At 65.0% G+C, this 53082-nt stretch carries 52 protein-coding genes and 1 pseudogene; 21 read left to right on the top strand and 32 right to left on the bottom strand.

What is annotated here, in order from left to right:
- The first annotated feature begins 165 nt into the window (after positions 1–165).
- The 5 genes from DVS29_RS31825 (at position 166) to DVS29_RS31805 (ending at position 5052) form a co-directional block, all read left to right on the top strand.
- Complete coding sequence (locus tag DVS29_RS31825; RefSeq protein ID WP_118184505.1) at positions 166–627, top strand: hypothetical protein; 462 nt, start codon at positions 166–168, stop codon at positions 625–627.
- Positions 628–764: 137 nt separating this feature from the next.
- On the top strand, positions 765–1895 hold the full coding sequence (locus DVS29_RS31820) for a porin (protein ID WP_118184504.1): 1131 nt from the start codon (positions 765–767) through the stop codon (positions 1893–1895).
- Between the two features lie 185 nt (positions 1896–2080).
- Positions 2081–3178 (top strand): PstS family phosphate ABC transporter substrate-binding protein, encoded by a 1098-nt coding sequence (locus DVS29_RS31815; protein WP_118184503.1) that lies wholly within the window; start codon positions 2081–2083, stop codon positions 3176–3178.
- 120 nt (positions 3179–3298) lie between these two features.
- Positions 3299–3871, top strand: coding sequence for a hypothetical protein (locus DVS29_RS31810; protein WP_118184502.1), 573 nt, complete (start codon positions 3299–3301; stop codon positions 3869–3871).
- An 86-nt stretch (positions 3872–3957) separates the two neighbouring features.
- The gene (locus tag DVS29_RS31805; protein WP_118184501.1) at positions 3958–5052 is read left to right on the top strand and encodes a YncE family protein; all 1095 of its coding nucleotides are present in this window, start codon (positions 3958–3960) and stop codon (positions 5050–5052) included.
- A 78-nt stretch (positions 5053–5130) separates the two neighbouring features.
- Here the strand turns inward: DVS29_RS31805 and DVS29_RS31800 are convergent, their stop codons facing one another.
- The 12 genes from DVS29_RS31800 to DVS29_RS31740 form a co-directional block, all read right to left on the bottom strand.
- A complete protein-coding gene (locus DVS29_RS31800; protein WP_240655910.1) occupies positions 5131–5949 on the bottom strand; it encodes a putative protein N(5)-glutamine methyltransferase in 819 nt (272 codons plus the stop codon).
- A 194-nt stretch (positions 5950–6143) separates the two neighbouring features.
- Positions 6144–7019, bottom strand: coding sequence for a LysR family transcriptional regulator (locus DVS29_RS31795; RefSeq protein WP_118184500.1), 876 nt, complete (start codon positions 7017–7019; stop codon positions 6144–6146).
- Between the two features lie 335 nt (positions 7020–7354).
- Positions 7355–8395: a glycine betaine/L-proline ABC transporter substrate-binding protein ProX gene (gene proX, locus DVS29_RS31785; RefSeq protein ID WP_118184498.1), complete on the bottom strand. Its 1041-nt coding sequence runs from the start codon at positions 8393–8395 to the stop codon at positions 7355–7357.
- Between the two features lie 65 nt (positions 8396–8460).
- Positions 8461–8949, bottom strand: a complete 489-nt coding sequence (locus tag DVS29_RS31780; RefSeq protein WP_118184511.1) for an Lrp/AsnC family transcriptional regulator — start codon at positions 8947–8949, stop codon at positions 8461–8463.
- A 52-nt stretch (positions 8950–9001) separates the two neighbouring features.
- A complete protein-coding gene (gene proX / locus DVS29_RS31775) occupies positions 9002–10036 on the bottom strand; it encodes a glycine betaine/L-proline ABC transporter substrate-binding protein ProX (RefSeq protein ID WP_118184497.1) in 1035 nt (344 codons plus the stop codon).
- Between the two features lie 73 nt (positions 10037–10109).
- Complete coding sequence (locus tag DVS29_RS31770; RefSeq protein WP_118184496.1) at positions 10110–11060, bottom strand: ABC transporter permease; 951 nt, start codon at positions 11058–11060, stop codon at positions 10110–10112.
- Positions 11047–12237, bottom strand: coding sequence for a quaternary amine ABC transporter ATP-binding protein (locus DVS29_RS31765; RefSeq protein ID WP_118184495.1), 1191 nt, complete (start codon positions 12235–12237; stop codon positions 11047–11049). Before DVS29_RS31765 ends, DVS29_RS31770 begins: the two co-directional genes overlap by 14 nt.
- Before the next feature lie 89 nt (positions 12238–12326).
- Positions 12327–13166, bottom strand: a complete 840-nt coding sequence (locus DVS29_RS31760) for an alpha/beta fold hydrolase (protein ID WP_118184494.1) — start codon at positions 13164–13166, stop codon at positions 12327–12329.
- A gap of 3 nt (positions 13167–13169) precedes the next feature.
- The gene (locus tag DVS29_RS31755) at positions 13170–14294 is read right to left on the bottom strand and encodes an LLM class flavin-dependent oxidoreductase (RefSeq protein ID WP_240655909.1); all 1125 of its coding nucleotides are present in this window, start codon (positions 14292–14294) and stop codon (positions 13170–13172) included.
- A gap of 38 nt (positions 14295–14332) precedes the next feature.
- The gene (locus DVS29_RS31750; RefSeq protein ID WP_118184493.1) at positions 14333–15844 is read right to left on the bottom strand and encodes an aldehyde dehydrogenase; all 1512 of its coding nucleotides are present in this window, start codon (positions 15842–15844) and stop codon (positions 14333–14335) included.
- A gap of 21 nt (positions 15845–15865) precedes the next feature.
- Positions 15866–16849, bottom strand: coding sequence for a flavin reductase (locus DVS29_RS31745; RefSeq protein WP_118184492.1), 984 nt, complete (start codon positions 16847–16849; stop codon positions 15866–15868).
- Between the two features lie 94 nt (positions 16850–16943).
- The gene (locus DVS29_RS31740; protein ID WP_118184491.1) at positions 16944–18779 is read right to left on the bottom strand and encodes a helix-turn-helix domain-containing protein; all 1836 of its coding nucleotides are present in this window, start codon (positions 18777–18779) and stop codon (positions 16944–16946) included.
- A gap of 147 nt (positions 18780–18926) precedes the next feature.
- On the opposite strand from DVS29_RS31740, the gene DVS29_RS31735 reads away from it, so the two are divergent.
- Positions 18927–19517 (top strand): amino acid synthesis family protein, encoded by a 591-nt coding sequence (locus tag DVS29_RS31735; RefSeq protein WP_118184490.1) that lies wholly within the window; start codon positions 18927–18929, stop codon positions 19515–19517.
- A gap of 18 nt (positions 19518–19535) precedes the next feature.
- Here the strand turns inward: DVS29_RS31735 and DVS29_RS31730 are convergent, their stop codons facing one another.
- On the bottom strand, positions 19536–20000 hold the full coding sequence (locus DVS29_RS31730; protein WP_205962556.1) for an Lrp/AsnC family transcriptional regulator: 465 nt from the start codon (positions 19998–20000) through the stop codon (positions 19536–19538).
- 94 nt (positions 20001–20094) lie between these two features.
- On the opposite strand from DVS29_RS31730, the gene DVS29_RS31725 reads away from it, so the two are divergent.
- Positions 20095–20727 (top strand): LysE family transporter, encoded by a 633-nt coding sequence (locus DVS29_RS31725; protein WP_118184509.1) that lies wholly within the window; start codon positions 20095–20097, stop codon positions 20725–20727.
- Here the strand turns inward: DVS29_RS31725 and DVS29_RS31720 are convergent.
- Together DVS29_RS31720 and DVS29_RS38370 are read right to left on the bottom strand one after the other, a co-directional pair.
- Positions 20712–21890, bottom strand: a complete 1179-nt coding sequence (locus tag DVS29_RS31720) for an enolase C-terminal domain-like protein (protein ID WP_164708036.1) — start codon at positions 21888–21890, stop codon at positions 20712–20714. The two genes, DVS29_RS31725 and DVS29_RS31720, sit on opposite strands and share 16 nt — an antisense overlap.
- Complete coding sequence (locus DVS29_RS38370; protein WP_420816178.1) at positions 21812–22303, bottom strand: ABC transporter substrate-binding protein; 492 nt, start codon at positions 22301–22303, stop codon at positions 21812–21814. Before DVS29_RS38370 ends, DVS29_RS31720 begins: the two co-directional genes overlap by 79 nt.
- Before the next feature lie 197 nt (positions 22304–22500).
- On the opposite strand from DVS29_RS38370, the gene DVS29_RS31710 reads away from it, so the two are divergent.
- Positions 22501–22989, top strand: coding sequence for an Lrp/AsnC family transcriptional regulator (locus DVS29_RS31710; RefSeq protein WP_118184488.1), 489 nt, complete (start codon positions 22501–22503; stop codon positions 22987–22989).
- Between the two features lie 128 nt (positions 22990–23117).
- On the opposite strand, the gene DVS29_RS31705 is transcribed toward DVS29_RS31710, so the two are convergent.
- The 7 genes from DVS29_RS31705 to DVS29_RS31675 all read right to left on the bottom strand — a co-directional run bounded on the left by DVS29_RS31705 (position 23118) and on the right by DVS29_RS31675 (position 30060).
- Positions 23118–24167 carry an ABC transporter substrate-binding protein gene (locus tag DVS29_RS31705; protein WP_118184487.1) on the bottom strand — a complete coding sequence of 350 codons (1050 nt, stop codon included), beginning with the start codon at positions 24165–24167 and terminating at the stop codon, positions 23118–23120.
- Between the two features lie 18 nt (positions 24168–24185).
- Positions 24186–25313, bottom strand: coding sequence for an NAD(P)/FAD-dependent oxidoreductase (locus tag DVS29_RS31700; protein WP_118184486.1), 1128 nt, complete (start codon positions 25311–25313; stop codon positions 24186–24188).
- Positions 25306–26739: an FAD/NAD(P)-dependent oxidoreductase gene (locus DVS29_RS31695; RefSeq protein ID WP_118184485.1), complete on the bottom strand. Its 1434-nt coding sequence runs from the start codon at positions 26737–26739 to the stop codon at positions 25306–25308. Before DVS29_RS31695 ends, DVS29_RS31700 begins: the two co-directional genes overlap by 8 nt.
- Entirely contained in the window at positions 26736–27089 is a 354-nt protein-coding gene (locus tag DVS29_RS31690) for a (2Fe-2S)-binding protein (RefSeq protein ID WP_118184484.1), read from the bottom strand. The genes DVS29_RS31695 and DVS29_RS31690 overlap by 4 nt, the downstream gene beginning before the upstream one ends.
- 78 nt (positions 27090–27167) lie before the next feature.
- Positions 27168–27962, bottom strand: coding sequence for an ABC transporter permease (locus DVS29_RS31685; protein ID WP_118184483.1), 795 nt, complete (start codon positions 27960–27962; stop codon positions 27168–27170).
- Between the two features lie 75 nt (positions 27963–28037).
- Positions 28038–28952 carry an ABC transporter permease gene (locus DVS29_RS31680; RefSeq protein WP_118184482.1) on the bottom strand — a complete coding sequence of 305 codons (915 nt, stop codon included), beginning with the start codon at positions 28950–28952 and terminating at the stop codon, positions 28038–28040.
- The gene (locus DVS29_RS31675; protein ID WP_118184481.1) at positions 28945–30060 is read right to left on the bottom strand and encodes an ABC transporter ATP-binding protein; all 1116 of its coding nucleotides are present in this window, start codon (positions 30058–30060) and stop codon (positions 28945–28947) included. Before DVS29_RS31675 ends, DVS29_RS31680 begins: the two co-directional genes overlap by 8 nt.
- Before the next feature lie 313 nt (positions 30061–30373).
- Here DVS29_RS31675 and DVS29_RS31670 point away from each other — a divergent pair, with 313 nt between their 5' ends.
- Positions 30374–31228 carry an IclR family transcriptional regulator gene (locus tag DVS29_RS31670; RefSeq protein WP_118184480.1) on the top strand — a complete coding sequence of 285 codons (855 nt, stop codon included), beginning with the start codon at positions 30374–30376 and terminating at the stop codon, positions 31226–31228.
- Between the two features lie 550 nt (positions 31229–31778).
- Positions 31779–32366 (top strand): DUF2867 domain-containing protein, encoded by a 588-nt coding sequence (locus tag DVS29_RS31665; protein WP_240655907.1) that lies wholly within the window; start codon positions 31779–31781, stop codon positions 32364–32366.
- 7 nt (positions 32367–32373) lie between these two features.
- On the opposite strand, the gene DVS29_RS31660 is transcribed toward DVS29_RS31665, so the two are convergent.
- Complete coding sequence (locus tag DVS29_RS31660; RefSeq protein ID WP_205962555.1) at positions 32374–33291, bottom strand: LysR substrate-binding domain-containing protein; 918 nt, start codon at positions 33289–33291, stop codon at positions 32374–32376.
- A 115-nt stretch (positions 33292–33406) separates the two neighbouring features.
- On the opposite strand from DVS29_RS31660, the gene DVS29_RS31655 reads away from it, so the two are divergent.
- The 4 genes from DVS29_RS31655 to DVS29_RS31640 all read left to right on the top strand — a co-directional run bounded on the left by DVS29_RS31655 (position 33407) and on the right by DVS29_RS31640 (position 36812).
- Complete coding sequence (locus tag DVS29_RS31655) at positions 33407–34291, top strand: alpha/beta fold hydrolase (protein ID WP_118184477.1); 885 nt, start codon at positions 33407–33409, stop codon at positions 34289–34291.
- Positions 34292–34448: 157 nt separating this feature from the next.
- A complete protein-coding gene (locus DVS29_RS31650) occupies positions 34449–34772 on the top strand; it encodes an ArsR/SmtB family transcription factor (protein ID WP_118184476.1) in 324 nt (107 codons plus the stop codon).
- A 95-nt stretch (positions 34773–34867) separates the two neighbouring features.
- The gene (locus tag DVS29_RS31645) at positions 34868–35929 is read left to right on the top strand and encodes an alkene reductase (RefSeq protein ID WP_118184475.1); all 1062 of its coding nucleotides are present in this window, start codon (positions 34868–34870) and stop codon (positions 35927–35929) included.
- A gap of 271 nt (positions 35930–36200) precedes the next feature.
- Positions 36201–36812, top strand: a complete 612-nt coding sequence (locus DVS29_RS31640) for a LysE family translocator (protein ID WP_118184474.1) — start codon at positions 36201–36203, stop codon at positions 36810–36812.
- A gap of 63 nt (positions 36813–36875) precedes the next feature.
- Here DVS29_RS31640 and DVS29_RS31635 read toward each other — a convergent pair whose 3' ends face one another.
- From DVS29_RS31635 to DVS29_RS31625, 3 genes are all read right to left on the bottom strand, one after another.
- Positions 36876–37337: a VOC family protein gene (locus DVS29_RS31635; protein ID WP_118184473.1), complete on the bottom strand. Its 462-nt coding sequence runs from the start codon at positions 37335–37337 to the stop codon at positions 36876–36878.
- Between the two features lie 115 nt (positions 37338–37452).
- On the bottom strand, positions 37453–38142 hold the full coding sequence (locus DVS29_RS31630) for a CBS domain-containing protein (protein ID WP_118184508.1): 690 nt from the start codon (positions 38140–38142) through the stop codon (positions 37453–37455).
- A gap of 80 nt (positions 38143–38222) precedes the next feature.
- Complete coding sequence (locus DVS29_RS31625; RefSeq protein ID WP_118184472.1) at positions 38223–38534, bottom strand: hypothetical protein; 312 nt, start codon at positions 38532–38534, stop codon at positions 38223–38225.
- Between the two features lie 245 nt (positions 38535–38779).
- Between DVS29_RS31625 and DVS29_RS31620 the strand changes: the two genes are divergently transcribed.
- The 6 genes from DVS29_RS31620 to atpC are packed head-to-tail and all read left to right on the top strand — an operon-like array spanning position 38780 to position 45305.
- The gene (locus DVS29_RS31620; protein ID WP_118184507.1) at positions 38780–40603 is read left to right on the top strand and encodes a PHA/PHB synthase family protein; all 1824 of its coding nucleotides are present in this window, start codon (positions 38780–38782) and stop codon (positions 40601–40603) included.
- Positions 40600–42003 (top strand): bifunctional enoyl-CoA hydratase/phosphate acetyltransferase, encoded by a 1404-nt coding sequence (locus DVS29_RS31615; protein ID WP_118184471.1) that lies wholly within the window; start codon positions 40600–40602, stop codon positions 42001–42003. Before DVS29_RS31620 ends, DVS29_RS31615 begins: the two co-directional genes overlap by 4 nt.
- Positions 42000–43193, top strand: a complete 1194-nt coding sequence (locus DVS29_RS31610; RefSeq protein WP_118184470.1) for an acetate/propionate family kinase — start codon at positions 42000–42002, stop codon at positions 43191–43193. The genes DVS29_RS31615 and DVS29_RS31610 overlap by 4 nt, the downstream gene beginning before the upstream one ends.
- 8 nt (positions 43194–43201) lie before the next feature.
- Positions 43202–43963 (top strand): enoyl-ACP reductase FabI, encoded by a 762-nt coding sequence (gene fabI, locus DVS29_RS31605; RefSeq protein WP_205962557.1) that lies wholly within the window; start codon positions 43202–43204, stop codon positions 43961–43963.
- 36 nt (positions 43964–43999) lie between these two features.
- A complete protein-coding gene (gene atpG / locus DVS29_RS31600) occupies positions 44000–44857 on the top strand; it encodes an ATP synthase F1 subunit gamma (RefSeq protein WP_118184468.1) in 858 nt (285 codons plus the stop codon).
- Between the two features lie 10 nt (positions 44858–44867).
- Complete coding sequence (gene atpC, locus DVS29_RS31595; RefSeq protein ID WP_118184506.1) at positions 44868–45305, top strand: ATP synthase F1 subunit epsilon; 438 nt, start codon at positions 44868–44870, stop codon at positions 45303–45305.
- A gap of 51 nt (positions 45306–45356) precedes the next feature.
- Here atpC and DVS29_RS31590 read toward each other — a convergent pair whose 3' ends face one another.
- From DVS29_RS31590 to hpsN, 4 genes are all read right to left on the bottom strand, one after another.
- The gene (locus DVS29_RS31590; RefSeq protein ID WP_118184467.1) at positions 45357–46763 is read right to left on the bottom strand and encodes an MFS transporter; all 1407 of its coding nucleotides are present in this window, start codon (positions 46761–46763) and stop codon (positions 45357–45359) included.
- A gap of 84 nt (positions 46764–46847) precedes the next feature.
- Entirely contained in the window at positions 46848–47855 is a 1008-nt protein-coding gene (locus tag DVS29_RS31585; protein WP_118184466.1) for a galactitol-1-phosphate 5-dehydrogenase, read from the bottom strand.
- Positions 47856–47882: 27 nt separating this feature from the next.
- On the bottom strand, positions 47883–48656 hold the full coding sequence (locus DVS29_RS31580; protein ID WP_118184465.1) for an SDR family NAD(P)-dependent oxidoreductase: 774 nt from the start codon (positions 48654–48656) through the stop codon (positions 47883–47885).
- Positions 48657–48721: 65 nt separating this feature from the next.
- Entirely contained in the window at positions 48722–50035 is a 1314-nt protein-coding gene (gene hpsN / locus DVS29_RS31575) for a sulfopropanediol 3-dehydrogenase (protein ID WP_118184464.1), read from the bottom strand.
- 294 nt (positions 50036–50329) lie between these two features.
- On the opposite strand from hpsN, the gene DVS29_RS31570 reads away from it, so the two are divergent.
- Positions 50330–51358 carry a LacI family DNA-binding transcriptional regulator gene (locus DVS29_RS31570; protein WP_118184463.1) on the top strand — a complete coding sequence of 343 codons (1029 nt, stop codon included), beginning with the start codon at positions 50330–50332 and terminating at the stop codon, positions 51356–51358.
- On the opposite strand, the gene dctA is transcribed toward DVS29_RS31570, so the two are convergent.
- Positions 51353–52735: a C4-dicarboxylate transporter DctA gene (gene dctA / locus DVS29_RS31565; RefSeq protein ID WP_240655905.1), complete on the bottom strand. Its 1383-nt coding sequence runs from the start codon at positions 52733–52735 to the stop codon at positions 51353–51355. The two genes, DVS29_RS31570 and dctA, sit on opposite strands and share 6 nt — an antisense overlap.
- Positions 52736–52916: 181 nt before the next feature.
- Positions 52917–53082, bottom strand: a pseudogene (locus DVS29_RS31560) (UxaA family hydrolase); the annotation flags it as partial.

The raw sequence follows: 53082 nt of genomic DNA, 5'->3' as shown, positions 1-53082 counted from the left end.
ATTCGCCAATACAACAAGCAAGCTGCCCCGTTGAAATGGAAGTATTCCGATCCAACTCGACGCATCCGGTGCAATTCATCCGGTTCAGCGGACTAGGCGACTGACGCTTTCCCGATCGCCTGCTCCGTCGTTCGTCCACACGCTCGTTTTTCCCGGAGTACTGACATGTACCGTTGGACCCGAGTCACCGCGGCTCTGCTGCTTTCGTTCGCCGCTTCGGTTCACGCCCAGACGGCGAACGCACCGTACGCCCAGCAACTCGTAAGCGCCACGCTGGCCGCTCACCCGGAACTCACTGTGCTCGCGTTCCACGTCACGCCGCCCGCCGGCACGCAGAACGTGATCATCGCGTCGAATATCGGCCGCATCGGCAAAGCCGCCGATTCGGACGACCTTTCCGTGCTCACCAGCGGCAAGGAGCGCGTTGAAAACACGAAAACCGGCGATCTGTCGGTCGAGTTGCCGATGCACGACGCGACGGGCAAAACGATCGGCGTGATCGGATCGACGTTCCATTCCACGCCGGAAACCGACCGTGGGTCGATCGTGCAGCAAGCCGAGCACGTACGAGACGAAATCGCCTTGCGTACGCCATCACTTGCTTCGCTGTTCGAGCCAGCGCGTTAAGTGCCGTAAGAGCGGTAAATATCGGAACAAGACCGTCCGGCCGACGGCTGGACGAGTCGTGTAGCCACGAACGGTTCGACACACATGATCCGACTGTCTACACACAATAGTCAGTTTAGCTAATCAACTATTGCGAAATGAAAAAGACGAAGATTGCCGTTACGTGCGCCGTTCTGGCGACCGCTTCCCTGTCGGCGCACGCCGATCCATCGGTTACGCTGTCCGGCGTGGTGGATGACGCCGTCGCCTATGTTCACAACAGCGACGGACATCGTTCGCAATGGAACATGGCTTCGGGAATCCTGTCCACGGACGAATGGACACTGTCCGGTTCGGAGGATCTCGGCGGCGGGATGACCGCGGATTTCACCCTTCAGAACAACTTCGACATCAATAGCGGCGAATTGAGCAACGAGCACCGGCTCTTCGGGTCGCAGGCCACCGTGGGCCTGTCGAGCAAAGCGTGGGGAACGCTGACGCTCGGCCGCCAGAACGATCCGGTCACCGAGCTCGTGCAACCCGTGACGGCGCAAACCTACAGCGGCACGTTTGCGCCGCCTGGCGACGTCGACAACTACGACAACAGCGTCGAGTTCGACAATGCGATCCAATGGGCCAGCCCATCGTGGGGCGGCTTCACGCTGCAAGCGATGTATGCGTTTGGAGGCGTGGCCGGATCCACGGGGTCGGGCCAGACCTGGTCGGGCGGCGCTTCGTATGCGAACGGGCCGCTGAGCGCGGCCGCCGGGTTCCTCCACGTGGACAACGGCAATGCCGCCACGTCGGCCCGCGGTACCACGTCCGCCGACTCGTTCTTCAACAGCGCCGTCAACCAGGCCTACGCATCGGCGCACTCGGTCGACATCACGCGTGCAGGCGTGCAGTACCTGCTCGGCAAAGTGACGCTCGGCGGCGCCTACAGCTTCTCCCAATACAAGCCCGACGCGGCCTCCTCATTTTCGAGGTCGGAAAAATATCACAACGGCTCGGTCTACGCGCAGTGGCCGGTAACGTCGGTCTTTCTGACCATCGTGGGATACAACTACACGCGGTCCACCGGCGACTCTTCGGCGAAATATCACCAGCTGAACCTGGGGGTCGACTACCTGCTGAGCAAGCGCACCGACCTGTACGCGACGACCGCCTGGCAGCATGCCAGCGGAACGAACGGCATCGGCGCGGCACAGGCTGTGATCGGGTCCTACGACGTGAACTCGGGCGCCCGCTCGCAGATGCTGGCTTTCCTCGGCATGCGCCAGAAGTTCTAGAAGACCGCCAGCGTCGGGTTTCCTTAAATTTTGCTCAGAATCGATTCAGGTTCGCTTTAGCCAGCGAACCGACACTGTAAGCAGGTCATCCCCCGGGCTCGATGCACACCCCGCGCGATCACCGCGTTCGTAACGATTTCCCAGGCCGTCCGGCCAACAACGACCATGAGATTCAGGAGACGACTATGAAACAGAAGCAGGAAATGAGCGTGATGCGCCGGCGCGCGATAGTATCCGCCATTGCATCGATCGGTATGGCGGCACTCGGCATGGTGGCATCCCCTTCCGCTTTCGCGCTGAAATACGCAGCGGTCGAACACCACCTCAGCGTCGACCCGAGTATCAAGAGCTGGCAGCCGGGCCCGGTACAGGTGCAGCCCGAAGAGGAATTGCACCTCGTCGGCGCGGATGTGATGGACGAAATCACGCTCGGCTGGGTCGAGATGTTTCGCAAGGCCTACCCGCGCCTGAGCGTGACGATGGAAGCGAGAGCGTCGGGCTCGGGCGGTCCCGCACTGACTGACGGCAGCGCGGACCTCGCGCCGGTCGGACGCGAACTGCTGCCCGCCGAAGAAAAGGCGTTCGTCGACAAATACGGCTACAAGCCGCTCTCGATCCGCGTGGCAACGGGCAGTGTCGGTTCGCTTGGCAAAACCGCGGCGTCGGTGATCCTGGTCGACAAGGACAACCCGATCAAGGGCTTGACGCTGGACCAGCTCGACGCGATCTATTCGAAGACGCGACTGCGCGGACACGCCGACATCAAAACCTGGGGTGACCTCGGTTTGACGGGAGCGTGGGCGGACCGGCCGATCCATCTGTATGGCCTGAAGCCTGTCAATGGCATCGAGTACTACATCCGGATGAATGTGCTCGAAGGCGGCGAATACAAGGACGATGTTCAGTTCATAAAGGGCAAGGGCTTCCTGCACGCCTTCACCGTTGCGGCACAGGATATGGCGTCGCGTCCCGGCGGTCTGACTTACGCGATGCTGGCGAACGTTACGCCGAACGTGAAGGTCGTGCCGCTTGCGGACAAGGCGGGCGATCCGTTCATCGCGCCGACGGTTCAGAGCGTCTACGAGCACCAGTATCCGCTGTCGCGCTACGTGTACATCTTCGTCAACAAGAAGCCCGGCGTGCCGCTGGAGCCGAAGATCAAGGAATTCCTGAAGCTCGTGTTGAGCCAGCAAGGTCAGGACGTCGTAGCAAAGGAAGGTGTCTATATTCCGCTGACTCCGGACGTGGTCAAGCAGGAGCTCGCCAAGCTCGATCAGAACTGACCTGTGATGCGATCGAAACTGAAAGCACGTTCAGATTCGCTTCATGCTCGCTCAAGGTGACGAATCTAGACTGAATTCCATATTCGCTTCCATCACGTCTTTACGATAAAGAGGAGACACATGAAGACGCTGTCCACCACCCTGCTCGTCGCAATGCTCGGCCTGACGTCGGCCTATGCGACCTATGCGGCCGATGCCGCGCCCGTCGCGCCGCCGCCGCCCGATGCGCACAAGAACTGGACACCGCCGACCGCGAAGATCTATGGCCAGAAGCTGGCCGACCAGGTCATGAAGGAACACCCCGAGCTGGTCAGCGTGACGTTCCACGGCGTGCCGCCGGGCGCGGCGCCGGACACGTACACGATGTTCGCTGCCGCGTCGATGTACGCCGGTTCCTATAAGGATCGCATCGGCGATGCGGACGATCCGGACGATATCCCGATTTCGAAACTGGGCATCACGGAAGTCGATCCGCGCTGGCACCGGCCGAACGACATCGTTCAGAAGTTCGTCGTGATGCTGCCGCTGCGTGACGTGTCGGGCAACAACATCGGCGAGCTCGTGCTGGCGTACAAGAACGACGCCTCGCACACGAAGACCGAGCAGCAGTTCTACGTTGCCGCGACGCACCTGCGCGACGTGATGTCGAAGGAGATTCCGACCTTCGGCACGCTGTTCCTGCCGGCAAAATAAGCGTTGCAAACCCGTATCGAACGACGAAGCGCACTCTCCTGATCCACCGGAGAGCGCGCTTCGCCGTTTTTCTCAGGATAACGAACATGCGTTCTCGCGATCTTGCAGCCCTGTCGTTCACGATATTGATGTCCACTGGGCTTCATTCGACATTGCCTTATGCGGCAACGCCGGCACCCGGCGCGACGACGACGGCAGGCATGCCGTTGCAACTGGCAGGCAGCACGAGCCTGCCCGAGTACAAGGGCGATTTCGATCACTTCGCCGCGGACGTCGCGGGCAACCGGCTCTTTCTGGCGGGTGAGGACGGCTCCACGCTCGAGGTATTCGATCTCACCAGCGGCAAGCATTTGCGGACGATCAAGGGTTTCGATCAGCCGCATTCCCCTCTGTATCTGCCGGACCTGAAGCGACTTGTCGTTACTGACAGCGGCGCCGGCATGACGCGCATCGTCGATGCGTCGAACTATCGCATCATCGGTTCGATTCCGCTCGTGGTGGGCGCGGACCCGATGCTTTACGATCCCTCGACCCGCCGCGAATACATCGTCAGCGTCGGCAAGAACGCGGATCCGGCGCTGCCGGATACGGCGGTATCGGCCGTGGATCCGCGCACCGGCAAGAAGATCGGCGACATCACGTTCAACACCGACCGCGTCGAGGCAATGGCGGTGGAACAGGACGGCAACCGGCTCTTCATCAACGTGACGGGCAGGAACACGATCGCCGTGGTCGACAAGCGAACGCTCAAGGTACTCGCGAACTGGCCGATCGAAGGCGCTAAACTCAACGCCGCGATGGCCTTCGACGAGGCCCATCAGCGGCTCTTCGTCGTCACGCGCGAGCCGTTCAAACTGTTGGTGCTCGATGCGAAAGACGGCCGCACGATTGCCTCGTTCGACGCGCCGCAACGCACCGATCAGGTGATTTTCGACCGTGCGAACCAGCGGGTCTATGCAACGGGCGACGACTACACGAGCGTCATCCAGCAGAAGGATCCCGACCACTACGACGAGGTCGCGCGCGTTCCGACGGCCAAGGGCGCCAAGACAGCCGTTCTCGTGCCGGAGCGTCATACGCTTTTCGTCGCGGTCTCGCCTGGCGATTCGAGCGTCGGTGGAAAACTGCTGCGCTTCAACGTACTGCAAAACAAGGGCGCATCTGGACCGGCGAATGATTGAAGGCCGCAGCGGTGCGACCGTCCTCACTCGCAGGTGACAACGGCCGCGCCGCCGGCATGACGCACACGTCACGAGGCACTACACCGGTCGGCTCCCGATCACCACGGTCGCATCCCAGGTCTCGGAGCGGACCACTCGCGTGGTCAACCCGAACGTCTCGAACATGGCCTCGGTACGACACGCGGCGGCTTCTGAAGTCTCCACCAGCAAGCTGCCGCCCGGAGCGAGCCAGGTCCGTGCTTCCTCCGCGACACGTCGCTGTACCGAAAGACCATCGGGGCCGCCGGCAAAGGTTCGATGCGGTTCGTAAAGACGGGCCTCGCGCGGCAGCAGTTCGATTTCTTCTGCCGGCACATAGGGCGCATTAGCGACGATCACGCTCACCTGTCCGCGCAACTCAGCGGGTAACGCCTCGTACAGATCGCCCTCCACCACTTGCGCGCGCACCTGGGCGAGGTTCGACCTCGCGCATCGCACCGCAACCGGATCGATGTCGGACGCCCAGACGGTCACGGGCTCGTCAGCTGCGAAGGAGGCGGCGATCACGGCGGCTAGCGCGCCCGACCCGCAGCAGAGGTCCAGCAGCACGCCGCCCGCTGCGAGCAGGTCGATTGCCTGCGAAGCCAGAAATTCGCTTCGGCGGCGTGGGATGAACACGCCCGCCTCCAGCGCAATGCGATGACCGAGGAAATTCGCCCAGCCCAGCACGTACTCCAGCGGAATACCGGAGACGCGTTGTTCGACCTTTTTGTGCAGGTCCGCCAGCGGTATCGACGCAATCAGCAGTCGAGCTTCTTCGTCCGCATAGACGCATCCTGCGGCGCGCAGCACACTGGCTACGAAGAGATGGAGAGGATCAGAGGTGGGGGAACGGTCGTTGCGAAAGCAGATAGTCAAGGGAAGGATCTCGCGTGGCGTTGAGGCGCCCACAGCTCCTGCCCAGGATCGACCGCGGATGCATCGTGCTGGCAGGAAGGAGCGCCGAATCAGGCTGGGTATTCACGGCAACCTCCTTCCATGTCGATGACAATGCGGCACATGCTAGCACAACGGTGCACGCTGTCAGAACGCGCTTTCAGAACCCCCGCCCATCACCCGCCCTTCATCGCAGCCCGCACGAACGCAACGAAACGCGCCGTCACCGGATCTTCGCGAACGGACGGCCATGCGAGTCCCACGCGCCACTTTGCGTGTTTGCCAGGAAGCGGCAATACCCTGGCATCCCGCAGCAGATGTCGCGCGCGCGAAGGAATGAACGCAATGCCCACTCCCGCGGCAACCGACGTCAGTACCGACTGGGTGTCTTCGGCCCGCTGCGTCACGTTCGGCACAAAGCGATGTTCGACGCACCATCGGTCGATCAGTGCAGCGAGCCCCGGCGCGCGCGTACGCTCCAGCGCAATGAAGCCGGTTTCGTTGAGCACTTCGAGGTTCGCTGGAAGGCGTGCGTAGCGAAGGTGCGGCGGCATTGCGAGCGCAAGGACTTCGTCCACGACCTTGACGGATGACAGTCCTTCCTCCGGCGGCAAGCGAATGAAGCCGGCATCCAGTTTGCCCGCCAGAAGACGACGCGTCTGCTCGGCGGAAGAGAGATCGCTCAACGTGACGCTGACACCAGGATGCTGTCGCCGAAAATCAGCAATCAGGCCCGGCACGATCGTCAGCACAGACAGACCGATCCCGATGCGCAAGTGGCCGTGCCGGCCGCTGCTCGCTTCTCTCGCACGCAGCAGGATTTCATCGGCGTCGCGTACGAGCGCCTGCGCATCGGCCAGGAACGTCTCGCCAAATGGCGTGAGCTGCGCACCGTGCCGGCCGCGCTCGAACAGCCTGCCGCCGAGGCTCGCCTCCAACGCGCCAATCTGCTTGCTGAGCGTCGGCTGGCTCATGTGCAGCGCATCCGCCGCGCGGCTGAAATGGCGCAGCTCGGTAACGGTCAGGAACGTCTTCAGTAATTTCAATTCCATTCGGAAAAGTAATCACACGGGTAAAAACATTCATTTTACCGATCGACAGGCGAAGCGTTCAATACGGACATGCTCCTCTCGAAGAACATCCGTCATGCCAGTTCCAGGCTCGATAACTGACCGGCCGCAGGCGGCCGTTGAATCCGACACCATCGGCAAAACGGCGGTCGATGCCGAATCCAATCCGCGTCAAGCGCACAGTCGCCGCTCCCGATTCGGCGACTTGCCGCACGACATACCTGTTCGCGCGGCGACCGGTGCGATCGCCGTGAGCTTTGCGGTCGTCTCGCGCCGGCACTGGCCGCGTTGAGCACGACTAAAACCAAAACCGCGCGTCACTTCGTCGTGCTGGCCACCGACACCCAGTGATCGAACTCGTTCCGGTTCTTTCGGATCCACTGATCGGCCAGGTCCGTCACCACACCCGTGTTGCCGTTCGCGGTACTGATGTCCTGTTCCCAGGCCGACCAGGTATCGGCCGGGAACTTGACCTGTTCGACGAGTGCCTTCACCACCGGATTCGCCGCGAGAAACTCGCGGTTGCCCACCGACCCGTAATTCCACGACGCCATCGCCATCCGGCAGGGATTCGCATCGCCCGCGCAACCCTTCACGTTGTTGACGAGCGCCGAGCCATGGTTCGGCACGTTCGGCGGGAGAGCATCGGTCGGTGTCGGCAGCCACACGACGTCCTTGCCCGGCACCAGCGCATTGGTGGTCCACGACGGGCTCCACGCATAGAAGAACGCAGGCTTGCCGGCCTTCACACGCGCCACGACATCGGCCATCAACGCCTCGTATTTGCCCGTCACCGGACGCACCGTCTGCCGCAGTCCGAACTTGTCCAGCTGGTAGTTGACGACGTCGCCGCAACTCCAGCCCGGGTCGCAGCTGATCAGTTGCGCCTTGCCGTCGTCGCCGAACAGACTGGCGATCTTCGGGTCCTTCATCTGGTCGAGACTCGTGATGTGATTCGCGAGCGCCGTCTTGCGATCGATCAGATAACCGTTCACGCCGCCGCCGATGATCTCCCCGCCGCCGACGATCTGCGCCCGGTCCTGCACCGCGCGAAAGTCCGGATCGCTCTGCGGGAAGTTCACGTCCGTCTCCAGGTCGACGTCGCCCTGCGCGACCGCCTGGAAGAACAGCACGGTGCCCATCGTGCTGAGCTTCACGTCGTAGCCCATCGACTTCAGCGCCTTGATCGTGATCTGCACCGCCACATAGTTCGCGCCGAGGCTGTCGGTCTGCGCGTAGTGGATCGTCTTGCCCGTGCCGGGCATCGCCGCCGCGCCATGCGCGGTGCCGCTGAGGCAGCTGAGGCAGCCGAGCGCCGTGAGTATCGCAAGGGCCGAAGCCTTGAAGGTCGTTTTCATGTCGTCTCCATCTGGTTCGTCGTTACCGTGTTATCGGAAATGTCATGCTCAGGATTGCCAGGCGGTTATGCCGCCACGTTCGTATCGATCGCCCATGCGGGCACGCCGGATGTCGGGGGCTTCACCTCCTTCGTCACGACGTAGGTGAAGTACCGCTCGATGCCAAGCTCCTCCATCAGCAGCCGGTCGATGAAGCGCTGGTAGTGATCAATGTCGCGCGAGAACACCACCATTACGTAGTCGATGCCGCCGCCCGTCGCCATGCACTGGATCACGTCGGGCGACGCCGCGATGCACGCCTCGAAGCGCGCCATGTCCGCCACCGTGTGCCGCGCGAGCGTCACCTCGACGACGATGCGGCTGCCGCTGAAGGCGCGCAGCCAGTTCACGTCGGCCCGATACCCGCGGATCACGCCCGCCTCTTCGAGCCGCTTCACGCGCTCCCAGGCGGGCGAGATCGACAGATTGACCTCTTCGGCGAGACGCGACTTGGTGATGCGCCCGTCGCGCGCGAGGATGCCCAGGATCGCCAGGTCATAGCGGTCGAATTTCATGACCGCCTCCACACCGCGTAAAACGTTCGTCGCGAACGCATGGCGCGCGCGCTCAATGCGCACCCGCCGCGGCCGCCACCCACTGGTCGAACTGGCCGTTGTTGGCCGCCATCCATTCGTTCGCGAGCTTCGTGATGGTCGCCGCCGAGCCGCCGTCCTGGCTGATCGCCGACTCCCAGTGCGACCAGGTCGCCACCGGAAACTTGACCTGTTCGATCAGCGCGCGCACCGCTGGATTCGCGGCGATGAACGAGCGGTTCGCCACGGTTCCCCAGTTCCACGACGCCATCGCCATCCGGCACGGATCCGCGCCGCCCGCGCAGCCCTGCACGCCATGAATCAGCGCCGAACCCGCACTCGGCACGTTCGGCGGCAATGCATCCGCAGGCGTCGGCAACCACACCACGTCCTTGCCGGGCACGAGGTCGTTGGTTGCCCACGACGGACTCCACGCATAGAAGAACGCGGGCTTGCCTGACTTCACGCGCACTACTTCGTTGACCATCAGCGCTTCATACTTGCCGCGCACCGCATGCACCGTGTCCTTGAGCCCGAACTTGCCGAGCTGATAGTCGACCACGTCGCCGCAGCTCCAGCCGGGGTCGCAGCTGATCAGCTCCGCCTTGTCGTCATCGCCACCGCCGAACAGCGCCGCGATCTTCGGATCCTTCAGCTGGTCGAGCGACGTGATGTTGTGCGCAAGCGCGGTCTTGCGATCGATCAGATACCCGTTCACGCCACCGCCGACGATCATGCCGCTGCCGACGATCTGCGCGTCTTTCTCGACCGCGCGATAACCCGGCAGCCGCTGCGGGAAATTCACATCCGTCGCGATGTCTTCGTCGCCTTGCGCCGCGGCCTGAAAAAACAGCGTGGTGTTCATCGTGCTCAGCTTCACGTCGTAGCCGAGCCGCTGCAGCGCTTTCACGATGATCTGCGTCGCGACGTAGTTGCCGCCCAGGCTGTCGCCTTGCGCGTAGTTCACCGTCTTTCCGGTGCCGGGCAGCGCCTGCGCGGCCACCGCAAGTCCCGTCGACATGACGCCCGCCACGACGGCCGCGCCCAGCCCCCTGATCCATGCCTTCATCGAAATCTCCCGTGCGTACGGTTATTCGCAGTTGCCCTTGGCGACGTGCATCGCTTGCCGCGCCGTGCTGCCGTTACAACGCTTCTTTCGCGTCGTGCGTGTGCTCGTCGGCGCCGTTGCGCGTCGTGTCGCGATGCCCAACGAACAGGCGCGCAATCGTGTTCAGCAACGTGGCACGCGTTCCAGTGCGCGGCTGCGCGAGCTTCTGCGTGATCCGGTCGAGCATCATCGCGAGCAGTACGATTGCGATACCGCCTACGGCCGCCTGACCGACGTCGAGCCGCCCAAGACCTTGCAGCACGACGAGACCCAGACCTTCGGCGCCGATCATCGCCACGACCACCGACATCACCATCGCAGTGAGCACCGTCTGGTTCAGGCCGCCGAGAATGGTCGGCACCGCGAGCGGCAGCTGCACTTCCCACAACAGCTGACGTTTGTTCGCACCGAACGCGAGCCCGGCCTCGACGATCTCGTGCTCCACCATGCGGATGCCGAGCTGCGTGAAGCGGATCAGCGGCGGCATCGCCGTCGTCACCACCGCCACCTCGCCGGGCACGGTGCCCACGCCGAACAGCATCACGACCGGCACGAGATAGACGAAGGTCGGCGTGGTCTGCATGATGTCGAGCACCGGCCGCACCACGCGCCACACCCGGTCGCTGCGCGCGCAGCAGATGCCGACCGGAATGCCGATCAGCGCGCAGAACACGATCGCGGTCGCGATCAGCGAAAGCGTGGTCATCGCGTCGGACCAGACGCCCAGCACAGCGATGGCCACGAGCGAAAGCGCGCTGAACGTCGCGATGCCTAGACTCGCTGCGCGCCATGCGAGCAGAAACACGATCAGCACCGCGAGCGGGAACGGCAACGCGTGCAGCATGCTGTCGTTGAATGCCAGCATTTTCTCGACCGGCCATTTGATGACCAGGAAGAGCGGCCGCAGATGCAGCGCGACCCATTGCACACCCTGCTGGATCCATTGCGCGATCGGCAGTACCGCGAGATCGTCAGCCTTGAACATGGCGTCCTCCTGCAGCGCTCTGCGCGCCGATACGGGCAAGCAGCTGCCCCACTTCCAGCCGGCCCATCAGACGGCCGGCATCGTCTACCACCGCGATCGGGCCTTCGGTGCCGCAGCGCCCGGCCACGTCGACGAGCCGCGCATCGCAACGCACGCTGACGAAGGGCGCCTGCAGTGGCGGCAACGATGCACCGCCCTTCACCGCCTCGACCTCCGCCGCGTTCAGCGCGCCGAGCACGCGCGCGTCGGTGTCGAGCACAAAGGCCGGACCGGGCGCCCCCGATGCGTCGCCCATCAGCACGCGGCCGGAACGTCGCAGAATCTCCGCGAGCGACGTCATGACCGAGCTCGCGTCGAAGAGCCGCGCGCGGTCCACGTCGCGTGTGAACGCCGCCACGTAGTCGCTGCCGGGCTCGAGCACGATGGATTGCGGTGTGCCTTCGCGCACGAGCTTGCCTTCGGACATGATCGCGATGCGCGTGCCGAGCTTGAGCGCTTCCTGGAAGTCGTGCGTGATGAAGAGGATGGTCTTGTTGAGCGTGCGCTGCAGCCGCAGCAGCTCGTCCTGCATCTCGGTGCGGATCAGCGGATCGAGCGCGCTGAACGCTTCGTCCATGATGAGCATGTCGGCGTCGGTGGCCAGCGCGCGCGCCAGCCCGACACGCTGGCGCATGCCGCCGCTCAGCTCGTGCGGCAGGTGCTGCGACCAGCGCGCGAGGCCCACCACGCTCAGCACCTCTTCCGCCCGGCGGCGACGTGCCGCAGCGGACACGCCGCGCAGCTTCAGGCCGAACTCGACGTTCTCGATCACGCGGCGGTTGGGCAGCAGCGCGAAGTGCTGGAACACCATCGAGATACGGTTGCGGCGCACCTCGCGCAGACCGTGTTCGTCGAGTCCGCAAAGGTCCGTACCGTCGAGCAGGATGCGCCCCGCGCTCGGTTCGTTGAGGCGGTTGATGCAGCGCGCGAGCGTCGATTTGCCGGAACCCGACAGCCCCATGATCATGTAGATCGAGCCCGACGGCACGCTCAGCGTGACGTCGTCGAGGCCGACCACGACGCCCAGCTTCTCCTGCACCTCGGCCTTGCTCGCGCCTTCGCGCAGCATCGCCAGCGCCGGAGCCGGGCGATCGGTGAACACCTTGTACAGATGTTCGATCTTCAAACGCTCACTCATAGTCGTGTCTCCTCACAGCAAATCAGCAGGACGAGGAAGGTTTCGGCAACGTCGAACAGTCGGCTCGCCGCATTCCTCGACGATCGTCTTCAGCGCTCCTCGTGCTGGTCGAGCAGAAAGCGGCGCATCATCGCGGCCACCGTATCCGGCGCTTCGATCAGAATCGAATGACGCAGACCCGGCAGGATCGCGACGCTGGAATTGCGGATGCACTGATGCATGTAGTTCGCCATGCGCGGGTTCGAGCCCTCGTCTTCTTCGCCGGTTGCGATCAGCGTGGGCGTTTTGATCTGATCGATGAACCCGCCGAAATCGGTCTGCGCGAGCACACGATACGCCGCCGCATAGCACGTCGGATCGTTCTCGGCGTTCCGCGCGCGCAGCTGCGAAACCAGTTCGGGATGACGCGCCTGAAACGCTTCGGTCAGCCACCTCGACAACGACGCATCGTAGTGCGCGCCCTGCTCGCCCGCCTGCAGCGCCGCGAGACGCGCGGCCACGCGCTCGCGTTCTTCCGGTGTGCGGCCGGCCACGGTGGACAGCAGCACGAGCTTCTTGAGCACGTCGGGATGCGTGAGCGCGAGACGCTGCGCGATCAGGCCGCCCAGCGAAAAGCCCGCGAGGTCGAAGCGCTCGAAGCCGACATGCGCGGCCAGCGCCAGCACGTCGCCGACGAACTCGTCGATCTCGTAGCGGCCTTTCACGCGCGACGAACGGCCGTGACCGCGCAGGTCGAACGTGAGGACGCGGAACGCGTCGCCGAGACGCGACGCCACGCCATCCCACGCTTCCAGATACGAACCGACACCGTGGATGCAGACGAGCGGCCTGGACCCGCTGCCCTGCAGCCGGTAGTTCAGCTCGACGCCGCGCACCGTGAGCGCGCTGTAGCCGTGCTGGCCCGGCATGACGGAAGCTGGCGCGTTCATCGCTCAGCGCCCCGCGGCCGCGACGTTCGCCACGCCGTTGCGCGCACCCGCCGGCTTGCGCGCATTGTCCCGATCACGGTCGCGCTCGCGCGCCGCGAAATGCGGCATCACCTCGTCGATGAAAAGGCGCAGCGTCTTCTGCTGCAGCTCGAACGGCAGATTGAACGACAGGCCGAGCGTGTACTGGTCGACGCCTTCTTCTTCGTAGACCTGCAGCTTCCTGATCACTTCGTCGGGCGTGCCGAACATCAGGTTTTCGCGGATGCTCTCGGGATCGTAGTTCGAGCGGTTCGCCACGACCTCGTACGGCACGGCTTCCGGAAAACCGTTGCTCACAGTGCCGACGTTCTGCATCAGGTTCTCGAAGGTCCGGCCATAGTCCACGCTGTGACGCACCGCCACCTCCCAGTCCTCCTTGCGGTCGTATACGCAGGTGCGACGCTGCATCATGAAGCGCGGCCGCGGATGTTCAGGATGATCGGCGACGGCCTTGCGGAATTTTTCGCCCAGCACGCGCACTTCGGAAGCCGGAGCGGACAGCGGCGTGGACAGGATGTTCGCGCCAATGCCCACGGCCCAGTCGAAACTGCCCGGATCGCGCGTCGCGACCCAGATCGGCGGATGCGGCTGCTGCAGAGGCTTCGGCACCGAGGTGGCGAGCGGAAACCGCCAGTAGTGCCCTTCATGCGCGTAGTCGCCCTTCCACAGGTTCTTTACCGCGGGCACGAGTTCCTTCATGTACGCGACGCCTTCCTGCTGCGGCATGCCGCCCGCCATGCGGTCGAACTCGTACTGATACGCGCCGCGCGCGATGCCGAATTCGAGCCGGCCTTGCGTCAGGTGATCGCACAGCGCGGCTTCGCCCGCGAGGCGAATCGGCGACCAGTACGGCGCCACCAGCGTCGCGGTGCCGAGGCGGATGCGCTCGGTGTGCTGCGCGAGCCACGTGAGCACGGTGAACGGATTCGGCGAGATCGTGCATTCGATGGTGTGATGCTCGGCGGTCCACAGCGTTTCGAAGCCGCCTTCGTCGGCGAGACGCGCGAGGCGAAGCATGTTGGCCTGCGCCTCATTCATCGAAGCGTCTGGAGAGAAGCGCTCCATGCTCAGCGAGATTGCAAATTTCATTATGGGCTCCTGGTCTTGTTGGAATGACGCGCCGCGCGTCAGCGCAGACGAATCACGAACGGGTCCTGCATCGCGCCGGAATAGTCGATCACCACGTTCTTCAGGCGCGAGAATTCGCGCATCACTTCGAAGCCGCCGCGGCGCCCATAGCCGCTGCGTTTCATGCCGCCGTTCGCCGACATGTAGGCGGCCGAGCGGTACGTGTTGATCCAGACCGTGCCCGCATCGACCTGCCGCGCGAAGCGCATCGCGCGATCGATGTTCTGCGTCCAGATGCCGGCCGCGAGACCGTATTCGGTGTCGTTCGCGAGTTCGATCAATTCCGCTTCGTCGCGAAACGGCACCACGCCGACCACGGGTCCGAAGATCTCGTCCTGCATGAAGCGCATCCTGTTGTGCGCGTGCGTGATCACGGTGGGCTCGTAGTACCAGCCGCGCGCGAGTTCCGAATCCTGCGGCTGCCGGCCGCCGGCCGCGATCTTCGCGCCTTCCTGCACGCCGGACGCCACGTAGCTGCGCACCTTCTCGAGCTGCGCGGCGAGCGCGAGCGGGCCGATGTCGGTGTCGTCCGCGACCGGATGGCCCACCTTCACGCGCCGCGTGCGCTCCACGAGCGCTTCGACGAAGCGCTCGTGCGCCGAGGCCTCGACGAAGCAGCGCGACCCCGCCACGCAGGTCTGCCCCGCCGCCGCGAAAATGCCGGACACCACGCCGTTGACCGCGCGCTCGATGTCCACGTCGGCGAACACCACGTGCGGCGACTTGCCGCCCAGTTCCATCTGGCACGGCACGAGGTTCTGCGCCGCGTTGCCGGCGATCTTGCGGCCCGTCATCGTGCTGCCGGTGAACACGTACTTCGCGACGCCCGGGTGACGCGTCAGCGCGTCGCCCGTCGTCATGCCGTCGCCGCTCACCACGTTGATCACGCCCGGCGGAATGCCTGCTTCGATCGCCAGTTCGGCAAGCGCGAGCGTCGAAGCGGTCGCATGCTCGGACGGCTTCACGACGATCGTGTTGCCGATCGCGAGACACGGCGCGAGCGTGCCGGTCAACATCATCAGCGGCGAATTCCACGGAATGATCATCCCCACCACGCCGATCGGTTCGCGCAGGTTGAAGTTCAGCGTATCGAGCTTGTTGACGGGAATCGTGTCGCCCTGCAGCTTGTCCGCCATCCCGGCGAAGTACAGATACGAGTCCGGAATCGCCCGCATCTGCGCGCGCATTTCCTTCAGCAGCTTGCCGTTGTCGCGGCATTCGATCATCGCGAGTTCGTCGGCATGCTCGCGCACCAGTTCGCCCAGCCGTCGCACCAGCTTGCCGCGATCGGTCTGCGTCATGCGCGCCCACGATGGATGCCTGAACGCCGCCTGCGCCGAACGCACCGCGGTGTCCACGTCGCGCTCGTCGGCCTGCGCGAATTCGTACCAGGGCTCCGCGGTGGTCGGGTCGTAGCTCGGCACGTACTGGCCGCTGTGCGGCCGCGTGAACTGGCCGTCGATGAACAGGTCCAGGCGCGATCCCTGCAGGCTGTCGACTGTCGTCTTCATGGTGTTCCTTTCTGGTCGAGATTACGGATGACGCGCCCACGGCTGTGCCGCGCTCACCATCGCGACACGTCCGCCGTCGTGCGAATCCATGTAGATGCCGAACCGGCCTAACGAGCTTTCGCGCACATAGCGCCGCAGCATCGAGCGCATTTCCACGCTCGCGATGTCGTCGTACGGCAACTGGTCCAGCGGGAAAAACTGGAAGCCATGGGGCAGATTGGGCAGCTCGTCGCCGGCGCGCGGCTGCGCGAGACGCGCGCGATAGATCAGGTAGCCGGAATCGCTGCCGTCGATGTCGAATACGGAGTAGAGGAAGGTGTCGTCGGGCAGCAGTTCGAGTTCGTCGCCGCCGGAGATCGGCAGCCTGCCGTTGGCGAGCCGCCGTGGCGCGCTCGGCAGGACCCAGCCGCGGGCGCCGTCCTTCACGAGCAACACGCTGCCCTGCGCCTCGACGAGATAGCCCGCGGCCATGCCGTGCGATGCGAGCCAGCCGGGCGGCAACGGATCCTTCACCTCGGCGTATCGTCCCCTGCAGAAGCCGAGCGGCGCGGACGGGCTCGTGCCGAATGCCTGCACGCGTCCGATCAACACCATATGGTCGCCGGCGTCGACGCGATCGTGCACGGTGCAGTCGAACCACGTCAGACAGTCGGCGAGCACCGGCGCGCCGGTGTGCACCGTGTCGTGGCTGACGCTCGCGAACTTGTCCCCCGACTTCGACGCGAACAGGTTCGACACATGGGTCTGCTCGGCGCGCAGCAGATTGACGGCGAAGTGTCCGGACGCCTGGAAGGCGGGCGAACTCGCGGCGCTCTTTCCTACGCAGACGAGGAGCAGCGGCGGATCGAGCGAAACCGACGTGAACGAGTTCGCGGTCATGCCGCGTGGACGTCCTTCGGCATCGCGCGTCGTGATGACGGTCACGCCCGTCACGAAGGTGCCGAACGCCCCTCGCAGCGCGATGGGATCGATGACGTTGGGCTTATCCGCGAGTTCGGCTTGCATGTACTTCACCTCGGTGCGTCGTGACGATGAGGTGTAAGTTAAGCGAACTCTTTTTTTGAAACTTCCGCTGGAACGAAGGAGATTTACTGCCGATTCATCTCGCGTTCGACGTATGCGGTTCAGCGCGGTCCTGGAGCGGGCGCGCGGTAGGGCTGCTTTCGATCAGTTGATACAGCTGCAACGCCAGCTCGATCGAGAAGCGCTGTTCGGGCGTTTCGACTTCGATCCCGAACAGGTCGGCGACGCGCGAAAGGCGGTAGCGCAGCGTCGTCACATGCAGTCCCATCGCATCCGCGCACGGCTGACTCCGGCAACCGGAGCGCACGTACGCACTCAGGGTTTCCAGGTAGGCCGAAGCATGTTTGCGGTCATATTCGACCACCTTGCCGATCGCGCCTTCGACGAAGCTGCGCACGTCCGCGGCATCCGCCGCGCCGATCAGCATCGGCAGCGGACCGAGATCCGGCACGCCCATCGCGCCGCTGCGGCCATAGCTGCGCGCGATGCGGATCATGCGCCAGCAGCGCTCCCACTCTTTCGCAAGCGCTTCGAGGCCGCTGCAGGTTTCGCCCAGCACGACGATCGGTTCGTGACCCAGCGTCACGCCCAGCGTGCTCGCCACGCGCTGCGCGAGGCGGCCGATACGTTCGACGTCGGCGCTCTCTTCCTGCGGGACGAGACAGACGAGCCCGCCGCCGACGGTGACCGTATGCGCCGCGACATGCTGCTGCGCGAACAGCTGCGAGACGGCGCGATGCGCATCCGCGGACACGTCGATCGCGGCGTCCGCATTACGTGGGAAATCGATCACCAGCATGCGCAGCGCGGACAGCACCGGCAGCCCCAGCCGTCTCGCGCGATCGACGATGTCCTGCTCGTCGCGCCAGCGCCGCTCGACGATCTCGAAGAACAGTTCGGTCAGCGTGCGGGTTTCGAAGCGGAACTGGATGACGCTGCGCATCAATTGCACGCTGAGCGCGAAACGCGCGCTGTCGATCGTGAGCTTGAAGAGATCGCCTTCGTCGATCGCGCCGAAGAACAGCAGCGCGCCCACCGGCTCGTCGTCGACCATCACCGGTTCGATACGCGCCTCGAGCGTGAGGCCATCGGCGGGATGGAGCATCAGGTTGTCCGTGCGGCGCCGCATCAGCGCGTCGCGCACGGTGGCCAGCATCTCGCGGCCCGACGCGCCGTCGAGCAGTTGTTGCCATGCCGCTTCGTCATGACTGGGCGATAGTGGCGAGCCCGCGGCAAGCAGGCGACCCGCCACGAGATCGGCAATCACAACCGGCGTTTTCAGCAGATCGTGCAGCATCGCGGTCAACGCCTCGATCGACCCGCCCGCGAGCACTTCGCGCAGCAGCGATCCTTGCGCGACCAGCACGTGCCGCAACTGCTCGGCTGCGGCGCTCTGTGCGCGCTGACGATGCGCGCGTTCGATCGCGAGCGCGCCGATATGCACGATGAGCGCCATGAACGCGAGGTCTTCGGCGGACACGTCGGCGATCTTGCGCGCCGCGACGGCGAGCACCATCGGTCTGCCTTCGCTGTCCTTGCTGACCATCGGCATCACGAGCACGGTACGGTAGCCGCGTTCGTGCGCTTCGCGGCGGTAGCCGGGAAACTCCTGCGACTCGCGCGCATCGCGGATATAGACCGGCTCGCCGCGCTGCAACGCGACGAGCGCAGGGCTCGTGGCCAGCTCCCAGCGGTCTTCGAGCGAGCGAGGCAACAGCGTGGTCTCGTAGCGCGACATCACGAACGCGTAGCCGTGGGCCGCATCCACCGTCATGATCGAACCGAGGTCCCACGAACCATGCCGGCACGCGGCCCGGACCAGGTCCCGCAACACCGTATCCAGATCGCCATCGGAATTGATCTGACTGGCGACATCCCGCAGCGACATGACCCGCGATGTTTGGTCCGACATGACTGGTGCATCCTTTTGAGTCGCCTCAATATACGTCAGAACGCAGCGGAAAATAAATGATTCATCCGCCGAAGCGACGGAAGACGCTTCGTGCACGGCTCATTAGCATCTGTTCCATCGCCACCGCTAAACCCAGGAGAGGCAGGAATGGAAACAGGCATCCGCAAGATCGCGACATTCGTCGAAGAGATTCACATCGAAGGCGGCAAGGCCGCGCCGCAGCCGATCACGTCGGTGGTGGTGGCGGCGATTCTTCGCAATCCGTGGGCTCAGCAAGGTTTCGTCGAAAACCTGCGACCCGAGATCATGCGGCTCGCGCCCGCGCTCGGCGCGGAGATGACCCGGCGCCTGCTCGCGATCATGCCGGCGGAGCGCGTCGAAGCGTACGGCAAGGCGGCGGCAGTCGGCGTCAACGGCGAGATCGAGCACGCGTCCGCATTGATCCACACGCTGCGCTTCGGCAATCTGTATCGCGAAGCCGTGAACGGCACGGCGTTCCTGAGCTTCACCAACACGCGCGTCGCGCCCGGCGCAATGCTGTCGGTCCCGATGATCCACAAGTCCGAGACCGGCAAGCGCTCGCACTTCATCACTGCGACGTTTCAGGTTGCCGATGCGCCGGGACCGGATGAAGTGCTGATCGCGATCGGCGCCGCGGACGGCGGGCGCGCGCATCCGCGCATCGCCGACCGGTTCCAGGACATGGCGGAGATGGAAGCCGAAAAGGCGGCAACGTGAAGTCGCGGCGGTCTCAACTCACCGCGACGAACCCGGCGCCACAAGACCACGACGCGGGATGGGCGTGGAAAAGACGATCGACGTGCGCGTCTCGCCGTAGCCGTTGATCGAGCCGAGAAAACGCTCGAGGTCCTCGAGGCTCTGGGACACCACGGTCACGATGTAGGAATCGGCGCCGGCCACGTGATGGCATTCCAGGACCTCGGGCGCGCGGCGCAGCTTGTCGAGAAAGGCCTTCTTGCCAGGCTGCTGCACGGTGATGCCGACCATCGCGCGAACCGCGTAGCCGGCCTGCGCCGGATCCAGTTCGGCGACTACCGAGCGCACCACGCCCGCGTCCTTCAGGCGCTTGAGTCGTTCCACCGTGGCCGGTATCGATAGCCCGGCGGCAAGCGCAAGCGTCTTCAGCGGCGCACGGCCGTCCTCCTGCAACGCTGCCAGCAGCGCCCAGGCTTTCGTGTCGAGCTGCAGCATTTCGGTCATGACGAACTCTGGCCTGAAAAATCGAAGACGAAATCGATTTTCGCTTGGTCTTTCGTTATGTTCAAGCCAAAGGCCCCGCCCGACAATGCTCGACATGAACGCCCTTCTGCCATCCTCCGCATCCGTGCTGTTCGGCCAGTCGCTGCTGATCGGGCTGTCGATCGCCGCGCCGGTCGGGCAGATCGGCTTGCTGGCCATCCAGCGAACCTTGAATCACGGCCGTCTTGCGGGCCTGGCGACCGGTCTGGGCGCAGCATTCGCGGACGCGGCGTACGGCGCCATCGGCGCGTATGGTGTCAGTGGACTGATCGCCTGGCTGCTGGGCGTGAAGCTGTGGCTTGGCCTGTTCGGCGGCGGTTTTCTGCTCTGGCTGGCGTGGCGCATTGCCACCCGGCCCGTGGTACGCAGCGGGCCCCTGCAACGGCCGACCGGTACGCTGCTGCGCTATGTGGCTGGCACCTTCGTGCTGACACTGTCGAACCCGACGACCATCCTGTCGTTCATGGCCGTGTTCGGCGCATTGGCGGGCCGCGCGCCTTCGGCGTCGCCATGGGTCATGGTGGCCGGCGTGCTCGTGGGCTCGGCGCTGTGGTGGGTCATCCTGTCCACCGGCGTGAGCTGGCTGCGCGACCGTTTCAACGACCGCTGGCATCGCGCGGTCAATCTCGGTTCGGCCGCGTTGCTCGCCGGCCTCGGGCTATGGCAACTGGGTCACCTGATCGCCTGATCATCCAGTAGCGTGTTGAACGCGTGCCGCGTCGCCTGTCTCGCTTCGAAACCGATGCCGGGTGCCTCAGGTGCGCTGACCTTCCCTTCGGTCATCAACGTGCTGTCGGCGAAACCGCCGAACGGCTGGAAGCAGAACGGATTGACCTCAGTTCCACCCAGTTCCAGGGCCTGCGCGACATGCAGCGTGAACAGATATCCGCCATGCGGCCAGAACCGTTCGCGATCCCAGCCACGCGCGCCGAGCTCGTTCACGATCTGCAGATAGCCGGGCAAGCCATAGCAATGCACGGGGTCGAACAGCAGCACGTCCTGATGTCTGCGCAAGCCGCCGTGGTCGTCGACCAGCTTCGCTTCGGCGACCGAGAACAGCGCCTCGCCAGCCGCGATCGCACCGTCGTAACGTCGCGCGACACTGGCGAGCGTCGAAAAATCGAGCGGGTCGCAAATGTCTTCGAACCACCACACGCCGAGCGGCGCGAGGGCATCGGCGGCGCGTTGCGCGGTGCCAGGTCCGTACGAGTTCATCGCATTGACAGCGACGTGGTGCGCGCCCCGCATCACCGCCGATACCGCCTCGATCCGCTCGATGTCGCGTTCGAGCGTCGCGGCGCCTGATTTCAGCTTGAAATGCGTATAGCCGAGATCGCGCGCCTGCTTCGCTTCGTTCGTCAGTTGCTGGATATCGTCGTGCGCATAGTAGTAGCCGCCGCCGGCATACGCGCTGACGTTTGCAGCCGGCGTCGTGCCCGGCACGCGGGACGCGGGATACGCGTACAGCGGCAGGTCAGCGAGCTTCGCGGCGAGATCCCAGAGCGCCATGTCGAGCGTGCCGACCGCGACACACCGCTCGCCATGCCCGCCGGGCTTTTCCCCTTTCATCATCACGTTCCACGCGCGCAGCGGATCGAGCTGGCTGCCGCTTTCGTCGGCAAGCTCGTCGAACGATGCCTGCAACAAACGCGGCGTGAAACGCTCCGCGATCAGCCCTTGCTGCCCATACCGCCCGATCGACGAAAAGCCGAAGCCCACCACTGGCTTGCCGGCTCGGATCACGTCGGTGATCACGGCAACCATGCTAGTAGTCAATCCTCCTGACGGAATGGAGGGATCGAGGTAACGGGAGATGGGGATCGTGGCTGCGCGGATATCGATGATTTGCACCAGCTCACTCCGACGGGTTCAAACATGCCGCGTCCCTGCGCGCCGAGTACACGTCGGTGACCAGGATCGGGGAAATCCATGCTGTGGACGGGTACTGGCGTCAGTCGGATCAGGGCCCAACGATTCGGGTCCACGAGTTTCTGGGCGACGGTTACCGCGGTCCTGGGGTCCGCCGCGTCGTCCTGCGAATCCAGTTCGAAGGTAACGAGCTGACCGCCAATGCGGATCTTTCTGCTGTTCAGATCTTCAATTGCCATTCGCACGCCGTTCTCGTCATCCTTGCCGATATGGGCAAGCTCGCCGGTAAGCAGTGAAACCTGGCCAATCCTGACTGTCGTGTCAGCCATGACGGAAGGCGCCGGGACAGCGAACGCCGCGACGATGAAGGCGGAGGTGGTGGTGCGCAGGTTCATGGTTTTTCCAGTAGTACTGCGAAGTGATTGGATTGTCCTGGCGATCATCCGGCAATTCGCATCTCTCGTCGCAGAATGCCCGTGAGCAACCACGTCCGTTTGCTGATCAGCTCGGAAAAGCGCTTGACAGGGAAATTTTATAGCGAAACAAGCATTAATCTTTGTCTAATTGCTGCCTCGATTCGAGAAAAATTCTCATGGCCGCCGAGAACCGACCTGTGGAACTGGACAACTTCGACCTGAAAATACTGGCCATCGTCCAGCGGGACAACCAAACGCCTCACCGCGAAATCGGTGACGAAATCGGCCTGTCGGTGCCTTCGGTCGCGAGGCGCCTGCAGAAGTTGCGCAGTGCGGGCGTGATCGCGGCGGACCGCAGCGTCCTCAATCCCGATGCGCTCGGCTCGCGAGTCACGATCATTACCCACGTCTCCGCGGAGAGCGAAGCGATTGAACTGCTCGACGAGATGAAGGCGAGATTCGAGGCCTGCGAGCTGGTACAACAGTGCTACTACGTCACGGGGGACGTCGATTTCGTCCTGATTTTCTGCACGCGGGACATGGCCGAATACACCGCGCTCACGCGGACGCTTTTCTTTGCAGAAGGAAACGTTCGAAGTTTCCGGACCTTCGTCGCCATGGAGCGAGTGAAAGCGACGCTGGATGTCCCACTGGTGCGTGAATAGCCAGGCTCTCACGCCGGCAGCGTGAGCGCAGTGAGAAGTCGCGAACGGCCCGTCGCTCAGTCCGGCGTACTGCTCCGATCTGCTCGTCAGGACCTCGACGGTCGCCCTGCCGCTCGCTCACTGTGCGCTCATTGCTCGATCTGCTGGTTCCAGCGCTGGTCCCATTGCGCGCGATGCGCATTGATCACGTCCCAGTCCACCACCGTCACTTTCTTCACGAGTTGATTGAGATCGCCGAGGCTCTTCTGCATCTCGGCGGGCATCACCACCTGCTGGTTCGTCGGGATCTGCCGGCTGGTCTCGGCCGCCTTCGTCTGCGACGGCGCCGACAGCAGGAACTGCGCGAGCTTCTGCGCGAGCTGCGGGTCGGGGTTGTTCTTCACCACACACAGGTCGACCAGCAACAGCACCGCGCCTTCCTTGGGGCTCGCATACGCAACCGGCAAACCCTTGGCCTTCAGGTCGCCGACTGCCGTCGGCGTTAGCGGGAAGATGGCCGCTTCGCCAGTCTGGATCATTTCCGACAGCTTCGCCGAGTTCGGGATGTACTCGACCACGTTCGGTCCCACCGTGCTCCCCCACTTCGTGAAGGCCGGCTCGACGTTGCTGTCGCTACCACCCAGGATACGGTTGATCGCGAGAAAGCCATGCAGCCCGAAGGTGCTGCTCGAGGCCGACTGGAACACCACCTTGCCCTTGTATTTCGGATCGGCGAAATCCATCCACGAGGTGGGCGGCGTCCAGCCTTTCTCCGAGAACACCTTGGTGTTGTAGCCGATGCCCGTCATGCCGAGCTGCACGCCCGCGCCCACATCGCCCTTCATGCGCGCGAACGGATAGAGCTGCCTGAGCTCCGGCGTGTCGTCGAGCTTCTCGCACACGCCCATGCTGACCGCGCGCGCCATCACGCCGTCATCCAGGAAAGCCACATGCATCTGCGGGCTGTTGCGATTGGCGAGCAGCTTCGCGAGCACGTCGGACGAGGTGCCGGGCACCACAACCACCTTCACGTTGTTGGCCTTCTCGAAGTCGGGAAATACGCCTGACGTGTAGGCCTTTTCCATCGGTCCGCCATTCATGCCGACATAGATCGTTTTGGTCTGCGACCAGGCGGTAGTGGTGATGCCGAGCGCGATGAGCGCGGCAAGCGAAGCGAGGGTGCGGGACAGTTTTTTCATGGCTCTTCCTTGTTGGATCTAGAGGGCGGCGGGTACGGGACGGCTGGCAAACCGTCCGATCGCGAACGGTTCGATCGGTGTGCTCGTCGCGCCGTCGGCGACGAGGTCGGCAAGCAGTTCGCCCACGCCGGGCGCGAGCAGGAATCCGCCGCCGCAAAAACCGAACGCGTGCAAGAGACGCGGCGTGGTAGCGCTCGGTCCGATGATCGGATTGCCGTCGGGCGTTTCGCCTTCCACGCCGCTCCATGTGCGGATCAGCAATGCGTCGGCGAGACCCGGCAGCAGCGCGCAGGCTTCGCGCATCACGGCGCGGGTCGTGTCGCTGGATGGCTGCGCGTACTCGCCGTCGCCGTGGCCGCGGCCACCGCCGATCACGCAGTTGCCGCGTTCGACCTGGCGCGCGTACACGCCGCCGCCATACACGCCGAGGCTGTGTCCGATGAAACGCGGCAGCGGCTCGGTGACCCACATGTTCGGGTAGATCGGTTTCATCGGCACGGTTTCGCCGAAGCAGCCGGCCACCTTGTTGGACCACGCGCCAGAGGAATTGACGAGCCAGTCGGCGCTGATGCGCTCGTCGCCGGCGCGAAACTGGAAGCGGTTGCCATCGAACGCGAGACCCGCAACTTCGGTTTGCTCGCGCACGTGTGCGCCGGCTGCTCGCGCGGCGGCTGCGAAACCCGGCGACACGAGCCGCGGGTTCGCATGACCATCGCTCGCGCACAGCGAACCGCCGATCGCCGCGGCGCCGAGCCACGGATAGCGGCGGCGGAACGCTGCACCGCTCATCACTTCGGATTCGACGCCATGCTCGCGCGCCATCGCCGACCACGCATGCAACGCGTCGATATCGCTATCGCGCCGCGCGAGCCTCAAATGTCCCGACACCGTGAATTCGCCGTCGATGCCGATAAGCTCAGGCAGGCGGTTCCACACGCGGCGCGCGCGCACCGCGAGCGGCAGCTGTTCCGCGGAGCGCCCCTGAGTGCGTACGCCGCCGTAGTTCACGCCGCTCGCCTGCGCGCCGCAGAAGCGTCGTTCGAACAGGCCCACACTGAAGCCCTTGCGCGCGAGCGCGAGTGCCGTCGATGCGCCGACGAGACCGCCGCCGACGATCGCAACCTGATAGTGGCGCGTGTCACTCATCGTGCGCCTCCTCGGCGGCGATGCGCACGCCGTCGTCGTACAGCATCGGCGAGATCGGGATCGGCTTGACCGGCGCCTGACTGCGCACACGGCCCACCTCGTGCAAAGGCTTGCCGGTCTCGTTGCTCAGCAGCGCGATCGCCGACTCGCCGCACATGCGGCCCTGACAGCGTCCCATGCCGACGCGCGTCAGCGCCTTCAGTCGATTGACCTCATTCGCGAAGCCGCCGCGAATGCATTGGCGCAGTGTGCCGGCGCTGACTTCCTCGCAACGGCACACGGTCATGTCGTCGGGCCAGTGCGCGGCTGCGTGCGCGGGCGGCTCGAACGCCTGCTCGATGCCTGCACGAAACACGGCAATACGCCGCAACTGTCTGTCGATCGTCGCCGCGTCGGGCATGCCCTCATTATGCGGCGGCTCGATGCCGATGTCCTGTAGCAGCGCGAGTGCGGCGCGCCGGCCCGCGAGCTCGGCGGCGTCCGCACCGGCGATGCCCGCGCCGTCGCCTGCGAGATAGACGCCCGCGACCGAGCTGCGGCCTGCGGCATCGCGCTCCGGCAGCCAGCAGCGATTGAGCGCATCGAAGCTGAAGCGGCAGCCTGCGAGATCGGCGAGCTGCGTCTCGGGTCGCAGGCCGAAGCCGAGACCCACGGCATCGCAGGCGAGTACGTGCTCGCGGCCTTTATCGTCGCGCCAGCGGATGCCCTCCACCGCCTGGGCACCGTCGATGCCGGCCAGCGTCACGCCATGCGCGATCCGCACACCGCGCGCCTTCAGCCAGCCGACGTAATAGAGGCCCTTCGCGAAGGTGGCCGGCTGGCTCAGCAGTTTCGGCACCGCTGCTGCCTGACGCGAGAATGGACTCGTGTCCAGCACGGCGGCGATCCGCGCGCCCGCCTTCGCGTACTGATACGCGACGAGATACAGCAGCGGCCCGGTGCCCGCGAGCACAGTGCGCTCGCCGATCGCGCAGCCCTGCGATTTCAATGCAACCTGTGCGCCGCCGAGCGTGTAGACGCCAGGCAAGGTCCAGCCCGGCACCGGCACGATGCGATCGGTCGCGCCGCTCGCGACGATCAGATGCGTGAACGGCACACGCGCCTCGCGGCCTTCGTGCAGCGTGTCGAGCCGGCCCGGCTCGCACGACCACACGAGCGTGTCCGGGCGGTAGTCGAGCATGGGCAGCAGCTTCGCCATGCTCGTGTGCACCGCGTCGGCCTTGCGCGCCTCGAAGCCGTACAGCGCCCGCTTGCTGCGCGCGAAGCCCGCACCGCCCGGCGGCTGACGATAGATCTGGCCGCCCCAGCGCGGGTTCTCGTCGATCACGGTCGGCCGGATGCCTGCGGCAACCAGCGTCTCGGCCGCACGTACGCCGGCCGGCCCGGCGCCGACGATCACGACGCGTTGCGAGGTGTCCGTGCTCATCGGGTCTGCACTCCGGCGGCTGACGGTGCGCCCGCTGTTACGTCTGTCAGCGGGGTGGTGACGATGCGCATGCCCGCGCGCAGCAGCGTCGTGCACGCGCGCAGCCGCGTGCCCTGCTCGTCGCGCACCCAGCAGTCCTGGCAAGCGCCGATCATGCAGAAACCCGCGCGTGGCTCACCGCTGAAATCGCTTGTGCGAACGTGCCGCTGCTGCGTGAGAATCGCGGTCAGCAGCGTATCGCCCGCGAGCGCGGACACCGCGACGCCATCGAGTACGAACGGAAGACGATCGCGCGTGGTCTCGGCGATGCGAACAAGTTGTGGCTGGCGATGCGGTGTGACGGTGCTCATAAGAACTGTGCGCAATGCCTCGATCAATACGGAAACGGTTCACGACAGGCCGCACACTGCAGGCGGCAGATGCAGCGCTCAATGCTGGCCAACGAGAATCCGGTTGAGCCCATAGATGCGATCGAGCAGCAGCATCGCGCCCGCCGTGATGAAAATGACCAGCGCGGACACCGACGCCATCATCGGGTCGATCGATTCGGTCGCGTACATGTACATGCGCACCGGCAGCGTGACCGTCTGCGGCGACGTCACGAAGATCGACATCGTCAGTTCGTCGAAGCTGTTGATGAACGCGAGCAGCCAGCCGCCCGTGATGCCCGGCACGATCATCGGGAAGGTGATGCGGCGAAACGTGGTCCATGCGCTCGCACCGAGCGACGACGCCGCCTGCTCGATGCTACGGTCGAGCCCCGCCACCGACGCGAGCACGAGCCGCATCACGAACGGCGTGACGATGATCATGTGCGCGAGAATCAGCCACGCGAACGAACCCGTCGCGCCGATCATCGCGAAGAAGCGCAGCAACGCGATGCCGAGTACGAGACCCGGAATCACGAGAGGCGAGAGCAGCAGTGCATTCAGGAAACCGCGCCCAGGAAAGCGCGCGCGGCCGATCGCGAGACCCGCAGGCAGACCGACCGCGAGCGACAGCGTGGCTGACGCGAACGCGAGCTTCAGGCTGTTGAAGAACGCGCTGATGAAATCGGGGTACTCGAGAATCGCCCTGAACCAGCGCAGCGACACGCCGTGCGTGGGCAGCGTCAGCGTCTCGTCGGGCGTGAACGCCACCAGCACCACGACGACGAGCGGCGCCAGCACGAACAGGATGACGAGCGTGTGGAACGCGAGAGCGAGCGGTCCGTTTTTGCGCATCTCGATTGGCCTGGTTTGATCTGCCGGGTTGTTCCGACGGTTAATCCGGTATCCTGATTATTCAGCGAATCCGCGTCAGCCCATGCTGCGGGCGTAGCGGCGTTCGAGCACGCGGTAGTACGTGAGCATCACCACGAGGTTCGCGACCAGCAGTAGTATCGCGATCGTCGCGCCGAGCGGCCAGTTCATCGAACTCAGGAACTGGTCGTAGACGGTGGTCGCCGCGACTTTCAAACGGCGCCCGCCGAGCAGGCCCGGAATCGCGAAAGCGCTGGCCGACAGCCCGAACACCATCAGGCTGCCCGACAGGATGCCGGGCATCAGCTGCGGCAACACGATGCGCCGCAGGGTCGTGGCGGGCGAGGCCATCAGCGACAGCGCCGCGTTCTCGGTCTGCGGATCGAGCCGCTGCAATGCGGTCCACACGGGGATCACCATGAACGGCAGCATCACGTGCACGAGCGCGATGACGATCGCGAAGGTCGTGTATTCGAGCTTGAACGGACCCGTGCCGAACAGGCCGAACAACTGGTTCACGAGGCCGTTCATGTTGAGCAGCATGCTCCAGCCGAACGCGCGCACCACCACCGAGACGAGCAGCGGCGCGAGGATCGCGAGCAGGAACAGCGAACGCCACGGGTCACGCATGCGCGACAGGATGTAGGCCTCGGGCGTGCCGATCGCCGCGCACAGCACCGTGGTCAGCGCCGCGATGCCGAAGGTGCGCAGGAAGATCGTATGGAAGTAAGACGAGCCCAGCACCTTGCTGTAGTTGTGCAGGTCGAACGCGGCGATCGGGCCGATCGACGGATCGAAACGATAGAAGGTGAGCGCGAGCGTCATCGCGAGCGGTACCAGCACCAGCGCCGTGAACAGCAGCATCGCGGGCGCGCTCATGATCCAGAGCGGCAGCCACGCGCGCCAGCGGGCACGGGCAGCCGCGTTCGATGCGGGCGGAACAGGTTGCGAGGCGGGCAGCGTGCTAGCCATGCGCACGCTCCAGCGGAATGAAGCGCAGCGCGTCGCTGTGCCAGTCGATGCCCACGTGGTCGCCTTCGGCCAGCGGTTCGTTGCCTTCGTTCTGGCAGCACACGAGCATTTCCCCCGCGCGGCTGTCGAGCCGGTACAACCACTGGCTGCCGAGGAAGAAACGGCTCGTCACGCGGCCATCGAGCCGGCCCGCGGACGGCGCGCACAGCTTGAGTTTTTCCGGGCGGATGCAGGTGGTGATCGCATCGCCGACGTTGATCGTGCGCGCCTGAGTGCCTGTCTGGCCGTTCGTTTGCCCCGTCACCTGCGCGGTCGAGCCGGTTGCCACGAGATCGTGCCCGAGATCGACGCGGATCGTGTCGCCTTCGTGCGAGACGATGCGTCCGGCCAGCATGTTGGCCTTGCCGATGAACTGCGACACGAAGTCGTTCTCCGGGCGCTCATACGCACGGTAAGGGGTGTCGACCTGCGTAATGCGGCCGCTTTCCATCACCACCACGCGATCGCTGATCGACAGCGCTTCGGACTGGTCGTGCGTGACCATCAGCGTGGTGGTGCCGATCTTGCGCTGGATGCCGCGCAGCTCGAACTGCATTTCCTCGCGCAGTTTCGCGTCGAGGTTCGACATCGGTTCGTCGAGCAGCAGCACCGGCGGCGCGATGACGATCGCGCGTGCGATCGCGACGCGTTGCCGCTGGCCGCCCGACAGTTCGCGCGGAAAGCGGTGCGCATACGCGTCGAGCCGCACCAGCGAGAGCGCCTCGCGAATGCGATCGCGCCGCTCGCTCCTGTCGATGCCGCGCATTTCGAGCCCGAAGCTCACGTTCTCTTCGACGCTCATGTGCGGAAACAGCGCGTAGCTCTGGAACACGATCCCGAGTCCGCGGCGGTTCGGCGGCATCTGCGTGATGTCGCGCCCGTCGATCGCGATGCGTCCGCGCGTGGTTTCGATGAAGCCCGCGATCATCTGCAGCGTCGTGGTCTTGCCGCAACCGGACGGCCCGAGCAAGGACACGAACTCGCCCTTCTCCACCGACAGGTTGAGCCCGACCACCGCGTGCAGGTCGCCGAACGACTTCGAAACATCCGTCAAGGTGAGGAACGACATGGTCTGCCCTTTCGGTGAAGACACTGGCTGAATCGATCGCGTGCGATGGCCTGACTCGATGGCCTGACTCTAGCCAGCCAAATTATTGAACGTCAAACTGAAATTCCATTGAACGGTAGTATTTCTAGAATTATTCTGCTCAATGGAATTAATCATCGCATTCGCCGACGAACATTTCGCCGGATGATCTGCGGGATATCCCTGGCGCTTTGCCAAAACACGGTAATGCGTGCAAGCTGCGGCTCTTGCACGGCAATTGGCCGAGATCGTATTCATTCCACTGAACGGAATGTTTTCACCAGAGTGAACAGGTATGGACGAGCAGGACGGAGTGCAGGGTGACGACGCGCGCGGCGCCGGAGTGCTGCAACGGGCGTTCGCGGTGATCCGCGCGTTGAGCGCGAGCCAGACCGAAGGCAGCCGCGTAACGGCGGTCGCACGCGCAGTCGGTCTGACCCAGGCGACGGTGCATCGCCTGCTGCAGTCGCTGATCGCGGAAGGCGTGGTCGAGCAGGACGAGCGCTCGAAGCGCTACCGGCTCAGTGTCGATTTTTTCGTGCTTGCCGCGCAGGCGGGCAATCAGAGCGGCATCCGCACGTTGTGTCGGCCCGCGCTGCTGCGGCTATGCGCGAGTCTTGGCGACACGATTTTCCTGCTCGTGAAAAGCGGCTTCGACGCGGTGTGTCTCGACATGTGCGAAGGTCCGTTCCCGATCCGCTCGTTCACCGGCGATATCGGCGGACGCGTGGCGCTGGGGGTGGGCCAGGGCAGCCTCGCGATCCTCGCGTTCCAGCCGGAAGAAGAGCGCGAGGAAATCATCCGCTTCAACGTGCCGCGGCTGCGCAACTATGGCGTGCTCGACGAGGTGTATCTGCGCACGGAAATCGAACGGGTGCGCCGGCTCGGCTACGCGGGCCAGAATACCGGCGTGCTGGATGGCATGGCGGGTGTCGCCGTGCCGGTCTTCGATCACAACGGCTGTGCGATCGCGGCACTGAGCGTCGGCACGCTGTCCGCCCGCTTGAACGAAGAACGCCTGCCGATGGTGGTCGAACTGCTCAAGCGCCAGGCGGAGGCCCTCGGCCCGAAGATCAATCCGTTCGATGCGATCGCGCGTCGTCCGTTACGCGGGTCGGCTAACACGCATCTGGTTGGGCCGGCGGAGTGAGGTTAGTCGCTGCATGGGGAGGTTGGCGTTCAGTCAGTCTCATGCTTGCGATGGCAAGAGTGAGGGTGCCGGTAGTACTGCCGCGATAGTGCGACCTATCGCGGCCAGCGGTCCGCGCACGCACGTCGTCGACGCAGCGATTCTGGTACTCCACCTAGCCACGCGCGTGCGCGTTGCTCGAACTTGCGCGCGCGTCACAAGAAGTAGGACTCCATAATAGAAGTCGTATGTTCAATCCTTAACATGCCCGTCCTGCGGCATATTCGATCAGAGGGTTTGGCATCAGTTCGTGCCCGGGGTACGCAGTGGCCTGACGACGCTTCCGGTATCGCGTTCCATTGACGACGGTACCGGCACGGCCAGTGTCGAACCTTCACTATGTGGCTCGTCCGCCAGCACGGGAGGATTGAGGTGGCAGGACACAAGGACGGCCGTATGATGAGCACACTGCCGGCCTGTTGACAGCACTTCCTGTCTCGTGCCGGTCAGGCAGACCGTCTTAGGCGTCGAGAGTTGGCCGGTCCACGGCTCATAAGACATCCGAGGGCTGGTGGACCAGCCGCTGTCCAGAAAGGGATATGCAATGTTTCAACCTCACGGTTCTTCGAACTTTTTGCCGGGCGCCGTGCATGCGGTAACGCCTCCGGTCGAGAGCGCGATTTCGTCGCTCTACTCGGGCTCCAATCTGGCGGATGCCTTCGCTGTCACGTTTCCCGCTGGATCTCCTCGCGACATCAATTTGCTGGCCGAGACGGCGCTGAGTAATCCGCCGACGTGGATTGCGGCGCTCATCAGTTTACGGGACCGCATCATGTCAGGGTTCGGGGTAACAACGTCACGAGAAATGCGCGCGAGACTGGAGCGGAATGGGCAAGACCGCATCGGCTTCTTCCGTGTGTACTCGAGAAGTGACACCGAGATAGTTCTTGGCGATGTCGATGTTCACCTGGACTTCAAGGCATCCTTTCTACTTCGACTCACTGCGGACGGACGGCAGGAACTCGTCGTCACGACAGTTGTTTTCTGCCACAACTTGCTCGGACGAACGTACCTGCGGGCGATTGAGCCGTTCCATCGTGTCGTCGTACGCACATTTCTGAGTCGTGCAGCCACGTCGCTCGCACCTGGCGGACACTGAGCGCTATCTATCGCTCTGGTGCGAGCAGCGTCCTGACGCGCCGCCCGAAGCGGTCATGCTGTCCAACCTCGCGGCACGCGTCGATCAGCGCCCGGTTGGCGGATGTGGCTTCGCGCGCGAACGCATAGAAACCCACAGTGGGCAGGTCCGGCAAGCGCTCCGCGCGTCCGAGTTCGCGCAAACCGTCGCGCAGCTGACTGCGTGCGAGCAGCGTAACCGCCAGCCCCGATAGCGCCGCCGACATGCATCCCGCCATACTGCTGCTCTCGAATACCAGCCGCCAGCCGCGGGTCGCCGCACCGAGCGCCGTGAAGGCGGCGTCGCGATATGCACAGGGCTCGGGAAACACGGCCAGCGGCACGTCGCGCAGCGGGTCCAGTTCACGCTCCGCGCTGTACGCCCAGACCAATGGCTCCTGCCACAGCAGCACGCCGGCATCGCCCACATCGGCGCATTGCTTGCCGAACACGATATCGATCCGCTCGCGCCGCTGCCTGCGCAGCAGATCGGCCGTGATACCGACTCTCAGCTCGATCGACGCCTTCGGATGCAGCCGATGAAAATCCTGCAGCACGTGAGGCAGCCAGGTACCGGCGAAATCCTCCGATGCGCCGATCCGCAAGCGGCCCGCGATCGGTTTGCCCTTCAGCTTCGCGCGGGCTTCGCGTTCCAGATCGAGGATGCCGCGCGCGTACGTGTAAAGCGTCTCGCCGGCTTCGGTCAGGTCCATGCGCCGCGTGGTGCGCACGAACAATGCGGCATCGATCGCCTGTTCGAGCCGCTTGATGTGGCCGCTTACCGCGGACGGCGTGATCGCGAGCCGGTCCGCGGCCTGCGCGAAACTGCCGCTGCCCACCACTTCGACGAAGGTGCGCAACAGCAGCATGTCGAGCTGATGCGCGCTCGAAGTCACGATATCGCTCATGGGGAGGCCTCGATCCATTCAACGCAAATCATCATCAGTTGATCACGATTATTCACGATTCGTGAGCGACTGTGAAGCTAGGCTAGGTGTTCCGGTACAACCACAGAGCATCTCGATGAACGAATACCAAATCGCACTCACGCCGCGACTCGAAATCGGCTATCTGGAATGGAATCCGGCAGGCAACCGCACTGCCGTGCTGATGCACGGCTGGCCGGATAGCCCGGCATGCTGGCAAGCCGTCGCGGCGCAGCTTGCCGGGGCCGGATTTCGCGTACTCGCACCGGCGTTGCGCGGCTTCGCGCCCACGCGCTTCCGCCACGCCCAGACACCGCGCAGCGGCCAGCTGTCGGCGCTAGGCCGCGATCTGCTGGACTTCATCGATGCGCTCGGCCTGCAACGACCCGCGCTGATCGGTCATGACTGGGGAGCGCGTGCCGCGGCGAATGCCTGTGGTCTACGCGCTTCCGTGGCGTCGCACCTCGTGATGCTGTCGGTCGGCTACGGCACGAACGATCCGCATCAGGTCATCCCGCTCACACAGGCGCGCAACTACTGGTATCACTGGTACATAGCCACGCCGCGCGGCGAACGGTCCGTGCGCGAGGATCGCGTGGCGCTGGCGCGCGAAATGTGGAACACGTGGTCGCCGGCGGGATGGTACCAGGACGCCGATTTCGACGAGATGCTGCCGGCGCTTCACGGCCCGGACTGGGCGGACGTGGTGCTGCACTCGTACCGGCACCGATGGGCCTTCGTGGAAGGCGATCCAGACTATGCGCCGGACGACGCGGCGCTGATTCCCGCGCCCGCGCTCAACGTTGCGACGCTCGTGCTGCACGGCGGCGCGGACAGCTGCAACCATCATGATAGTTCGGCGGGCAAGGAACGCTTCTTCCTGAACCGCTACGAGCGGATCGTCATCGACGGCGTCGGGCATTTTCCGCAACGGGAAGCCCCGCGTGACGTGGCCGACGCGATTTTGCGGTTTTGCGTATGAACCTCAGGCGGTGTGGGGCTCCCCAGAGATTGCCCGACCGCAATCCCCCACCCCCAGTAAGCCCAACCTTGAATATCGTTAACTAACGATATATGATTCGTCCTGTAGCGATGCAGACTTCGGGCAACTCCGATACGGGGTTGCCCGCCGTACGTTTATGACAACCGAAACCGCCCAGCTCAAGCTCGACATTGACGCCATTCACAAAGCGCTCGCCAACCCCGTGCGCCGCGAGATTCTGGCGTGGCTGCGCGAGCCGCAAGCGTATTTCGCAGATCAGGAACTCGCGCTCGAGCACGGCGTGTGCGCCGGCAAGATCGATGAGCGCTGCGGCCTGTCGCAGTCCACGGTTTCCGCGCATCTCGCCACGTTGCAGCGCGCGGGGCTGATCACGTCGAAGCGCGTTGGCCAGTGGGTGTTCTTCAGGCGCAACGACGCCGTGATCGAAGCGTTTCGGATGCACATGAACGAGCAGCTCTGAGCTGCGCATCGCGCATCCAGGGGCTTCCCCGGATATCCCTTCATGCAGTCATGACAGCAAGCGGGTCCAGTACCCGCAAAGCCGAGGTAATTAGTATGCCTACTCTTTTCGATCCGATCCAGATCGGCGACCTGACCCTGCCTAACCGCGTCTTCATGGCGCCGCTCACGCGGCAGCGCGCCGGCGACATTCGCGTGCCGAACGCGCTGATGGCGAAGTACTACGCCGAGCGCGCGTCGGCGGGGCTGATCCTCAGCGAAGCGACGTCGGTCACGCCGCAGGGCGTCGGTTACGCGGCCACGCCCGGCATCTGGTCCGACGAGCAGGTCGAAGGCTGGAAGCTCGTGACGGAAGCGGTGCACGCGCAAGGCGGCCGGATCTTCCTGCAGCTGTGGCACGTCGGCCGTATTTCGGATCCGATGTTCCTCGACGGCGAAGTGCCGGTCGCGCCGAGCGCGATCGCTGCCGGCGGTCACGTGAGCCTCGTGCGTCCGCAGCGTCCGTTCGTGACGCCGCGCGCGCTCGATCTCGACGAACTCCCCGGCATCGTCGCCGCGTACCGCCATGGCGCGGAAAACGCGAAGAAGGCCGGCTTCGACGGCGTGGAAGTGCACGGCGCGAACGGCTACCTGCTCGACCAGTTCCTGCAGGACAGCACGAACCAGCGCACCGACGCTTACGGCGGCCCGATCGAAAACCGCGCGCGTCTGCTGCTGGAAGTAGTGGATGCGTGTATCGACGTGTGGGGCGCCGATCGAGTCGGCGTGCACCTCGCGCCGCGCGGCGATGCACACACGATGGGCGATTCGGACCCGGCCGCAACCTTCGGCTATGTCGCGCGCGAACTCGGCACGCGCAAGATCGCGTTCATCGCCGCCCGCGAAGCGCTCGGCGACAACCGCCTCGGCCCGCAGCTGAAGCAGGCGTTCGGCGGCGTGTACATCGCGAACGAAAAGTTCACGAAAGACAGCGCGCAGCAGGTGCTCGACGCCAGCGAAGCGGATGCCGTCGCATGGGGTCAGCTCTTCATCGCGAACCCGGACCTCCCGCGCCGCTTCGCGATCGACGCCACGCTCAACACGCCGAATCCGTCCACCTATTACGCGGAAGGCGAAACGGGCTACACGGACTACCCGTCGCTCGAAAACGTGGCCTGAGCGAAGCTTGCTGAAACGACGGCAGCGTGCGCGCCCCGGTGGCGCGCAGGCGCAATCGCCGTGTCGCGCGGCGTGCACAACGAATGCGGTTTTACGTTGCGCACGCCGCGTTTTTCATTTCCGTTGCTGCAGTGCGATCGGACTTCGACGCGCGCGAAGCCGTGCCGACCCCGTGGCGCGGCGGTTGTCCGCACGCCTCAACCCCGCGATAATCGAACGCCTTCCCTTCACTTTTCGAACGGATCCAGTCCGGTTCCGATGGAGCGATCACATGGCGTTTTCAGCGCTGCTCGTGTTTGCACTGGCATTGATCGTCGCGGCCGGCACGCCCGGCCCGAGCATCGCGGCGCTCGTCGCCCGCGTGCTGAGCAACGGCATGCGCGACGTGCTGCCGTTTCTCGCCGCGATGTGGCTCGGCGAAGCACTCTGGCTAGGTTGCGCCGTTGCGGGCCTCGCGGTGATCGCGCGCACGTTCGGCACGTTCTTCATCGTGCTGAAGTTCATCGGCGTTGCGTATCTGATGTTCCTCGCGTGGAAGATGTGGTTCGCACCGACGGACGCCGATGCGCGCAAGCTGCCCGAAGGCCAGTCGCCGTGGCGGATGTTCTGCGCGGGGCTCGTCGTCACGCTCGGCAATCCGAAGATCATGGTGTTCTATCTCGCGCTGCTGCCCACCCTCGTCGACCTGTCGCGCGTCGGCACGCTTGCGTGGCTTGAACTGACGCTCACGATGTTCGTCGTGCTCGCGAGCGTCGACTTCGCGTGGGCACTGCTCGCCGCGCGCGCTCGCGCCCTGCTGACGAGCCGGCGCGCGCTGAAGATTGCAAACCGCACGAGCGCGACGGTGATGGCCGGCGCAGCCGTGGAGATTGCTACGCGTTGAGTGAACGCTGAGTAATACGTCGCTGAAGCGCGGGCTTCAGCGACACAGCACACTGCCGCGCGCTCAGGCCCAGCCTTCGATCGTCAGGCCGCTGTCGCGCTCGGCATCTTCGCGCGAGACCTTTTTCACGGTCTGGCCGAAGCTCCAAACGTGGCCCTCCGGATCGCGGGCCGCGTAGACGCGGTCGCCATAGAACTGATCCGCCGGCTCGCGCGTGATCACCGCGCCGGCAGCACGAGCCCGCGCGCAATGCTCGTCGATACCGCTCTGCAACTGCACGTGCACGCCCGCGGTGTTCTTGCCGCCTACCCCGAGCGGACTCGACATATCCTCCGAGTACTCGCTGCCGACCATGATGTAGCCGTCGCCGAATTTCATCTCCGAATGCGCGAGCTTGCCTTCGCTATCCGTGACGAGCAGCGTCCGTTCGAAGCCAAACGCCTTTTCCAGCCATTCGAGCGCGACCATCGGCTCGCGGTAGTACACCGCGGTGCCGAAGGTCGGGCGGCGAAATGGATCGTCCATGTTGCCTCCTCCTGGGTTGAACATCAGCGTGGATATTCAACATCCTGGCTGAGGATCTGGAAAAGGCAAGCCGGGCTGCTCGTAGGGTAGATCGTCCGCACTCGCAGCGCCCCGTTCACATCGCCGGGATCACGACCGGATAACCGAGATGGTTCTCCACGCCCTTCACACCCGGCACGCGCTCGATGGTCACGCGGATCGCGTCGCGCTCCTCCTCTGAACGCACCGTGCCCCACACGTGCACGATGCCGTCCACCACGACAAGGTTCTCCGCCGCCATCGCCCAGCGATGTCCGCCAAGCGCCTGCACGGCGTGACGGTGGATGGTTTCGTCGGCGGCCTGGGTCTTCGCGTCGGACGGCGCTTCGCCCGCGAGCATGTGAATCAGGTTCGAGCGGCTGACGATGCCCACCACGCGTCCCTCCTGCAGCACCGGCACACGCTTGATATGGTGACGATCGAGCAGATCCGCGATCTCGCCGAGCGAACTCGTCGGGCGCACCGAGATCACGTTGTCCGTCATCACGTCGCCCACCTTGAGCGCGTGCTCCTTCAGGTATTCGCCGGCCAGCTCGCGCGTGGAATGCAGAAACTCCGCGAGCCACGTGCGTTGCCGCCTGAGCGTACCCGTTTCGATGCGATGCAGAAGGTCGCCTTCGCTGACGATACCGACAACCTGTCCCTCGTCGTCGACGACCGGCATGCCGCTGATGCGATGCTCCGTCAGCAGCGCGGCTGCGTGATAAACCGAGGTCTCTGGCGTCACGGTAATGACGTCCGTGGTCATGATGTCCGAGGCTTGCATGGTGTTCTCCATTTCGATGCAGTGCCTGCTCACTCTAGACGCGCGCGCCGCTTCGTCGTTGATCTGCATCAACGCCCGCTTCACGCCGAACGCGCGGCATGCTCCTCCGCGAGCGTCCGCTCCGCCAGCGTGAACGCGAGTCGCACCGCCGCGTGCGGATCGCTGTCGATACAGCGGCCGATCGCGCGCAAGCCCTTCAGGCGCGTGATCAGATCGAGACGCGCATCGTACAGACGGCCGGCGCCCGGTCCGCCGAGCGCTTCGATCGTGAGGTGGCAGCCGGACAGCACGGCGCTGAATCGCGCGATGCGCACGAGCTGGACGCCCGCCTCGGCTTCGAGCGGCACCGAGCCCGCGAAGCCAAGATAGACGATCTGCATTCCCACTCCCATTGCTTCCCCCTCCTGCGCGCCGCAATCCGCCTGTGCTGCGTTTTCTGTGTGTGTTGCGCTGCGCCGGCACGTCGGCCGTCTTCTTCGAGATGATGTGCCGCGCCGCCGCCGAACTGTTGACGTGCGTCAAGCACGAGCGAGAGTTCGTGAACCGGAGCGTGCGCGGACCTTTGACATGGATCAACTGTGCAGACGAATCGCGCCGCTACAGTCATCGCATGACGCTCACCGACGAGGACCTTCCGATGGACACCCTCGCATCGCCCGCCGCCCAGTCTCCGCCTGCCACCCGGTCAACCGCGACCGCACACGTCACGACCGATCCATCCGCCCCCTACCGCGCGCTCGATCACGCGAAAGAAGCGATGATCGCGCGCCTGACGGGTGGACTGTCGCCCGCCGCGCTCGGCGCCGCGTTCTCGGACTGGCTGATTCACCTGCTCGCGGCCCCTGGCAAGCAGCTCGAACTCGCGACGCTCGCCGCGCGCAACGCGGCGCACGTGGCCGGCTACGCGACGAGCGTCGCGCGCGGCGAATACGCTGTCCCGCTCGCGGAGCGGTCGCCCGGCGACCATCGCTTCACGGCGGACGCATGGCAAACCGAGCCGTTCCGGCTATGGCAGCAACTGTTCCTGCAAACGGAGCACTGGTGGAGCGCGGCGACGCACGGCGTGCCCGGTACGACGCGCCACCATGAGGACGTGGTGGCCTTCGTCGCGCGGCAGTGGCTCGATGTTTTCGCGCCGGGCAACTTCGCGCCGACCAACCCCGACGTGCTGCAGCGAACCGCCGCGACATTCGGCATGAACCTGATGCAAGGGCTCGCGAACGCAACCGACGACGCGCGCCGCGTCGCAACGGCCCAGCCGCCGGCCGGCATCGAACAGTTCGAGGTTGGCCGCGATCTCGCGGTGACACCGGGCAAGGTCGTGTATCGCAATCACCTGATCGAGCTGATCCAGTACCGCCCCACCACCGCGAACGTGTGCGCGGAGCCGGTGCTGATCGTGCCCGCGTGGATCATGAAGTACTACATCATCGACCTGTCGCCGCACAACTCGCTCGTGCGCTATCTCGTCGAGCACGGCCATACGGTGTTCTGCATCTCGTGGCGCAACGTCGATGCCGATGACCGCGACCTGAGCCTCGACGACTACCGGCGCATGGGTGTGATGGCCGCGCTCGATGCGATCGGCAAGATCGCGCCGGACCGCAGGATTCACGCGGCCGGCTACTGCCTCGGCGGAACGTTGCTCACGATCGCGGCCGCCGCGATGGCGAACGCGCACGACACGCGTCTCGCGTCGCTGACGCTGTTCGCCGCGCAGACCGACTTCACCGAGCCCGGCGAACTGCAGCTCTTCATCGACGACAGCGAGGTCTATTTCCTCGAAAGCATGATGTGGTCGCAGGGCTATCTCGCGGCGAACCAGATGGCGGGCGCGTTCCAGCTGCTGCAGTCGAACGACCTGATCTGGTCGCGCGTCGTGCACGACTACCTGCTCGGCGAACGCACGCCGATGATCGATCTGATGGCCTGGAACGCCGACGCGACGCGCATGCCGTACCGGATGCACACCGAGTATCTGCGGCGGCTCTTTCTCGACAACGATCTCGCCTGCGGCCGCTACGAGGTGGACGGCCACCCGGTGTCGATCCGCAACATCCGCGCGCCGATGTTCGTCGTCGGTACCGAGCGCGATCACGTCGCGCCGTGGCGCTCCGTCTACAAGATCCACTCGCTGGCCGATACCGACGTCACGTTCGTGCTGACAGGCGGCGGTCACAACGCCGGCATCGTGAGCGAACCGGGGCATCCGCATCGGCGCTTCCGGATCGGCCACACCGCGGCCGACGATCCGCGCGTGGCGCCCGATGAATGGGCGGCCGCCGCATCGTCGCGCGAAGGCTCATGGTGGCCCGCATGGAACGACTGGCTGAACGCGCATTCGGATCCGCAGCGCGTCGCGCCGCCCGCGATTCCCGCCGATCCACGCGACGCACATGGCGCACCGCTGCCCGACGCGCCCGGCAGCTACGTGCTGCAGCGCGTGGAGGACCGCCCATGAACGCGAATCTGCTGCGCAACCGCACCTTCGATCAGCTCGCGATCGGCGACACCGCGTCGCTCGTGCGGGTCGCGGGCCAGGACGACATCGATCTGTTCGCGGCCGTCTCCGGCGACGTCAACCCGGCGCACGTGGACCCGCTGTTCGCATCGAACGATCTGTTCGGCCATGTCGTCGTGCATGGGATGTGGACCGGCGCGCTCGTCTCCGCCGTGCTCGGCACGCGTCTGCCGGGCCCCGGCACGATCTACCTCGATCAGACGCTCGAGTTCCGGCATCCCGTCGCGCCCGGCGATACGGTCACGGCCACCGTCACCGTGAAGGAGAAACACGAGGACAAGCGGATCGTGCTGCTCGACACCCGCTGCACGAACCAGCAAGGCAAGACCGTGCTGCTCGGCACCGCGACCGTGATTGCACCGTCTACCCCGGTGGTGTGGCCCGCGACGCCGCGGCCCGACGTCGCCGTGCGCAGGCACGACCGCTACGAAGCGTTCATTCGCGACGCACGCGCGCTGCCGCCGCTGCGCACGGCGATCGTGCATCCATGTTCGGCCGATGCGTTGCTCGCTGCGGTGGAGGCGCGCGACGAAGGGCTGATCGAGCCGACACTCGTCGGCCCCGGCGCGAAAATCCATGCGGCCGCCGAAGCCGCCGGCATCGACCTGAAGGGCATCCCGATCGAGCTGGTCGAGCATAGCCATGCCGCGGCCGCGCGCGCCGTGCAGCTCGGCGCCGAGGGCGAAGTGGACGCGCTGATGAAAGGCAGCCTGCATACCGACGAGCTGCTGGAAGCGGTCGTCGCGCCCGGCTCGCCGCTGCGCACGGAGCGGCGCGTCAGTCACGTCTACGCGATGGACGTGCCCGCGTATCCGAAGCCGTTGATCGTCACCGATGCCGCGGTCAATATCGCGCCGACGCTCGCGCACAAGCGCGACATCTGCCAGAACGCGATCGACATGATGCGTCTGCTCGGCGTCAGCCGGCCGCGCGTCGCGGTGCTCGCGGCCGTCGAAACCGTCAACCCGAAAATGCCGACCACGCTCGATGCGGCCGCCCTCACCGCGATGGCCGCGCGCGGCCAGATCACCGGCGCGCTCGTCGACGGTCCGCTCGCGTTCGACAACGCGATCAGCGCGGCGGCGGCCACCACCAAGAGCATCGCGTCGCCCGTTGCGGGCAACGCCGACATCCTGCTCGTGCCCAACCTCGAAGCGGGCAACCTGCTCGCGAAGCAGCTCGTCTACTTCGCCGGCGCGGACGCAGCGGGCCTCGTGCTCGGCGCGCGCCTGCCGATCGTCGTGACGAGCCGTGCCGACAGCCTGCGTGTGCGGCTCGCGTCGGCGGCGCTCGCGAAGCTCGTCGCGGAACGCTCGCGGGATGCCAAGGCCGCATCGTGAGCGCGCCGCTGCTGCTGACCTTCAATGCGGGCTCGTCGTCGATCAAGATCGGCGTGTTCAGCATCGTCGGCGGCGCGGCGGTGCGGATCGGCGACGGCCTGATCGATCTGCGGCGCGCACCGCTGCGCCTGCATCTCGACAACTGCGAGCAGCGCGTCGACATCGCGCTCGAATCTTCGATCACAGACGACCTGCACGACGCGATCGACGAAACGCTCGGCTGGTTCGCCGCGCATTTTCCGATCGACCGGCTGGTGTCGGTCGGTCATCGCGTCGTGCATGGCGGCGACCGCTTTGCGGGGCCGGTCGTACTCGACGACGGCACCGTCGCGGCCATCGACGCGCTCGTGCCGCTCGCGCCGCTGCACCAGCCGCAGTGCCTGCGGCTGATCCGCGCGCTGCGGCACCTGCGCCCGCATCTCGCGCAATCCGCGTCGTTCGACACCGCGTTTCATCGCACGCAGACGGACACCGTGCGCCGCTTCGCGCTGCCACGCGCGCTGTTCGACGAAGGCATCAAGCGCTACGGATTTCACGGTCTGTCGTACCGGTTCGTGCTGGGTGAACTCGCATGGCAGCTGCCGCAGTTCGCGCGCGGCAACATCGTGGCCGCGCATCTGGGCAGCGGCGCGAGCCTCGCCGCGTTCGAAGCCGGCATCAGCCGCGATTCCAGCATGGGCTTCTCGACGCTCGACGGCATTCCGATGGCCACGCGTTGCGGCGCGCTCGATGCCGGCGTCGTGCTGCATCTGATCCGGCAGCGCGGCATGAGTCCAGCCGACGTCGAAGCAATGCTGTACGGACGTTCCGGATTGCTAGGCGTATCGGGCATCAGCGCGGACAGCCGCGAGCTGCTCGCGAGCACGCGGCCCGAAGCGCGCGAAGCGCTCGACCTGTTCGCGTTTCGCATCGCCGGCGAAGCCGCGCGACTCGCGACCACGCTCGGCGGACTGGACGGGCTCGTGTTCACGGCAGGCATCGGCGAGCATCAGCCCGAAGTGCGCGCGGCGATCTGCGCACGGCTCGCATGGCTCGGCATCGATCTCGACGCGCAGGCGAACGAACGCAACGCCCGCGTGATCAGCAGCGAACGCAGCCGCATCGCCGTGATCGTACTGCCCACCGACGAAGAACAGATCATCGCCGACGAAGCCGTCGCGCTCCTCCACCAGGACACTACGACACGATGAAACCCGTCATCGATCTGAGCGGCAAACGCGGCCTCGTGGTCGGCATTGCCAACGCGCAGAGCATCGCCACCGGTTGCGCGCGCGCGTTCCGCGACGCGGGCGCCGAACTCGCGATAACTTACCTCAACGAGAAGGCGGAACCGTTCGTGCGGCCGGTCGCCGACGCGCTCGATTGTGCGATCGTGCTGCCCTGCGACGTCATCGCGCCGGACCAGCTCGAAGCCGTGTTCGCCCGAATCGCCGAGGACTGGGGCACGCTCGACTTCGTGCTGCATTCGATCGCGTTCGCGCCGCGCGACGATCTGCATGCGAGCCTCGTCGACTGCTCCGCCGAAGGCTTCGCGCTCGCGATGGACGTGTCGTGTCATTCGTTCATCAGGATGGCGAAACTTGCACTGCCGCTGATGAAAAATGGCAGCAGCCTGATGACGGTGAGCTTCTACGGCGCCGAGCGCGCGGTCGATCACTACAATGTGATGGGCCCGGTCAAGGCCGCGCTCGAATCGTCCGTGCGCTATCTGGCCGCGGATCTCGCATCGCGCGGTATCCACGTGCACGCGCTCTCGCCCGGCGCGGTGAAGACGCGCGCCGCGTCCGGCATCGACCACTTCGACGCGCTGCTCGACGACGTGCAGCAGCACACGCCGGCCCATCATCGCGTGACGATCGACGAGATCGGGCGGATCGCTGCCGTGCTGGCAAGCGATGCAGGCATGACGCTCACCGGCGCGACGATCTTCGCGGACGCCGGCTATCACGTGATCGCCTGACGGCGCATCGCCTTGACCAGGGAGTCCGCGAACAGCATGCACACGCGAGCCATCCGTTCGAAGATGAACAGCACGCACGCGACGCGCAAGATCACGCGCGCGATGGAAACGATGGCGCGCACGAAAATGGCCGCCGCGCAGCGACGCGCGCGCGAACTGCGTCCGTACGCGCAACGCGTCAGGCAGATGGCGCAGCGGATGATGAGCGACAAGCCCGACTACGCGTCGCTGCTGACCCAGCAGCGCGAACACGTGAAGCGTGTGGGACTCGTCGTCGTCAGCACCGATCGCGGCCTGTGCGGCCCGCTCAATACCCGCCTGCTGATGCGCTGCGTCGATGCGCTCGAAGGCTGGAACCAGCGCGGCGTGGAGGCAGAGTTCAGCGTAATCGGCGCCCGCGCGCTGATGCCGCTGCTGCGTCACGGCGCGAACGTCGTCGCGCGCGCGGGCACGATAGCCGACGCCGCGCACTTCGACGCGATACTCGGCGCGATCCTGGTGCCGCTCGACGCGTTCATTCATGGCGAGCTTGACGAAGTCTGGGTCGCCTACAACCGGCTCACCAGCGCGATCGCATACGAACCGCGCGTGGAACGCCTGCTGCCCATCGCCGAATTCGAGCGGCCTGCCGGACCGACCGCCACCTATCTGTACGAGCCGGGCCAGAAAGCGGTGATCGACACGTTGCTGCTGCGTTATGTGGAAGCGTGCTTCTATCAGGCCGTGGTCGAGAACGATGCCTGCGAGCAATGCGCGCGCATGTTCAGCATGCAGACCGCGACGGAGAACGCCGACCGCATGCTGCGCGATCTGCGCCATCTGTACCAGAAGATGCGGCAGACGCAGATCACCACCGAAATCTGCGAAATCGTCGCCGGTGCGGCGGCCGTTTGAGGAGCACGCATTGAGCAGCTTCAGGCTCGACATCGTCAGTGTCGGCGCATCGCTGTATTCGGGCGATGCGCGCTTCGTGGTCGTGCCGGGCGAAAGCGGAGAGCTCGGCATCTGTCCACGCCACATCCCGCTTTTCACGACGATCCGCCCAGGCGTCGTGACGATCACCGAAGCGACGAACGACGCGCCGCATCGGCTGCTGGTGGCGGGCGGCGTACTGGAGGTGGCGCGCGATGGCGTGACGCTCGTCGTCGACCATGCGCTGCGCAGCGCCGAACTCGACGCCGCGCGTGCCGATACCGCGCGCCGGGCCGCGCGCGACTGGCGGATGCGCCACGCAGACCAGCGCCCCACTACGTTCGATTTCGCGGCGGCGAGAGCCGATCTGATGGACGAGATCCGGCGGTTCTTCGCGCTTGCGATGCAGCGGGATTCCGGCGTGCGTTGATGGATGCGCTGCCGTTTCGCGGCAGCGCCCGGCAAACAACTCAAAGCGGCCTCAAAGCAGCCCTTCCACCACCGACTCACTGTGCTCCGGTTCGCGCTTTCCATCCATGCTGTCGACTGGCTCCCATTTGATCAGCAACGCCGCCACCAAACCGAGCGCCGGAACGAGCAACAGGAGTCCGATCATGTTGTAGAACCCGACCGACGCCATCAGGATCGGGAAGAAGTAGAAGCCCATGATGCTTCCCACGCGCACCATGCCTTGCCCCCAGCCCGTGCCCACTCCACGGATCCGCGTCGGGTACGACAGCGCCGCCATGGTCATACCCTGCGCGCCAGGTCCGAACGAATGCCCGAGGATCATCAGCCCGACGAGCAGACCGCGATAGACGACCGACAGCGAATCGTGCAGCCCGAACAGCGCCAGCAGCGCGACGAGCACCAGCAGGTAGCCCGCGATCGCCATTCTTCTCGAACCCATTTTCCGGGTGACCGCGACGCCGAGCAGCGCACCGCCTATCCCGAACATGTTGAACGCGATAGCGCCGAGGATCGCGTGAATGAACTCCTTGCCGAACAGCGTCTGCGAGATCGATGGCAGGTTGAAGCCGATCGCGAAATACTCCATGCTCTGCGTCGCGCAGATGACCGAGACGAGCAGCGTCCGCTTGAGGAACCGCGACGAAAAGATCTCGCCGAAACGGGCCTCGTCGGGCGGCGGCGTTACCGCGCGGCTCACCGTTCGCACCACGCGCGTCTTGATCTTGTACGTCGCTTCGAGAATGCGCGCGGCTTCGTCCAGCCCCAGGTTCTCCGCTGCCCACGGTGCGCTTTCCTTCACGTACTTGAAGCGCAACCCGAGAATGATCAGCGCCGGAACCGCGCCGAAGCCGACCGCGACCCGCCATAAATCGTCGGCAAAGCCGGCGAAGTAAAACGGAAGGATGATCAAACCGGTACACGAGGCCGCGACGTACCACATCAGCTGCCAGAGATTGACGCCCGCCGCGCGCCGGTTCTTGCTGACGAATTCGGCGATGAAGCTCAACGCGACGGGAAAGTCGAGGCCCACGCCGAGACCGAGCAGAAAGCGGAATATCAGCAGCATCGGCAGGTTGACGGAGAACGCGGCGCCAAGTGCCGACGCGACGAGCAGCACGAGATCCACCAGAAACATCTTGTAGCGGCCCACCTTGTCGGTGGCCTTGCCGCCCCAGATCGCGCCGACGAACGCGCCGATCGCCATCATCGCCGTTACGCTGCCGACTTCGAACGGACTCAGTCCGAACGTGCGTTGCAGCGTCGGCACGCCGATGCCGAGACTCGTGAAGTCATAGGCATCGACGAACACGCCACCCAGCGCGATCATCACGATCAACGCGGTCGAGCGCATGCCTGGATGTTCGTCGACAAAGTCCGAGACGTCTCTTGCACTCCTGATGACCAACTCTTCCTTCATGGTTGTCTCCTGAATGGTTTTGCATGGCCGGCTGCATCGATACCGTCGGTTCCGGCGGGCAGGCGCTCGCCGCATTGCTTGCTGCTAAAGTGCGGGCACGAGCAGCACCTTCGCCGACGTGGCCAGTCCCCGGTCCAGATCCGCGAATGCCCGCGCGCCTTCCGACAACGGCCGCTCGTCGAGCCACTCCAGCGTGCCGAATGCGCGTTCGCGCAAGGCGCGGACCGTCGCGCGCAGATCCGCCATCGTGTACGTGTAGGTGCCGAGCAGCGTGATTTCCGCGAGCGTGAGCTTGCGCATGTCAATTTCGCTCGCCCAGTCCTGCAGGCCGATGTGCATTACGACGCCGCCCGGCTTCACCGCCTGCAGCGCGCTCGTGCGCGTCGCTTTCGCACCGACGGCATCGATCACGAGGTCGTAGTGATCGGACTCGACCGCCGACTGCAACGGATCGATCGTGCGGCACGCCGCGTGACGTTCCGCCGATGCGCGCCGCGACGCATTCGTCTCGGCGAGCACTGTCTCGCGGCAACCGTACGAGCGCAGCAGCAACGCGCTGAACAGGCCGATCGCGCCGCCGCCGATCACCAGAACCTTGCATTCCGGCAGCGGGCGTGCGAGCGAGCGCATCGACAGGTTGATCGCATGAAGCGCGGTTGCAGCGGGTTCCGTCACAGCCGCGTGGCGCGCGGGCATGTCCTGCGGAATCGCCACCAGGCTCGAGGCCGGGATCGACATGTATTCGGCGAACGCGCCTGGCCGCGTCATGCCGACCATCGTGCGGTTCGCGCACAGATTGTCGCGACCCTGCACGCAGAATTCGCAGGCGCCGCAGGTGATCAGCGGATTGCCGGTGACGCGCATGCCCTCATTCCATCCCGCCGCGCGACTCGCGGTCACGGTGCCGGCAAACTCGTGGCCGAGCACGAGACCCGGTTTGCGGCGCGGGTCGTGTCCATGGAACGCGTGCATGTCGGAACCGCAGATTCCGACCGCGTCGATCTTCAGTACGACTTCGCCGTCGGCGGGTACCGGGCGCTCACGCTCCTGCAACTGCATTTCATTCGGCTGCGTATAAACAAGGGCTTTCATTGAAACTGTCTCCGTCGATCGTGGTCGTCAGCGCGCCGTGTAGCCGCCATCGACCATGATGGTCTGACCGCTGATATAGGCGGACGCATCGCTCGCGAGAAACACGGTGAGGCCAGCGAGATCGTCCAGTTGGCCATTGCGTCCAATGCAGGTCTGCTCCGCGTGCCGGCGCGCGAGCGCTTCGTCCGCGAATACGGCTGCGGTGAGCGCCGTCGGGAAGAAGCCCGGGCCGATCGCGTTGCAGGTGATGCCGTGCCGGCCCCACGCCTGCGCGATCGCCCGCGTCAGCTGCACGATGCCGCCTTTGCCCGCGCCGTACGGCGCGCTGTCGGGAAACGCGCGATACGACTGCAACGACGCAATGTTGATCACCCTGCCCCAGCCGCAGTCCTTCATCTGCGGTGCGAGCGCCTGGGTCAGAAAGAACGGCGCGCCCAGATGCAACGCGATCTGCGTTTGCCACGTTTGCGGCGTGATCGCCTCGAACGGCTGACGCAGGTTTACGCCGGCCGCGTTGACGAGAATGTCGATGCGGCCGGTCTGCTGTAACGCCTGCTCCGCGCACGTTTTCGCTGCGGCGGGATCGCTCAGGTCGCAGGCAACCCAGTGCGTGGCGATGCGATCGCGGTCGAGGCTCGCCACCGCTTCGCGCAGCGCATCCTCGCGACGCGCCGCCAGCACCACGCGCGCGCCGCCGCGACCCAGCGCGCGCGCCATCGCCAGACCGATTCCCGCGTTGCCGCCCGTCACGAGCGCGGTGCGGCCCGCGAGGCTGAACATCTGTAGTGCGTCTGCATCCATCGATAACTCCGGTTCGATGACTCCGGTTCGAGATGACTGCGCGAAAGCGCGCCGGCTGCGTGCGCCTAGACCTTGACGGCCTCGCCGCGCTCGAACACCTCGTCGGGGAAATACTTGCGCAGACGATCGTCCGCGGTGCGCGCGTGCGCTTCCATCCCTTCGAGACGCGAAATGCGCGCGGTGACCTCGCCGATCTTCTTCGCGCCGTCACGCGTCATGCGCTGCCATGTCAGCGTCTTCACGAACTTATGCACGGAAAGACCGCCGGAATAGCGCGCCGCGCCCTTGGTGGGCAGCACGTGGTTGGGGCCGCTCGTCTTGTCGCCGAACGCAACCGTGGTCTCTTCGCCAAGAAAGAGCGAGCCGTAGCAGGTCAGGTTCGCGAGCCACCAATCGAGATCGGTCGCGTGCACTTCGAGATGCTCGGACGCGTAGCGGTCCGAGATCTCGACGATCTCCTCGCGCGAATCGCAGACGATTACCTCGCCGTAGTCGCGCCATGCTGCCGCGGCAGCGTCGCGCGCGGTGGGCGGCAAGTCGTCGATCAGGCGCGGCACGCGCGCCATCACTTCGGCCGCGAGCGCCTTCGACGTCGTGAAGAGCCACGCCGGCGATTCGTGCCCATGCTCCGCCTGACCGACGAGATCGCTCGCGACGATCGCCGGGTCGGCCGTTTCGTCGGCAATCACCGCGACTTCGGACGGACCCGCGAACACGTCGATGCCCACCTTGCCGAACAGCGTGCGCTTCGCTTCGGCGACGAACTTGTTGCCGGGACCGACGACGACATCGGCTGGCTTGCCGGTGAAGAGCCCATACGCCATCGACGCGATCGCCTGCACGCCGCCGAGCGTCATCACAATGTCCGCGCCCGCCGCCTTGAACGCGTACAACACGTACGGATGAATGCCGCCGCCGCGAAACGGGCTCGAGCACGCGATGATGGTCTTGACGCCCGCTGCCTTCGCCGTCGCCACGCCCATGTAGGCCGACGCGATGTGCGCATAGCGCCCCGCAGGCGCATAGCAGCCGACGACATTGACCGGAATCACGCGTTGACCCGCGGTCACGCCGGGATGCAGTTCGACGGAAAACTCTTCGATCGAACGGCGCTGCGCGGTCGCGAAGTCGTGCACCTGCTTCACCGCGAAGTCGATGTCGGCGCGGATGTGGGCCGGCACTTCACGCGTGCGCCGCTCGACTTCGTCCGGCGGCACGATGATCGAGCCTTCCCAATGATCGAGTTTCGCGGCATACGCGCGTACCGCGGCCTCGCCGTTCGCCTCGATCTCCGCGAGCATCTCGTCGACGACTTTGCGGGCCGTCGCCGTTTCCGTCTCAGGGGTTTTCGCGGCCTTCTTCACGTATAGAACGCTCATGGTCTGCTCCTTGCACCGCAGTGGCCGGCTCGTCGAACCGCCAAATGCAAGCGCTTGCATTTTGATGAGAAAAAAGAATGGTTGCGTCTCTTGCTTTAGGCTGAGTCCGCAAAACGCGGCGCTCACACTCTTCAAATTTTTCGACAGCAGCGAAATGCAACCGCTTGCATTTACTATAGAGACTCTCTGCCATCACTACATCGGGGATTGCACCTGGTCCGCATCATTCCCTCATGGTTCAAACGTGCGGGCGACTCTACAATGAGTGCTTGATCCGCTCCGGACGCACCCCGTATGACGACCGTTACGCGCCCGCGCATCGCCGATGTCGCAGCACTCGTTGGCCTGTCCACCTCGACGGTTTCGCGCGCGCTGTCCAATCCCGAGATGGTCAAGCCGCACACCCGCGAGCGCATTCTGCAGGCCGTCACGCGGCTCGGCTACGTACCGGACGGCGCGGCACGCGCGCTCGCGCTCGGTCGCGCGCGCATGATCGGCGCGATCGTGCCGACACTGGACAACGCAATCTTCGCGCGCGCGGTGCAAGGTCTGCAGGGCACGCTCGCGGGCGCCGGCTACCAGTTGCTGATCTCGGCGCACGAATACAACCTGGTCGCGGAAGCGGAAGCGGCCCGCGCACTGCTCGAACGCGCGATCGACGCGCTCGTGCTGGTCGGCGCGGAACACGCGCATGAAACCTGGGAACTCGTTCGCGCGAGCCGCATTCCACTGCTCATCACGTGGACCGACACGGTGTCCGGTCCGGACCAGCAGGCACCGCTGATCGGCTTCGACAACCGTCTGATCGGCCGGCTCGCCGCGCAGCATTTCATTTCGCTGGGCCATCGCGAGTTCGGCATGATCTCTGGCTTCACGCGCCACAACGATCGCGCGCGGCAGCGTGTGGAAGGCTTTCGCGACGAACTCGCGAAGGCCGGCATGAAGCTGCCGGAGGCGAACGTGATCGAAGAGCCGTTCGGCTTCGATAGCGGCCGCGCCGGGCTCAAGCATCTGATGCAGTTGCGGCCGCGCCCGACCGCCGTGTTCTGCGGTAACGACGTGCTCGCGCTCGGCTGCCTGTTCGAGGCGCAGAGCATGAACATCGCGGTGCCGCGCGAGCTGTCCATCGTCGGTTGCGACAATCTGCCGATCTCGTCGCAGGTCACGCCAGGACTCTCCACCGTGCTGCTGCCCACGTACGAACTCGGCCAGCGCGCAGCGACTGCGCTGCTCGACTGGCTGACGCTCGATCGCGTACCCACCAGCGAGACACTTCCGATCGAACTCGTGGTGCGCGGCACGAGCGCACCACCTCCGCTATGACGCATCGCGCGCTCCTGTCGCGGCGAACGTCTTGAGCTGCGCAGACCGCTTCGAGGTGGGACGCGGCGGCAACCGCAGCATCGCGTTTTCGATCGGCGAGCGCTCCTGCGGCGAGGCTTCGTCCGTCGAAGCGTCATGCGGCGACGCGAGCACGGCGCGCGCCGTCTCGACATCGAACTCGCCTTCCCAGCGCGCGACGACGAGCGTCGCGACCGAATTGCCGATCATGTTCACGATCGCGCGGACCTCGTTCAGCACGCGGTCGATCCCGAGGATGAGCGTGATACCCGCGACCGGAATGACCTGATGCGACGACAGCGTCGCGGTCAGCGCGACGAGCGCCGCGCCCGCCACACCTGCGCCGCCCTTCGACGTGAGCATCAGGATGGCCAGCAGCCCGAGTTGCTGCATCAGCGTGAGGTGCGTGTTGGTGGCCTGCGCGATGAACAGCGACGTCATCGTGAGATAGATCGCGGCGCCGTCGAGGTTGAACGAATAGCCGGTGGGCAGCACCAGACCGACAATCGACTTCGGACAGCCCAGCCGTTCGAGCTTTTCCATCAGCTGCGGCAGCACGGATTCGGTGGTCGACGTGCCGAGCACGATCAGCAGTTCCTCGCGCAGATACTTGAGGAGCGGCCACAGCCCGACCCCGGCCCAGCGGCACGCCGCGCCGAGCACGATGCCGACGAACAGGATGCTTGTCACGTAGAAGCAGAGAATCAGCAGGCCGAGTTGCTGCAGGCTCGCGATCCCATATTTGCCGACCGTAAACGCGATCGCGCCGAACGCACCGAACGGCGCAAGCCGCATGATCATCTCGACGATGCGCATCAGCACGTCGCCGAACTGTTCGATCGAGCGCAGCAGCAGGCGGCTACGCGCCGACATGATCGATAGCGCGAGCCCGAACAGCACCGAAAACAGCAGCACCTGTAGCAGATCGCCGCGCGCGAATGCACCGACCACCGAGTTCGGCACGATCAGTTCGAGGAAATTCGACTGCGACTGCGTGTGCGCTTCGTTCATGAAACGCGACACGCCGCTCGCATCGAGCGTCGCGGGATCGACGTTGAGGCCCGCGCCCGGATGCACGACGTTCGCGATTACGAGGCTAATCACGAGCGCGATCGTGGTGACCACCTCGAAGTAGATCAGCGTCTTCACGCCGACGCGCCCGACCTGCTTCAGGCTTTCCATCCGCGCGATGCCGACCGCCACCGTGCAGAAGATCAGCAGGGTGATCAGCATCTTGATCAGGCGGATGAAGGTATCGCCGAGCGGCTTGAACTGGACGCCTAGCGACGGCGCGAAATGACCGACGACGATGCCGGCCGCAAGTCCGATCAGGACTTGCACATAGAGATGCTTGAGCATGCGCAAGATGGTGTCTCCTCCACTCGCTGCTGCCAGAAGAAAACGGGCGCAGCGCACGGCACGCGCCGCTTCTTAGGACGGCGTCGTGCCGGCGTGCACGCCGGACGGGGACTTCGGTCTACCCTGCTTCTTCTATCGGTACTGCATGGGTACTGCGCGGTTGCCTGCTACAGGCGTCACGTCACGCGCTTTCGAACAGACGCGTGAGCACGAACTCGCGATGGCCCAGCGTTTCCGCCGAAATCCAGCGCCCGTTCGCGGTGGCGAGCATCGATTCGAGCAGCTTGTCGCCGGCCTGGTCGAGGTTCTGCTCGCGCTGCAGCAGGCCCGACACGTCCACGTCGATA

The organism is Paraburkholderia phosphatilytica (genome assembly GCF_003443895.1).
Lineage (GTDB): Bacteria > Pseudomonadota > Gammaproteobacteria > Burkholderiales > Burkholderiaceae > Paraburkholderia > Paraburkholderia phosphatilytica.
This window is presented reverse-complemented; position numbering and strand designations above follow the sequence as displayed.

Bases quoted from the DNA above. Each gene is read 5' to 3' on its own strand.
- DVS29_RS31570 (WP_118184463.1), top strand. From the start codon at position 50,330: ATGACGACCGTTACGCGCCCGCGCATCGCCGATGTCGCAGCACTCGTT.
- DVS29_RS31730 (WP_205962556.1), bottom strand. From the start codon at position 20,000: ATGACCGAAATGCTGCAGCTCGACACGAAAGCCTGGGCGCTGCTGGCA.
- DVS29_RS31580 (WP_118184465.1), bottom strand. From the start codon at position 48,656: ATGGATGCAGACGCACTACAGATGTTCAGCCTCGCGGGCCGCACCGCG.
- DVS29_RS31670 (WP_118184480.1), top strand. From the start codon at position 30,374: ATGGACGAGCAGGACGGAGTGCAGGGTGACGACGCGCGCGGCGCCGGA.
- DVS29_RS31725 (WP_118184509.1), top strand. From the start codon at position 20,095: ATGAACGCCCTTCTGCCATCCTCCGCATCCGTGCTGTTCGGCCAGTCG.
- DVS29_RS31705 (WP_118184487.1), bottom strand. From the start codon at position 24,167: ATGAAAAAACTGTCCCGCACCCTCGCTTCGCTTGCCGCGCTCATCGCG.
- DVS29_RS31740 (WP_118184491.1), bottom strand. From the start codon at position 18,779: ATGTCGGACCAAACATCGCGGGTCATGTCGCTGCGGGATGTCGCCAGT.
- DVS29_RS31820 (WP_118184504.1), top strand. From the start codon at position 765: ATGAAAAAGACGAAGATTGCCGTTACGTGCGCCGTTCTGGCGACCGCT.
- DVS29_RS31660 (WP_205962555.1), bottom strand. From the start codon at position 33,291: ATGAGCGATATCGTGACTTCGAGCGCGCATCAGCTCGACATGCTGCTG.
- DVS29_RS31815 (WP_118184503.1), top strand. From the start codon at position 2,081: ATGAAACAGAAGCAGGAAATGAGCGTGATGCGCCGGCGCGCGATAGTA.
- dctA (WP_240655905.1), bottom strand. From the start codon at position 52,735: ATGCTCAAGCATCTCTATGTGCAAGTCCTGATCGGACTTGCGGCCGGC.
- DVS29_RS31675 (WP_118184481.1), bottom strand. From the start codon at position 30,060: ATGTCGTTCCTCACCTTGACGGATGTTTCGAAGTCGTTCGGCGACCTG.
- DVS29_RS31805 (WP_118184501.1), top strand. From the start codon at position 3,958: ATGCGTTCTCGCGATCTTGCAGCCCTGTCGTTCACGATATTGATGTCC.
- DVS29_RS31765 (WP_118184495.1), bottom strand. From the start codon at position 12,237: ATGAGTGAGCGTTTGAAGATCGAACATCTGTACAAGGTGTTCACCGAT.
- DVS29_RS31695 (WP_118184485.1), bottom strand. From the start codon at position 26,739: ATGAGCACGGACACCTCGCAACGCGTCGTGATCGTCGGCGCCGGGCCG.
- DVS29_RS31825 (WP_118184505.1), top strand. From the start codon at position 166: ATGTACCGTTGGACCCGAGTCACCGCGGCTCTGCTGCTTTCGTTCGCC.
- DVS29_RS31795 (WP_118184500.1), bottom strand. From the start codon at position 7,019: ATGGAATTGAAATTACTGAAGACGTTCCTGACCGTTACCGAGCTGCGC.
- DVS29_RS31640 (WP_118184474.1), top strand. From the start codon at position 36,201: ATGGCGTTTTCAGCGCTGCTCGTGTTTGCACTGGCATTGATCGTCGCG.
- DVS29_RS31645 (WP_118184475.1), top strand. From the start codon at position 34,868: ATGCCTACTCTTTTCGATCCGATCCAGATCGGCGACCTGACCCTGCCT.
- proX (WP_118184497.1), bottom strand. From the start codon at position 10,036: ATGAAGGCATGGATCAGGGGGCTGGGCGCGGCCGTCGTGGCGGGCGTC.
- DVS29_RS31745 (WP_118184492.1), bottom strand. From the start codon at position 16,849: ATGCAAGCCGAACTCGCGGATAAGCCCAACGTCATCGATCCCATCGCG.
- DVS29_RS31625 (WP_118184472.1), bottom strand. From the start codon at position 38,534: ATGGGAGTGGGAATGCAGATCGTCTATCTTGGCTTCGCGGGCTCGGTG.
- DVS29_RS31630 (WP_118184508.1), bottom strand. From the start codon at position 38,142: ATGCAAGCCTCGGACATCATGACCACGGACGTCATTACCGTGACGCCA.
- DVS29_RS31690 (WP_118184484.1), bottom strand. From the start codon at position 27,089: ATGAGCACCGTCACACCGCATCGCCAGCCACAACTTGTTCGCATCGCC.
- DVS29_RS31760 (WP_118184494.1), bottom strand. From the start codon at position 13,166: ATGAACGCGCCAGCTTCCGTCATGCCGGGCCAGCACGGCTACAGCGCG.
- atpG (WP_118184468.1), top strand. From the start codon at position 44,000: ATGCACACGCGAGCCATCCGTTCGAAGATGAACAGCACGCACGCGACG.
- DVS29_RS31700 (WP_118184486.1), bottom strand. From the start codon at position 25,313: ATGAGTGACACGCGCCACTATCAGGTTGCGATCGTCGGCGGCGGTCTC.
- DVS29_RS31635 (WP_118184473.1), bottom strand. From the start codon at position 37,337: ATGGACGATCCATTTCGCCGCCCGACCTTCGGCACCGCGGTGTACTAC.
- DVS29_RS31620 (WP_118184507.1), top strand. From the start codon at position 38,780: ATGGACACCCTCGCATCGCCCGCCGCCCAGTCTCCGCCTGCCACCCGG.
- DVS29_RS31615 (WP_118184471.1), top strand. From the start codon at position 40,600: ATGAACGCGAATCTGCTGCGCAACCGCACCTTCGATCAGCTCGCGATC.
- DVS29_RS31680 (WP_118184482.1), bottom strand. From the start codon at position 28,952: ATGGCTAGCACGCTGCCCGCCTCGCAACCTGTTCCGCCCGCATCGAAC.
- DVS29_RS31735 (WP_118184490.1), top strand. From the start codon at position 18,927: ATGGAAACAGGCATCCGCAAGATCGCGACATTCGTCGAAGAGATTCAC.
- DVS29_RS31655 (WP_118184477.1), top strand. From the start codon at position 33,407: ATGAACGAATACCAAATCGCACTCACGCCGCGACTCGAAATCGGCTAT.
- DVS29_RS31780 (WP_118184511.1), bottom strand. From the start codon at position 8,949: ATGAAATTCGACCGCTATGACCTGGCGATCCTGGGCATCCTCGCGCGC.
- proX (WP_118184498.1), bottom strand. From the start codon at position 8,395: ATGAAAACGACCTTCAAGGCTTCGGCCCTTGCGATACTCACGGCGCTC.
- DVS29_RS31685 (WP_118184483.1), bottom strand. From the start codon at position 27,962: ATGCGCAAAAACGGACCGCTCGCTCTCGCGTTCCACACGCTCGTCATC.
- DVS29_RS31750 (WP_118184493.1), bottom strand. From the start codon at position 15,844: ATGAAGACGACAGTCGACAGCCTGCAGGGATCGCGCCTGGACCTGTTC.
- DVS29_RS31710 (WP_118184488.1), top strand. From the start codon at position 22,501: ATGGCCGCCGAGAACCGACCTGTGGAACTGGACAACTTCGACCTGAAA.
- DVS29_RS38370 (WP_420816178.1), bottom strand. From the start codon at position 22,303: ATGAACCTGCGCACCACCACCTCCGCCTTCATCGTCGCGGCGTTCGCT.
- DVS29_RS31770 (WP_118184496.1), bottom strand. From the start codon at position 11,060: ATGTTCAAGGCTGACGATCTCGCGGTACTGCCGATCGCGCAATGGATC.
- DVS29_RS31585 (WP_118184466.1), bottom strand. From the start codon at position 47,855: ATGAAAGCCCTTGTTTATACGCAGCCGAATGAAATGCAGTTGCAGGAG.
- DVS29_RS31590 (WP_118184467.1), bottom strand. From the start codon at position 46,763: ATGAAGGAAGAGTTGGTCATCAGGAGTGCAAGAGACGTCTCGGACTTT.
- DVS29_RS31810 (WP_118184502.1), top strand. From the start codon at position 3,299: ATGAAGACGCTGTCCACCACCCTGCTCGTCGCAATGCTCGGCCTGACG.
- hpsN (WP_118184464.1), bottom strand. From the start codon at position 50,035: ATGAGCGTTCTATACGTGAAGAAGGCCGCGAAAACCCCTGAGACGGAA.
- DVS29_RS31755 (WP_240655909.1), bottom strand. From the start codon at position 14,294: ATGAAATTTGCAATCTCGCTGAGCATGGAGCGCTTCTCTCCAGACGCT.
- DVS29_RS31650 (WP_118184476.1), top strand. From the start codon at position 34,449: ATGACAACCGAAACCGCCCAGCTCAAGCTCGACATTGACGCCATTCAC.